Source organism: Pseudarthrobacter sp. NPDC058329, from assembly GCF_042879835.1.
Lineage (GTDB): Bacteria > Actinomycetota > Actinomycetes > Actinomycetales > Micrococcaceae > Arthrobacter.
Window position 1 is genome coordinate 22,998 of the sequence record NZ_JBHVZR010000011.1, and the last position, 57,285, is coordinate 80,282.

The window sequence follows — 57,285 nt, forward strand, 5'->3', positions numbered from 1 at the left end:
CCACCTCGCCGTGCATTTTCTGTGGCGGGACGTTCCTGGTTTCCGCTGCGCTTCAACCAGTCGTTGGGCGTCCGCTGGCGCGGCCGGCTGTTGGGCGTTGCCGGTCCGTCGCAGGGCTCCGGCCCGTCATCACGTGTTGTGTCTACGACGTTTTTTGGTTGCTGTCCTCCGGATTCTAGGCGTCCGCTCCACCCCGTCTAGCCCCTCCTGCGTCGGGGCCTGCGGGCCGAAAATTCTTGTACCTGGGATCCTCGCACGCTCGGATCCCGCAAGATTTTTCTGCCCTTGCCCATCCGGGTAGACAGGCCTCCGTCGGCCGCCGAGCAAGCAAGCTTGCCAGCAACCAAAAAACAACGGGGGAGGGAACGGGGAGCTGGCCGGTCACCAGTACCGCCCCACCCGCCCCCTGCTTCTCGGACAAGAAGGAACACCACCATGACTGATGAAAACCGCATCGCCCGCGCCGCGCTGACCCGGATGTTCGCGCCGACTGACCTTGTGGCCCGCGCCCTTGTCGCCCGCCACGGCGCCCACGCCGCTTACCGGATGGCCCTGGGCGCACGTCCCGTGTCCCCGTTCTGGGACATCACGGCCGAGGATCTGGCCAAAGGCCTGGACCGCTGGGCACCGCACCCCCGCGAGCACGACACAGACGCGGCGATGGCCGACCTGGCCACCATCGAACGCCTGGGCGGCGGTTTCCTGGTTCCAGGCGATGAACACTGGCCGACAGGGCTGGACGACCTTCCCGACGCCCCGTGGGGCCTCTGGTACCGGGGAACTATCGATCACGGGATCCCCGCCCCATCCCGGTGTGTGGCAGTGACCGGTTCCCGCGACAGCACCAGCTACGGGGTGGCCGTCACCGGAGAGATTGCCTACGGGCTGTCCGAGCGCGGCATCTGTGTCATCTCCGGCCTCGCCTACGGCATCGATGCCCATGCCCACCGCGCCGCGCTGGCCGGTAACGTCGGTGACCGCCCCGCTACCATCGCGGTGCTGGCCGGAGGACTTGACCGGGATTACCCGTCCGGGAACGCGGACCTCGCGGCCGCGATCCGCGCCAACGGCCTGACACTCTCCGAGCTGCCCCCGGGAACCGCCCCCACAAGGGCCAGATTCTTGCAAAGGAACCGCATTATCGCCGCCCTTGCCGGGGTCACGTGTGTTGTGGAAGCCCGGTGGCGGTCCGGTGCGCTGAACACCGCGCACCACGCCGAGACCATCGCCCGGCATGTCGCGGCCGTCCCGGGCAGCGTGCACAGCGCTAACTCCGCAGGATGCCACCGACTCCTGAAGGAAGGCGGCGCGGTCCTGGTCTCCGACGCGGCCGAAGTCGCCGAACTGCTCGGCAGCTAGCGTCACAGGGTGGCCGGCCTTTCGGGGCCGGTCACCGCGGGCGGTCCGCCGTCCTGGGCGGCTTGCGCTGGTGGTCGCCAGCGGCGGACCGCCAACCGCCGACCAGGAGGGGAGCAGCTGCCGCCGGCGGCAGGCCGGCATGCCCCGAAAGGGCCGTCCTTTCATGGCGGCGGCTTCGAGGAAAACATGTTCGCAGAACTCACACCCATAAGGGCGTCCGCTGGCGCGGCCGGCTGTTAAGTGTTGCCGGTCCGTCGCAGGCTCCGGCCCGTCATCACCTGTTGTGTCTACGACGTTTTCTAGTTGCTGTCCTGCGGATTCTAGGCGTCCGCTCCAGCCCGTCTAGCCCCGGTTTCGCAGGCTCCACCGGGGCCTGCGGCCCGAAAATTCTTTTACCAGGGATCCTCGCACGCTCGGATCCCGCAAGATTTTTCCGCCCTTGCCCCTTGGGTAGACGGGCTTCCGTCGGCCGCCGAGCAAGCAAGCTTGCCAGCAACCAAAAAACAACGGGGGAGAAGGGGAGCTGGCCGGTCACCAGTACCGCCCCACCCACCCCGCTTCTCGGACAAGAAGGAACACGACCAATGAACGCAACACCCACGCTTGAAATGATCGACCCGGCGACCCTGACCGTCGACGTGAACGTCCGGAAGGACGCGGCCCTGACTGCCGATTTCATTGCCAGCATCAAGGAACACGGCGTGATGGAACCGGTGATCGCGCACCGCAAGGACGACGGGACTGTGCACGTGTTGATAGGTCAGCGTCGCACCCGCGCCGCCGTCGAAGCCGAACGGGACAGCATCCCGGTGATGATCATCGAAAGCCCGGAAGAGGCGGACCGGATCGTGGCGCAGGTGGTGGAGAACATCCAGCGCGCCGAACTGACCGAAGCGGACGAGGCCGAGGCGTACCACCAGCTGTCCCTGATCGGTGTCTCGGCGGCCGCGATCGCCAAGAAGACCGGACGGACCAAGACCACCGTCGAGGGTGCGCTCAAAGCCAAGTCCACGGACACCGGGGCCGACGCCCTGGGCAAGGGCTACACCATCGAAGCGGCTCTAATCCTCGCGGAATTTGAGTCAAATGAGGAAGCGACCGCCCAGCTTGAATCGGTCATCATGGACGAACCCGACATGCTCGCCCATGTCACCCAGCGGCTGCGCGACAAGCGGGACCGCGCCGCCGCGCTGGCCGCTCTTACCGCAGAGCTGGAAGCGGCAGGAACGCTTGTTGTTTCCGAATGCGGGTACGGGGAGGACAGCGACACGCTGCGGGTCACGTCCCTGAAAAAGGCGGACGGGGAACCGGCCACCGACGAGGACGGAAACGCCGTCTACATCGAAACGGACTACCGGGGCGAGCACTCCGCCGCCGCCGTGGTCACGGGCTGGAAAGACCTCGGCTTCACACCGCGGTACTACAACGGCTACGGCACGGCTCCGACGCCGAAAGGGCCGATGACGGAGGAACAGAAAGCGGAACGGAAGACCCTGATAGAGAACAACAAGCTGATGCTGTCCGCGACCACGGTAAGGCGCGACTTCGTCAAGAGCTTGCTGGCACGGAAGCAGGCCCCGAAGGGCTGGCAGTACTTCACCGTGCACGCCATCACGCACCATTCTGAGACGGCCAGCGGCTACGACGGGAAAGTCGCCGCCGAGATGGTCGGGGCGAAGGTCCAGGAGTCCAACGCCTGGGCGTGGAACCCGCTCCGGGACCACGTCGCCAAGACGACAGCGCGCCCGGAGTTCTCCCTGATCGCGCTTGTGTGCGCCGGGTATGAAAAGACGATCGCCAAGGACTCGTGGCGGTCTCCGAGCCAGACACACCGGGACTACCTGAAGCAACTGGTTCTTTGGGGTTACACCGCGAGTGAGGTTGAGCAGATTATCCTCGACAGCGGAACGTCAGCCGAGGTTGACGACGCCTAAACTGGTACGGCCTTGCCGGGCGTCATCTGTCGCAACCGCCCGGCAAGGCCACCAGCCCATCACGACACCAGGGCACGGAGCCTTCCAGAGGTCGGGCGGTCCGCCGCCGAGGGCGAACCACAGCAGCTACTCACCGGCGGCGGACCGCCGATCGACGCGACTACCCCTGATCCTGGTTTGGTGCCGCGCTGTCATAAACAGCGTGGTTGCCCCGCGCGGCTGGGTTCAGGGAAACGTGCTCAGCTACGCTGAGTTTGCAAGATCTCCTTTGTCCGAGGAGCGAAGACAGGCCGACCCTCCAGCCGGCCTGTCTTTGTTTAACCAGGCACGCCGCGCACCACCAGGCAGAACGCCTATGCCCGCGTTACGGCAAAGGTCTAGAACGTCACTAGCGAGACAGACTCAGGCTCCGCACCCAACGGGTGCGGAGCCTTAGTCATGTGTGCAACCGGCTGAAAAAGACTCGGCCACATTCACGAGGTGGGACGGCAGCGGCGAGGCCTGGTTTATAGGGAACTGTCCCGTCCCGGCTTCGCACTTAATAGAGGCTGTGCACAGCCACCGCTCGCCATAGGCGACGTTGGAACCTGAGGTGACGTGGTGGTTGTGTGCAGGTGGTCCGATGGGTCCTGTCGTCCACGTGGGTGCGGGAAAAGCAGCGGAGCGATTGGGCTTTTGCCGTGCACAGGTGGGCGAGGGGCAAGCTCTACTCGGCCCCGGTAACCCCGTCGTCGGTGGACGGGGAATTATCCTCAGAGGTCCGGGTGGTGGCCGGCTTCCGTCGCCGCGCTGCGGCACCGGATTCAAGACCGAGCTTCTTCAGCTCCTCGGGGCTCCAGCCGTCTTTGGTGGCGCGCACGTAGGCGCGCTTGTCTTCACGCTCGGCGTCGCCGAGCTGCTCGCGCAGGTCGGCGATCCGTTGCCTGGTCTTGACCAGGTTAGTGACGGACTCAATGCGGGAGTCCAGAAGGGCGCGGGCCTGATTGCGTGTCTGTTCAATATCGATGGTTGGCATGCACCCACCGTAACCACAGACCAACCCGGTTTTCGGGCACCGACGCGCAGCGGCGTGCCACTACACGACCGGCAAAGCGCCGGAGGCAGGGAAAGAGCAGGAGCCGACTTCGGCGGAGCAAGCTGGGAACTTAGCCGGGCTAAGTTCGTGTCGCTCCCGGAAACTGCGCTCCGGTCGCGGCAGACTGGTGTCTGGTCCCGGGTGTACCGGGTCGCTGCGCTGGCAAGGGTAGGGAGGGACGAAACAAGGTGAGTGAAGGCAATGGCTTCGCCAGTTGGAAGTCCCGCCGTCGCCGCGCGAACGTTGACGGGGGCAGGATGCACCGTCACGAGATCAAAGTCAGTCCTGAAGAAGAGGCCCAGCTGCTTGCCCTGGCGGAGAAGCACCGCGTCACGATCCCACGGCTCTTGATCGAAGCAGCACTCAACGAGGACAGCGAAAGCCCGTCGGAGCGGCGTGACCAGTTCATGCAGCTGTCGAACCTGCAGCGCCTGATCGGGTCGGTGGCGAACAACATCAACCAGATCGCCCGGCACGCCAACTCAACCGGGGAAGTGCCGGCTGACGCAGCCCCGGCTATCGCTCACGCGAAGAGCGTCATTGTCCGCATTGACCGCCAGCTCGCTGACATGGCCGGCCGGTGATCCGGACGTGATTCCGAACATCACCCAGGGCGACCGCATGGCCGGCCTGATGATCTACCTCGCCGGCCTGGGACGTGCCAACGAACACGAGGAACCGCACCTCGTTGCCGGTGACTCCGCTCTCATGGCTTGGCACGATGACAACGAACTGAACCGCGACGCGGCCCTGGACATCGCCAACGCCCTGGACCGGGCCAAGCAGTTCTACAAAACCGAGGTTGATGGTGGCCACGTCTTCCACTGCTCACTAAGCCTCGCAGCAGAAGAAGGCCAGCTCACCGACGAACAGTGGGGCGCCATCGCCAACGACTTCATGACGGCCATGGACTTCACCGAGGACGGCGGAAAGGCCCCGGCCCGGTGGGTTGCCGTCCGCCACGGACTGAGCAAGAACGGCAACGACCACATCCACATCGTGGCCAGCATGGTCCGCGACGACGGCACCAAATGGAACAGCTGGAAGAGCAAGTACAAGTCCCAACAGGTCGCCCGGGCACTGGAGAAAAGGTACGGCCTCACCGAACTCGACGCCGTCCGCGCCGAACGCGGATACACCCCCGCCGAACAGGCCAAAGCCACCCGCCAGGGACTGCCCGAGGTCGAACGCCACAGCCTAGCCCGCAAGATCCGCACCTGCGCCACAGCGTCAACGGACGAAGCAGAATTTGTCCGTCGCGCACGTATGGAAGGGTTGCTCGTTCGGCCCCGCTACGCCGCCGGTCGAACCGACGTCGTCGCGGGGTACTCCGTCGCGGAACGGCCACGGAAGGGGGAGCGGGCCGTCTGGTTCGGCGGCAACTCGCTTGGCCGCGATCTTGCCCTGCCCAAACTCCGAGGCGAATGGGAAAGCACCCCGGAATCAGCAACTGCGGCCGTCGCGGAATGGAACGCCGCAGCCCGCAACCGCCGACCCGTCACACCGGGCAGGGAGACGTTCCAGCCGTCGGCTGAACTGTGGAGCAAGTATGCCCACGACGTCAGCGCTCTCCGCGAGAAACTGGCCACCACCCCGCACAGTGACCACGCCGCCTGGGCGCAGGCCGCCCGCGAAACAGCCGCCGCTTTCGGCGCCTGGTCCAAGCGCATCGAACCCACCCCCGGGCCACTGGCAGACGCAGCACGTGAACTCTCCAAATCAGCCCAGCTCCGCCGCTACCCGAAGCGGGTTGCAGTTGCCCTGCCGTCGGTACGCGGCGCGACCATGATTCTGCTGGCTGGCACCTCCAGGAGCGAACGGGCAGCCTACGCCCTGATGTTCCGGCAGCTCGCCCAGACTGCCCGCGCCATCCACGACATGCACAAAGCCACCGACGGCCTCCGTCGCGTCCGCGGCCTCGCCGCAGCCGTGACCGCCGCCAGCAAAACCGTCGAAGCCAGCGCCACAACCCACACCATCAAGACGCCGGCCCTCACCATGGAAGCCCTGCGGGAACAGCACCCCGGGGCCAGCGAAGAAGCCCTCCGTGCACGGCTCATCGCCGAACGATCCCGCGGCGGCTCACCCATCCCGACGACACTTACCAGGGCAGAAAAAACACTGCAACAGGCCGGCACAACCGGCCCGCAGGAACCACATCAGGACCACCATCCGAGACCAGGCATCGAGCGATAGGGGAAGAGCATGAGCGAAGCAGACGGAATGGACGAAGCAGTAGACGGCGCAATGCGTACCGGGCTCATGGTCGCCGCACGCATCGGCGAACAACTGGCACGAATGCGGGAAGAAGAACAACGCAACATCGCCGCAGCTGAAGAACAGCGAGCACGCCAACTTCAGGAACGCTTCGATGCCAAACGCGCAGCCGCCCGTGCCCAGATCGCGCCAACTGCTCGGGATGACTGGTGGGACAAAGCCACCCCCGAAATGATCGAACAAGCCCACCAAACAGCCACCGCATGGAAGGCATACGACTCCGAAGCCGCCCAAGCAGCAGAACATATCCGCAACCAGGTGCAGGCCCGCTACGGCATCGACGTGAACAACCCAGGAGCAGACGAAGCATCGGTTTCCGCCGCCCTCACCCGGGTACAGCAAGCACGTACCGAAGCTGAAAACGAAAAGGCCAACGCCGCAGCTGCACGCACCGATGAAGTAGTTGCCGGGGCTGCCGTGACTGGCGCCAATAGGCAGGACAAGGCACAGAAGGCTCAGGAGGAACCGGGTTACGATTCCGCGGAGCGGCGCCAGCAGCTGGCGGAGCGCCTCGGGGGCAAGGGCGACCGGGAAGCAGTCAACTCCCGACTCCTGGCAGACAAACACCAGGGCACACCGGCGACTGCCGCCGTTACCCAAAAACCTTCTCTTGCTAAGACTTCAAAGATGGCCAAGCACGCGGGCAAGGGAAAGACCCTGGAACGCGGAGGACTCGAACGTTAGCCGGCGCGCGTGGCGGCTGCGCCGGAAAACGTGGGGTAGGGGGAACCGGACGCTTCACGGAAGAGGCGCTGTGCGTAGCAGAATGTCTCGGATCGTCGACAACCACGCTGCTGTGACACGCTGGTCAGTCCTGGAATGGATCGGGTCGCATGCGTTCCAGGTCGAGCTCCAAAGCCAGCTTTTCCTGGTCGGTCAGTAACCGCACCGCCTGCTCGTACAATTGCCTGCCGGCGGCCCAGTTGTCCCAGCGGCCATCGCTTTTGACGACGCCGGTCTTGAAATCGAACGCCCGGACAGCAGCAGCAATCAAGATCGCTGTGACCACTTGGTCGTAGGGCTTGTTCTCCGTCTCACAGAAGTCATTCATATCCGGGTAACGGGCCGGATCGGTGCCCCTTAGGTGGAACGTCTCATAGCTTTCACCGGCAGCTTCAAAGCCGTTCAACCGGATGCCCGTGGTTTCGTTCATCACAGGAAGGCCTTGGCCATTTGGACCGCAAATGGTCACGGCCGACGCGTCAAGGATCTTGCCGGCATCAGCGAGTACCTCGACTGTTGCCCTCAGACCAGGAAAGTAATGCGTATATCCCATGATTCCCCCTCTGCAGGTCTTTCCCACGCATCTCTGAGGCGCCCCCCGCGTAGTCATGGCCGGAAGCGATCCTATACGTCCCACAAGGGAGTGGAAAGGCCACCGTTAGAACCGCAACAAGCCTCGAAGCGCCAGATGCTGTACCGCGAGATTCACAGAATTCACAAGATTCATAAGCATTCACAGGAGCACCCATAGAGAACCCGTTTCGCCCGACGGCGGAGGCGCCGCCCGAATTGGTCATACGCGGGGGAGTGCAGAATGAGTTGGCTTACGGACTCCGCCTTGATTCAGGGCCCCAGGTCCCTTGAATATCACAGGACTTGTCGGCTTAGCGGCACTCCAGCCCGTACAGGGAGAGCACATAGTTGAGATCCGTGTCGTCGCGGTGGATCTCGGTTTCCGTTTCGAGTTCGACGGGGTCAGGTCCGAGCCGGTCGTCCTGTCGGCGGAGCCAGTAGGCCCAGCAGTGACCACCACCGTATTTGGAATGTGCCCGGACACCGGCTGCATAGTTGGCATCGTCAAGAACCTGTTCACGCAGCCATTCGGCGATGGCTGTTGTCGCGGCACGGTTTTCCCCGGCCAAGGTGGCCAGGGTGATAGTGCCAATGCCGAATGTGTCGTCGAGCTGCTGCCCGAGGTGCCGGTTCAGGGCGGCGATCGACTCGGCAGCTGTCAGGTCAATCCATCGGATCGGTTCGTTGATCCGCAGGGTGTACATGAGGCGTCCGTCCCGCCAGTTGGCCGGCAGCCAACCGGGGACCATGTTTCCGTTCCTGGTCCAGTCGTCCTGGATCATCTTGCGGGCAGCTTCGACAGGAATGTTGAACTGCTGGGCAGCGAAGGCCACGGCATCCCGGAATTCCTTCCCGACGCGGGCCATGGCCAGTGTCTCCGCGTACGCTGTGCGGCGGTCCCCAGCGAGGTACATGGTCGAACCTGGGGTATCGAAGCGGGACCAAGAGGAGCGATCGACCGCTCCTGCGCTTCGCGCCAGCGGGTTCATGGGTCCATATGATGATTTGGCAATCCGGTATCCAGTAACGGGCCCTTCCAGGTAGGCCAAGCCGGTACTGGAACAGACTCCCGTCAACCGGAGAACCTGTCTTCAGTCATCGCCGTGGCGGCCGCCATGACCTCCTTGGCACGCATGTCCTTGATGGCCTCAATGGGGGAGACTTCATCCAGCCAGGGATTGGCACCGACAAACCACAGCCTGGCCACGTGTTCGCCCTCCACGCTGGAGACGACAGTCCAGGCGCGGTGTGCGAGCTGCAGCCGAGCCTGTGCCTCAGGCCGAGGCTCGGGCCCATCGGTGCGAGCCCAGCGGTAGCTGATCTTTGGGTCTTTGCTGCCAGCCAAAGCAGCCACCAGCGTGGCACCGAGTGCACTGTTGAGCTGCCGAACGATCTCGCGGATGCCCAGCCGTGCTGTGCCGCTATGTGCGGTACCAGCGTCAATCGAGATACTCACGATGCCTCACTCCTTCCGGTGCTTCCCATTCTACCGTCAACCACCCAACGGTTCCACTAAAAAGACACTACAGAGCTACTCAGGGATAGGTATCCGCGCTCACTCAACGCCTGGCGTCCTGCCTTCGGTGTCCGGCTAGTGTCTAGACCATGCCTCAAGGGAGTCTAAAAAGCTCTGGGGGACTCTATTCTGACGCCTTGAAGCTAGCTGCCTGACGTCAGGTTGGGGTGTACCGAAAACTGAATCGCGGCTGACTGGACACGACGAAGGCTCATCTAAATCAGTCGACGGAAATGGAACTGCTCAGCCTGCTCCTGGCGCTCCTCGTCGTGGGCGCCGCCGCCCTGGCTGCTTGGGTGGCCATCCGGCAGCACCCTAGCTAGTAGGTGAAACAGGGCGGTGTTGGCTAACAGACGACACCGCCCTGTACAAGCGGTTCAGCCCCCGGAGCCGTCGGGGGAGCGGGTTAGCTCTCCGGAAAGTGGGGATCCCATGGAGAACCGTTGATGTGGCTGCCTCCGTCTACGAAGAGGGTGTTTCCGGTGAGGTATCTTGAGTCTTCGCTGGCAAGGAACACTGCCACGCCTCCGAGGTCGGCCTCTGCGTCTCCCATTCGGCCCATGGGTAGTGCGGCGTCAGTAGCGGTTGCCGCTTCGGGTTGGAGCTCAGCGTATTTTCGGTAGGCCGCTGACGCGACCGCGGGGCACATGATGTTCGCGGTGATGCCGTATGGTGCCCATTCTCGAGCGGCTGTGCGGGTGAGGGCACGAAGTGCTTCCTTGCTCGCGTTGTATGCGGCGGTGCCCATGTGAGCGTTGACCCCATTGAGGGAGCTGATGTTGATGATCCGCCCCCACTGCTGCGCTTTCATGACCGGAAAAGCCTTTTTCATGGCCCAGTTCGGTGCGAGCACGTTCATCGCGAAGTTCGCTTCGTACTCTTCGTCGGTTTTGTCCTCCACCCGGTGGATGCCCCAGCTGCGGTATGCGTTATTGACGAGGATGTCGATGGATCCAAAGTCGTCAACCGCAGTTTGGACGGCGGCATCCATCTGCGTTTTGTCCGTGATGTCGCAGTGTATGAAGGCTGCCTGACCGCCGTCGGTGACGATGTCATCGGCGGTGGCCTGCCCTTTGATATCGTCGAACTCTGCGATGACAACCGCCGCGCCGGCTTGCGCGAAGCGGCGGGCGATTCCTTGCCCGAGCCCGTCTCCGGCGCCTGTCACTAATGCCACCCGGCCCTTCAATTGATTGTCAGTCATCGTCGCTCCTTTGGTTGTTGAACTGTTCGGTTCGTTTGATCTCAACGCGTTCACTCGGGTCGTACCGTGGATGTAGTTGATTTATGGGAAAGCTAAGTAGTAATCCGCGCGTTGGGGGGGGGTCGCCTCACCTCGCAGGTTGTATATTCTTCCGGCTGTGGTGCCGCCATCAGCCACGAACTCTGACCCAGTCGAGAAGCTGGACTCTCGCTGGCAAGGAAAAGGACTAGGTTCGACACTTCCTGGGGTGATGCCGGACGTGTGAGGCTACTTTCGTTATAGTCGATGGGCGCGGCGCCAGCGAGGGCCGTCGTCATCGCTGTCTGAATTGATCCGGGGTGCACAGAGTTGACGCGGACGCGCGAGGCTTATGTTGAGCGTGCCGAAGGCTGTGAGCGTGGCCTCAACTGCAACGGCCCAGTCATTAGGGTCCGTAACGTTGAGATGTGTGTAGCGCGCATTCTCGCCAAGCTCGTCAGCAAGGGCATTTCCAGCGGCGTCACTGATATCAGCGATCATGACGCAAGCACCTTCGCTTACGAACATGCGAGCATGCGATGCTCCCATTCCACTTGCTGCTCCAGTGATGAGGGCTACTTTATTGGCCCATCGGTTGCTCATATTTCCTCTCTTCATGTTTGTTGTGCAACTGCAGCACTTTGTGCGGTTGAAATGCTTGGTTTGGAGGTAGAGCCGGATGGGATTCTGTTAGGTGCTTGGGTCCTTTTCTCGGAAGAGCCTGCAGAATGCTGCATTACAGGCCACCGATGGCGCGCCCGCCGTCGACCATCAGGTTGGTTCCCGTGATGTATGAGGCATGGTCCGAGAGCAGGAAAGCTGCGGCTTCGGCCACCTCGTTGAGCTGGCCGAAGCGGCGCAACGGGATGTCAGACAGGTGCTTGTCTCGGCTCTCCTCGTCCGGGTAAAGCGCGGCAGCCCCGGCGGTACCGGATGTCACTCCGGGAGTTAGTGCGTTTACCCTGATGCCGTGTTCGCCCCAGGCTGCGGCCAGTGAGGTTGTCATAGTGAGGACTCCTGCCTTGGCGCTGGCCGAGTGGACTGTGGTGGCGCTGCCACGTTTGCCGGCTGCGGTGCCGATGTTGAGGATGCTGAGCGGTTGGCCTGTTGTGATTGCTTGGCGGCCAAGTACTTGGCTCCAGTTCCAGGTGCCGTCTAGGACGATCTGGACCACGGAGCGCCATGCGTTGGGGGAGAGGTCCTCGGGGTTGGACCGGAAATTACCGGCGGCACTGTTGACGAGCATCTGTACGAAACCCTGACGTTCAGCCAGCTCCGCAGCCACCGCCTCTACTCGCTCTCGGTCGCGCACATCACACGCCACACCTTCAGCGGAACCGCCCTCTGCGCAGATAGCAGCAGCTGCTTCCAGGACGGTGCCCTCGCGGCGGCCCACGAGGACCGTGTGGGCGCCGGACTGGCTGAGGCGCCGGGCTATAGCCAGACCAATGCCCGAGCCTCCGCCGGTAACGAGAGCAGTCTGACCGTGGAAAAGGTCGGTATTGAACAAGGGGACTCCTTAGAAGTGGTGCATCACTTGGGGTATTCAGTCAGGGGCGGCAGGTGCTGGCTCCCGATGTCCGGTGGTGCACGAGCATGTCAAGCAGGGGTCAGTGCAATGTTCGAGGCCGGATGAAAGAGTCGTCCGTTAGCCTTTTCCGATGCGCCCGTCCGGTCCAAGTAGGGGGTGATGCCGCCCAGGTGCAGGGGCCAACCGGCCCCGGTGAGCATGCATAGGTCGACGTCTTCCGGTGCCGCGATGACGCCTTCATCAAGCAGGAGCCCGATCTCTTCCGCCAATGCGAGTTGAACGCGCTCGAACAACTCTTTTGACGTGACTGGTGAGGTGCCGAACTTTAGTGCGTCCAGTGTCGCTTGCGGGACGGAGCGGCGGCCGTCGTCGTCTGTTGCCCAAATCGCCTTGATTCTCCGCTCAATGAGTAACTGCTGGTTTGCGGAGACTGGAAACCGGTCGCCGAAAGCTGCGTGCAGGGACTCGGTGACATGCTGGGCGACCGGAATGCCGATCATGGCCAGAAGCGTGAAGGGTGTCATGGGCAAGCCCAGGGGTTTCAGCGCGTTGTCGGCGGTCTCGGCCGGAGTGCCTTCATCGAACGCGCGGACGACTTCGCCCATCAGCCTCAGCAGGACCCGGTTGACCACGAAGCCGGCGGAGTCTTGGACGAGCACGGTGGTTTTCTTCACTTCCTTGCCCAGGGCAAACGCAGTGGCGAGGGTTACGTCGTTGGTCGTACTGGCCGGGACAATTTCCACCAGGGGCATGACGGCCACGGGGTTGAAGAAGTGGAAGCCGAGCACCCGTTCGGGATGCTGCAGGTCCGCAGCCATATCCGTGACGGACAGCGAGGAGGTGTTGGTTGCAAGAATGCAGTCCTTGGAAACCACCGCCTCGACCTCGGCGAAGACCTGCTTCTTGGCGGAGATTTCCTCGAAGACGGCCTCAATAACTAGATCAGCGTCAGCGTATACGTCCTTGGTGATCGAGCCGGTGACCAGCGCCTTGGTGCGCCTGGCATCATCGGCAGATATCTGTTTCCTGGCGAAAAGCTTTTCGACCTCCGTGTGGACGTAGCCCACGCCATTATCTACGCGCCCCTGGTCGATATCAGTCATAACCACCGGCACCTGCAGGGTCCGGGCGAAAAGCAGCGCCAACTGGCCTGCCATCAGGCCAGCTCCGACAACGCCGACCCTCCGGACGGGCCGGGCCATGCCCGGGTCGGGCGCGCCGGAGGGATTTTTGGACCGGCGCTGGAGCAGATCCAGGAGTGCGTATACCGAATTTTTGAACTCCGGCGTCAGGATCAGGTCGGTGACCGCTTGGATTTCAAGCTCCGCAGACTCAGACTGGCTTAGCGTCCGGCCGCGTTCCAGCAGTGCCAGCACGCGCGACGGTGCAGGCGTGGATGTCGCGTTCCGGGCTGCCAAGAAGGCGTGGCCTGCACGGAGGGCAGCGTCCCACTCGATGTCGGCGTGGTGGACTTTGTCGTTGCGGCGCGCCGCCAGCGCTGTGCAAACGTTCCGGTCTTTGGCGATGATCGAGCCCGCCCAAACCAAGGATTGTGCCAGGAAGTCAGTTGAGTCATAGATGGCGTCGGCGATCCCCATGTCGTAAGCCGCCGAGCCGCCAAGTGTCCTGTTGTTGCTTAGTGCGTTCTCGATCATTACCTTGACGGCGTTGCGCGGGCCGATCAGCCGCGGCAGCCGGTAGACACCTCCCCACCCGGGTACCAGGCCCAGGTATGCCTCGGGCAATGCGATTCCTTTCGCACCGGTGGAGACTGACCGGTATTCGGTTGCCAGGGCTATTTCAAGGCCCCCACCAATGGCTGCGCCGTTAATGAACGCGAACGTGGGTACGGGCAGTGTCGCGAGTACACCGAAGACGTCATGGCCAAGGGCGGCAATATCCCGTGCGGCGCCGGCGTCGGTGATGCCGCGCATGGCCGACAGGTCAGCACCCGCCACAAAATTCTTGCCCTGCCCTGTGATGCCCACGCCGACAAGTTCTCCCGCGGACGCGCGGTCCGTGATGTGCTGAAGGAGGGTGCCGAGTTCGTTCAGGGACTCGCGGCTGAAGGTGGCGGGTTTACGGTCCGAGCCGCCAGTCAACGTGATTAGGACGAAGGTGCCAACCTCAGGCAGCTGAAATTCTTCCAGCGACGAGTATCTGGTTCTGGCCGGCGCGGCGCCGAAGACTGCGCTCATCGGGCTGCCTTGAGGATCAGGGCTTCGCCCTGGCCGCCGCCACCGCAAAGGGCTACGACGCCGGTCCCGCCCCCTGCCCGGTGAAGGGCAAGTGCCTGGTGGAGGACGAGCCTGGAGCCGGACGCGCCTATCGGATGTCCGAGGGCGATGGCGCCGCCGTCGGCGTTGATCCGGTCCGTGTTGATACCCAGGTCCCAGGCAGATTGAATGACCACGGAGGCGAAGGCCTCGTTGATTTCGATGAGGTCCAGGTCATCGACAGCCAGGCCTTCGCGCTTGAGCGCAGCTTCGATGGCCCGGGATGGCTGGGAATGCAGGGACCCGTCGGGCCCGGCGGTCTGTCCGTGCGCGCCGATCTCGGCGATCCATTCCAGTCCGGCAGCTTCGGCCACAGCTTTGCTGGCTATCACAACAGCGGCGGCACCGTCAGAAAGTGGCGAAGCCGAGCCAGCGGTAACGGTAGCGTTTTCCGCCGTCGAGAAGGCCGGCCTAAGCGCCGACAGGGTCTCAACTGTGGTGGCAGCGCGGATGCCCTCATCATCGCCTACGGTAAGGGTAGGGCCCCTGCGCTGGGGGATTTCCATGGGTGCTATCTCTGCTTTGAAGATCCCGGCGGCGCGGGCGGCTTCGGCACGTTGGTGGGAACGGGCGGCGACTTCGTCCTGCTCATCGCGGCTGATGCCGCGGGTGGCGTTGCCGGCATCCGTGGCGGCACCCATCAGGTCTTCACTAAACGGATCCTGCAGACCGTCGTGGTTCAGCGAGTCAACCATAGGAGTGTCTCCGATGGTGACCCCTGCCCGCAGCCCTTTGACCAGATGAGGGGCGTTAGTCATGGATTCCTGGCCAGCCGCAACCACAAAATCAGCCTCACCGGCGCGGATCATGCGGGCGGCGTCGATGACGGCAGTCAGCCCGGACAGGCACAGCTTGTTCACGGTGACGGTAGGGACATCCCAGCCAATCCCGGCCCTGAGGCTGGACTGCCGGGCAGGGCCCTGTCCTGCGCCGGCTTGTATAACCTGCCCGACGATGACGGCCTCGATCCGCCCGGCGGCCACGCCCGCACGCTCCAGGGCCGTTCGGATGGCGTGGGAGCCGAGATCGCTGGCGGTCAGCGTGGCAAGGCTGCCCCGGAAACGACCGAACGGGGTGCGCGCTCCGCCAAGAATGACGGGGGTATTGCCTGAACTCATGTGGTTATCTTTCGGGGTCAGTGAGTAAACAAAAGGGTGGGTCGTGGTCCTTCGTGTTCTTGCCTTGGCCGGCAGCAGCAACCGAGGCCCCTGACAACGGGTTGGGGTTGCATCCCCCAAACCCGCGGCCAGCCAGCCTGGGTCAAGGATGACCGGGACCCGACGGGAAACCGTGCAGCTCTGGAAATACGAACAAAGAGCTCTTGCGTCGATCAGCAGGTTGTCCTCTTTGCCGCTGCCAATGCCACGTTGCCGCATATCCGGATGTTCTGATGCGCGTCGGCCAATGCATCACGCCGTGCCCTAGGAGATACGGAAGGAAGCCTCATCGGGTGCGCGTAGTGCGGACCAGAAATCGATCATCCGATATGGGCTGGGCAGGATGATCCGGCCCTGGGCATTGCGGTAGTAAGTGTGGGCCCCGGTTTGGGTGGCCCACACGGAGTTTTGGTAGAGCGTCTCAATATCGGAGTTGTGCCTGTTGACAGCTTCCTCCGTAGGTTCCAGCGAGCAAGCTTCTTTCTCGCTCAACAGCTGAAGACACTCAAAAACGTAGTGGAGAACTGCTTCCACCGTGAAGTTATGCCCACCGCCGTGCCCGGGGCTGGTATTCGGGCCTGCGGTGACGAACAGATTGGGGAATCCCGGGACTGTTCCACCCAAATAGGAGAACGGGTCAGTTCCGTTCTTCCACAACTCGTTGAGGGATTTTCCCTCACGCCCGTTAATGGTCATGGTTGACAAAAAGTCCAGGGTGAATCCCGTGGCGTGAATGATCACGTCGAATCCGTGGCTCACGCCGTCGCGTGTGACTATCCCTTCGGGAACAAATCTCTCAAGCCCTTCGGTGACGACGTCGACGTGGGGCTTGAGTAATGTGTCATAAAAGTTCCCGGGATCGCGGACCAAACGCTTTCCGGCGGGCGCGTAGTCCGGAGTCATTTTAGCTCTCAGATCTGGCCGGGCATGGAACGACCGTTCGATGTGCGCCAGGCACATCTTGAGTGCGGCGTCGTTGGCCTCAGAGATCGACAACGGGTGCTTAGCCATCCATTCAGGGTCGGCGCGCACCACTCCGTACCCGTTGTCGCTAGCTGCCCAATACGTTCGCAGTCGAGTCCATTCGTTGTAGAACGGCAAGTTACGCAGGAGCCAGCTTTCTTCTTCCGGCACGTAACCGGTACCTTCCAGAGGTGGCATCACCCAGTGTGGCTGCCGCTGAAAAAGTGTCAGGCTCTGTGCCTGCTCGGCAACCTTGGGCACCAGTTGCACGGAGGTCGCTCCGGACCCTATTACCGCAACTTTCTTTCCGGTGAAGTCGATGTCTTGCCAGTGGGCTGAGTGGATGCTTTCGCCGGCGAACGTGTTGGCCCCGGGGAGATCGGCGTACTTCGGGCGGTTGAGGTATCCGAAGGCTGTGATGACCGCGGACGCTCTGCGTGTGGAGACGCGGCCTGCCCGATCGCGGCTGGTGATTTCCCATGCTTGGGCTGAATCTACCCACCTCAGTGCAGTAACCTCCGTGCCGAACTGGATCTTGCGGGTGATGTCGAACTCCTTGACAACCCGCTGGAGGTACTCATGATATTCGGTGCCAACCGGGTAGTACTTGCTCCATTCGGCATTGAGCCGGAATGAATAGGAGTAGTACAGACTGGGGGTGTCCACAGCCACTCCGGGATACTTGTTGATACGCCAGGTACCGCCAATTTCCTCTGATCGTTCCAAAATTTCGTAATCGAAGCCGTTACGGTCGGCCAGGATGCCAGCTGCGATGCCTGCCATGCCGGCTCCAAGAATGGCGATCTTGTACTTACTCTTGGGTTTATCCGTGCGGGGGATTACTGGCTGTGAGGGCAGGAAACCGCTTTGCTCCAGCAGCAGCGGGAGGAATTCATCGGAGACGGGTTGGTTAACCGCGATTTCCGCCATGCGCTGGAACGTGTCCGGGCGGTCGACAATAAGGTGGGTATCAACTGGTCCGGAGGCGAACGCTTCTGTGATGATGGAGATAAGTTCTGTCCGTGCGGGCCCATCGTTTTTCACCTCGCGTTGCTGGGCGAACGTGTCCAACAGCGATGTATCTCCGGTGATGTGAACTGCGCAGAGAAGAAGTATTGCCGGGTCGGCGCTTTGAAGGCGCATGCGAAGCTCTTCAGCGTCAAGGGCAACTGCTTCACGGGTGAATGTCAGGATTGAACGGTCCTGAATGGTGGGGCTCATAAAATCTCCTCGATGAGGTTACGGTCAGTTCTAGGGGCAGTGGTTAGCCGAGCGCGCCAGCACATTGGAGACGCTGGACGGCGGCGTGGTCGTAGCCCATGGCACCGAGCACCTGCAGGGTGCTTTCACCTTTATCCTGGACGCGCCGCGGCCGGGGGCCCGGTGTGCGTTGCAGTTTGATAGGAACGCCGACTCCCTTATAGTCCTCGTTATCAATGATGAGGCCGCGGTGTGTCGCCTGGGCTGACGACAGGGCTTGATCAACGGTGTTAACAGGGCTGGAGGCCACTCCCACCTCAGTTAGCCGTTTAGACAGCACGGTTCTGTCCCATTTCAGGATCAGTTTTGAGAGCAGCTGAATTAGGGAGTCCCTGTTTTCCGACCGTGCACTGTTCGTGGCGTAGAGTTCATCGGTTGCCAGTTCCGGGGCCTCCAACAACGTCATCAGCTTGGTGAACTGTCGGTCGTTCGCGGCGCTGATGAAGAGATCACCGTCCGCGGCATTGAAGATCTGGTAGGGAACCACCGAGGGGTGGGCGTCCCCGGTTCGTTGGGGCGTCTGCCCGCCATGGATCCAATTGGAGGAATGGGGGTGCAGGAGTGAGGCCACGGCATCGAGGAGGGTTATGTCTACCAGCTGGCCTTCACCGCGGCGTTCCCGCTCGAGGAGGGCCAGGAGTATCCCGCTGAAGGCAAGGTTTCCGGCAGTAATATCCACAATGGGTACGCCGACCCGCAAAGGCAGCCCGTCTGCATAGCCGTTTACACTCATCAGCCCGCCGAAGGACTGCAGTACGGCGTCGTATCCCGGCTCTCCGCCGAGCGGTCCACCGCTGCCAAAGCCGGTGACGGAGCAGTAGACAAGATTCGGGAATTTCGGTCGCAGGCGTGTTTCAAAGTCAAAACCCCATTTGGGCATGGTGCCCGACTTGAAGTTTTCAACCACGACGTCCGCACCGGCAATCAGGTGCCAAAGGACTTCGCGGCCTTCCTCTGTCCGGAGGTTGAGGCAAATATTGTCCTTGCTGCGGTTCAACCCCTCGTAGTATGCGCTGGTACCTTCCCTGACGAAGGGAGGACCCCAGGCGCGGGTTTCATCACCGTCGGGTGATTCGATCTTTAGCACGGATGCTCCGTGGTCTGCGAGCATCTGTGTGGCGTAAGGACCCGCGAGCACGCGGCTGAGGTCAAGTACCCGAATGCCGGACAGGGCGCCTGAGCTGCCAGTTGCCGTCCAGGCGCGTTCCCCCTCAATGTTTGTGGGTGTGGGGGCGACGGTCAGGCTGTTGCTGTAGTGATTCATCTTTTCTCTGCTTTAGGAGGTTCGGGCCGATGGAACAGCGCTGTCGGAGGTGCTGTCATCCATTTCGGTTGCACTTTCGCTGTCCGTGCCTTCCTGCACCGTCCGTCGAGGCAGCAACAGGGACAAGAAGAATCCGATCAAAAGCAGGACCGAGCAGGCGATGAAAACGGCGACATAGGCCCAGCTTTCGGTAAATTTGGTGCCCGTGATGGCGCCCAGGGCGAGAACGGTTCCGATGAGTCCTGCACTCACAGCGTTGAAACTGGTCCGTATCATCGATGCGAAGCCGGTGACTTGTCCGGTTTGCGTAGCGGATATGCAGGCAACCAGGTAATTCGAGATACCTGCGAAGGCGAGACCGATGCCGCCCGACATAAGGGTGAGCATCAGGATGAATCCGGGGAGCCAGTGCATAAAAAGGCCCATCCCGGCGACGCTGATAAAGAGGGTGGCGGTGCACAATTGTACGGTTCGTTCGGCTCCAAAACGCGTAGTCACCCGGCTCGAGGAGAAGGCGGCGAGGGCGCCCGCCAGTGCACCGAACGAGCTGAGGTACCCCGTCATGCTGGGACTGAGTCCAAATCCAACCGGCGCTGCTACTGAACCCTGCAGCATGCCAGGCGTGGCGACGGACATCCCCAGGGCGCCCAACGCGATGCACACGTTGATCAAGTAGGCGAAACCCAGATCGCGGCGTTTGAGCAACTTGACATCGAACAGCGGGCTGACCGATCGGACTTGCCATAGCCACCAGACGGCCAGCAATATTGCGCCGCCGCTCGCGCAGATGAGGACAAAAGCCGACGTCCAGCCGCGTGAATTGCCGTTGGTTACGGCCAAAAGCGCGAGGGTGATGCCACTGGGAAGCAATACCGCACCCAGCCAGTCCGGGCGTGCGCTTCGGTCAAGTGTGGTGTCCTTCGGCAAGAAGGCCATGACGATCAATGTGGCTCCGATACCACCGATTCCCGCCACGATAAAGATCCAAGGCCAGTCCGTGTACTGAATGAGAACGCCAGCTGCTGCCGCACCCATCGAGCCGGCAAAGAGGGCGGAAGCTGAGATAGCTCCGACCGCAACTGGAACACTCTTCTTGGGTAGCAGGTCCCGGGCTATGCCGATACAAAGAGGAAGAGTAGCCGCCGCGATGCCTTGCAGCGCGCGGCCGAAGACGACCCAACCAAGGCTTGTTGCGTAGGCGCTGATGAACGAGCCGACAATGGAAAGTACCAGGATGACGACCAGGACGCGCTTGCGCCCGAACATGTCGCCCAGTCGCCCGGCCAGTACGACAAAGGCTGCGGCCATCAGCATGTAGGACGTCGCTACCCACTGCACCTCGGCCAGTGAGGCCTCGAAGACCTCCATTAGTCGGGGCAGGGCAATGAAAACGCTGGATGATTCGAAGGCGGCCACCAGCTCTGCAATGACCAGCACGGTGATGATCGCGACGGTTGACCGTTTCACCGTTTCTTTTTGTTGTACGGGGACTCCAGGGGACAACGTTGGCTCCTAAGTAGGCCTAAATATTGAATCCATTATGGGATCCAATCCAAGGTAACGCAAATCACATGCTTTGGATAGGCGAAAGTTACTGCGGCTGGTAGCTGGTAAAATTCAGGGTTCCTGTAACTTTGTATCCAATTTTGGAGGTATCGTGGCGCCAGCGGGCCCTGCGGCACGGAAAGCGTTAGCGGGCACTGTGACAGAGATGCGCAGGATGATTACGTCCGGCGAGCTTCTTCCAGGCCAGCAGATCCGCCAGGAGGGAATGGCTGAGAAGCTGGGTGTGAGTCGGCTCCCGGTACGCGAAGCCCTCCGCGAGCTGACGGCTGACGGGCTGGTAACCCATACCCCGAACGTTGGTTACTCTGTCGCGCGGCTAAGCGCGGATGAATTTCAGCAAATCTATCTGATGCGTGAGTTGCTGGAAGCGGAGGTGATCAAATCACTGCCAAGGCTTACCGACGAGGAGCTGGCGCACGTGGAGCGACTCAATACAGCCGTGATTGAAGCCGCGGACGACGCGGACATTGCCGCGATGCGGGTGGCGAACCATGACTTCCATTTCGCCATATTCAGAAAGTCTTCCCTGGAACTGGTGGTGGGGGAGATTGAGCGGTTATGGCGGTGGGCTTCCCCTTATCACGCTGCCTACCTGTCCTCGCCAGCAAGCCGGCTTCAAATCCTTGAAGAACATCAAGGGATGATTGAAGCGCTGCGCCGCGGGGACAACCAAAGTCTGGTGGAGCTCATGGCCCTGCACCGCGAAGGGGCCGGCAAGCAAATCGGACCCACGCTCAAACAAGGCGCGCTGCCCATCATTCTCACTTGAGCCCAATGCAGCCCACGGGCTGCAACTGCACCAGGTGGAGAGCATCTGCGTCCACCCATATGAGCGCCGCTCGAAAGCTTCATGACCCCGAAGCAGGAGGGCTCCCCGGCGTGAAGGGCCAGCGATCCAGTGCGCAGCAGTTCAGGCGTACCGGCGGGAGACCTCAAGATTACTTGGCTCGTTGCAAAGCCCCCGCGGCTTAGGGCAGCCAGCCGCAGCCATTAAGTTGACGTAAGGGGCGCCGGAAATCACCGGAGCGTCGACGTAAGCCGCTTCCAACATGTCACCGGCCACCCAACGCGCAGGTCCTGATCCGGGGCACCTATGGGAGAAAAACCCGTTGTGATTGGATCCAATGGTGGATACAATCACTTCAGGTGTATCAGCGAAAGGCAGTTATGACCCAGCTAGCAGCACATGAAGCGCAACAAACCATGGAAGACCTCAGGACAAAGGTCCGTGCCTTGGCAGAAGATTGGTTCAGGGAATCTGGAACCCGTCCACTCATGGATCCGTGGCTCCGTGGTTTTGAACCTGAGTTCAGTAAGCGGCTCTCCAGCGAGGGTCTCATCGGCATCACCTGGCCTGCGGAATACGGTGGAGGTGGAAGGAGTAACGCGGCCCGGCTCGCGGTGACGGAGGAGCTACTGCGCGCAGGTGCTCCATCGGCGGCCCACTGGATCAGCGAGCGGCAAATAGGTCCGGCAATCCTGCGGCACGGCTCGGCAGCCCTTAAAGAGGAGATCCTTCCAGGCATCGTTTCGGTGGACAATATCTTTTGCCTGGGCATGAGCGAGGAGCATGCCGGGTCTGACCTTGCCGCGGTCCGCACCCGGGCGGAGAAAGTCGATGGCGGCTGGCTCCTGACGGGGCGCAAGATGTGGACCGGTTATGCCCACAAGGCCACGCACGCCTACGTGCTTGCGCGCACTTCCGACGGTGTGCGCAAGCATGAAGGGCTGAGCGAATTCATTGTTGATATGGGCGAAGGGGTAAGTGTTACCCCCATTCTCAACATGGCCGGCGAACATCGCTTCAACCAAGTTGATTTCCGCGACGTGTTTGTCCCCGACATCAGATTGCTGGGCGCGGAAGGCAATGGCTGGCGGCAAGTGGTGGAACAGCTGTCCTTTGAACGAGGCGGCGCCGAGCGCTATCTCTCCAGCTATTTGCTGTTTACCGAGCTTCTTCGTCGGCTGCGCAAGACAGGGATCGGGCTCCAGGAAATGGTGGGCTCCCTCGTGCAGCGCCTCACGGTGCTGCGCCATCTTGCATTCCTGACAGCTGAAGCCCTGGACCGGGGTGAGGCCCCCATCCGCCAGGCAGCAGCGCTGAAGCTGTTGGGAAACCAGTTCGAGGTAGACATTCTTGAGTCGTTCCGGAAGACGTTGCGTCCCGAGGACCTAGCTCGGACCAGCAACTACTCCATTGGCGTCCAGTCTGCTCCCGGGTTTGAGCTTCGCGGGGGATCCGTAGAGGTCTTATTGTCAATCATCGCCAAAGAGGAAGCCCGACCATGAGCTATTCCACGCAGTCCGCTGCCTACCGCACTGCGGCATGGGTGCTGGAGCACGAAGCTGACGCAGCTACCCTTGCTGATGGCCGGTCGCTACAGCTGACCGATCAAACTGTGTCTGGAGTCCTTCGTGGCGTCCCTGTGGTGGACAGGACGAAAACACTTTTGATCCTCGCCGCTGATGACTCCATCGTGCGGGTCAGCCTCGTGCGCCCCGGCGTCACCGTTGAAAGGCTTGACGCCCTGGGAGACGGGCAGAGTGCCAATATTGATCTTCAATCAGTAGCTTTCACCGTGGTTGCAACGACATCGCGGCCGGCGGCCGAAGCTTGCTATCTGGCTCAGAGCACCTACGACCTCGCACGCGAGGCATCCAAAGCCTACGAGCTTACCCGGGAGCAGGTGAAGACGAGGGAGCAGTTTGGCGCACCCTTGGTAAAGCTTCCAGCCGTCGCCTCCAATCTGGCACGCATGCGCGTCCTGCTGACACAGATCGATGCTGCCGTCTCAATGCTTGAATACGAAGGCGAACCCGCCCGTGATGCAGCCGAAATTGGACTGATCTACCGTGTTGCACGGGCAACGGCATCGAACGCCGGAACTGAACTGGCCCGACTGGCCCACCAGCTCCACGGAGCCAAAGGGATCCGCGAAGACTATGCGCTTCATCAGTACACCCGCAGGATCTGGGAAAGCCGGGACCTCCTCGTTCCAGCGGCGGAAAACCTCGCTGCCCTGGGCCGTCATGCTCTGGGGAGTGGCGAGGACAAGGTGTGGGCGGAGACCACCCCGGCAAGAGCATGATGTAGAGTCCGGCGTCGTTCAAATACGCAGGCCCCAGGGCAAGGCTGACGGAGGATCCCTGCGTTTGCTCCCCAACATGCTGAAGGTCCGCAGACACTGTGTCTGCGGACCTTCAGCATGTTTCTAGAGTCTAGGTGCTCAGGATTGCGCGCGTTAGTGCCCCGGCCCAAGTGAATGCCTGGGAGCCTCGGTTGATCCAGCCGGCTTGTGCCATGAATCCATGACCCACACCGGGAAATCGCATCATCATCACAGGCACCGAGGAATCGCGCATTCGTGCCGCGTATTGCTCTGCACCGTCACGCAGGGGGTCCATTTCGGCGGTCACGACAACGGCCGGCGGTAAACCCACCAGGTCACGCGCAAGAGAAGGCACGCCGTCAGGTGTGTCCGCGCTTTCGTCCTCGCCCAAGTAGAGCGCCTTCATCCACTCGACGTCGGAGACTTTGAGGAAGGGAGTATCGGCGAACTCCTTCAAGGATGCACTCCCGGAACTTGCTCTCTCAAGCCCGGGATACATCAACACCTGTATTGCAGGTACTTCACCGCCAGCATCGCGCGCGCGCAGTGCCACCGATGCAGCCAGGGATCCGCCCGCACTGTCACCTACCAGTCCGATTCGTCCCGCGGCAATGCCAAATTCCTTGTGTCCCTCGACGAGCCACCGCCAGGCGGCATAGGCTTCGTCGTTGCCGACAGGATACGTGAACTCGGGCGCTAGCCGGTAGTCCACGCTGGCAACCACCGCCCGGGTCTCCGTTGCAAGGCGTCGGGCGAAGTAGTCGAACGAGTCAACGGACCCCGACATCATCCCTCCGCCATGAAAGTAGACTAAGGCGGGGGAAGGAGCCGTGATGCCAGGGGGCCGGTACAGCCGGACCGGAATCTGTCCGTGTGGACCCTCGATTGCCAGGCAGGTGACATCACGGATCCGGGGCTCCTCCGGCTGTGGTGTGGACTCAACCAGTTGCCGCGTAGCTCCGACCCCGGTGCTTTTCAGGCCACCGGGCCTGTGGGGCATCGTGGCAAGCAGTTGCGTAACGTCGTCATCATATGCAGGCATTTAGGAACCTCGTTACTGATACTGCAGGAATTCGACCAGGTAACCGTCTGGACATGTCATAGAGCCGATAAGCAGGCCTTTCAGGTGTGGCAATTCGCTGGGAGGCGAAACGACGGTACCACCATGTGCTGCTGCAACTGCCATCCGCTCATCGACGTTGTCGCAGGACATGACCAGTTTGCGAAGACCATCGCCATGCACCACAGCCGAGTTCTCCTGATGGTCCTCGATGAGCTGAACCGCGCTTCCCTCAAGTCCGGGGACCTTAAGAATCACGGACTCGAAGCGTTCAGTGGGGATTCGTGTAGTCTCCTCAAGCCCGCACCCCTGTATCCAAAAGGCCAGCGCCTGATTCAGGTCCGCGACCCGCAGAGCCACCGTCTCGATTCGAAGGTTGCCAGTATTCATGAAGTCTTTCCTCTTTCTCGCAGTGCCGTCTACCGAGTCTGTGATCCGCCGTTGAAATCCACAGTCTGACCAGTCAAGCCGGCTGCTTCATAAGAGGCCAGGTACGCGCAGGCGGCACCTACTTCGAAAGGATCCCCAAGACGACCGATGGGAATGGTGCGCAGCAGCTGCTGGATCCTCTCGGGGGGCATAAATTCCGCCAGGTTCTCCTGGTGCCCCAAGGCCAGAATGTTCGCGGTTACTCCGAACTGACCAACCTCCGCGGCGAGGTGCCGCATGAAACCTTCAATGCCGCTCTTACCGGTTGCATACATCGAGACCCCGATGTTCTGACCTGTGCGCGCGGATCCGGAGGAGATCTGAATGACCCGGCCCCAACCCCGTTCACACATCCCGTCGATAACGGCCTTGGTGGTGTTCAAGGAACCATAGATGTTCAGGTCAATGGGGAGTCTCCACTGCTCGGGCTCCAAGTCACGGAACGGTCCGCTCCAATTACCCTGGGCGATGCCAGCATTGTTCACCAGGATATCGACGGCACCACCCAGCTCGGCCTCTGCGGCGCGTATTGCCCCCACAACGCTATCCATGTCAGTTACGTCGAACACGGACGCGACGGCCGAAAGGCCTTCACCCGTGATCTCTGCCGCTACCTTTTGGGCTCGTTCCTCATGGAGGTCGTTCACAATAACCTTGGCGCCCGCGCGGGCAAGAACGGTGGCAATACCGGCCCCTACGCTCTGGCCCGCTCCGGTCACCAGGGCAACACGATCCGTAAGTTCAAACATAAAAGCTCCTCGCCAGTCGGCTCCGATCCAAGTGTGACTTATTGCACTGGGCCGGTAAAATAGTAGCTGCATTGGGATCCAATTTAGGATCCAGTTTGTTATGCTATGCCCATGAGACTCAAATCACAACAAGCAAGCACGCGGTTCAATGAGGGAACTGCAGTCGTTACCGGCGCAGCAGCCGGGATCGGTGAAGGGCTGGCTGTCTATCTGGGCAGCCTCGGTATGCGCGTCGTTGTCGCGGACATCAACCGGGAGGCTGCCGAGCAGGTAGCACAAGGGATTCGGGCCTCCGGAGGTGACGCTGAAGCTGCGGGGCTTGATGTCACAGACTATGACGCTATGGACCGGTTAGCAGCACACCTCTTTGAGCGTCACGGCAGCGTTGAGCTGCTCATCAACAACGCGGGTTTAGAGAGTGCAGGTTTCCTGTGGGAGGTTGACCCCGATCGATGGAAACAGGTGATGTCGGTAAATATCACCGGTGTCTTTCATGGGATCCGCGCCTTCATGCCCCGGATGATTGAAGCCGGAAAACCTGCAGTCGTTGCAAATCTGGCGTCGGTTGCAGCATTGACCAGCACGCCCGTTCAAGCCCCCTATACGGTCACAAAACACGCCGTGCTTTCCCTCACCGAAAGCCTGCACCAGGAAGTCTCCCTCATCGGCGCGCCCATCCAGGTCAGTGCCGTGCTTCCCTATTCGATCCGAAGCTCCATTTTCGTTGCGGCGAGCAGGGAAGCGCCTACCACCAATGACGTTGCAAACGCAGTCTTCGCCCAGATGCAGAAGGACAATGTCGCGTTCGGACGTGATCCTGTAGATGCCGCCGAGTACATGCTGAACCAGATAGCCCGCGGAGAGTTTTGGGTTTTTTCAGAGCATGAGTACGCCCCTGCGATGGCCAGTGCCCGCGGACAGCTACTCAGTACACTGTCCGACCCGCAGGATCCGCGGGAACAACTGTCCCTCATGGGAGTGGAGGTATCAAAATGAATAGCCAGGAGTCGACCATCGTCCGTGACCGCATCCGTTCCGCCCTCGAAGAATCACGGAATCGCGGGGAAGAAGCGATTCAGGTGGCTGCTTATCTCGATGGGCAACTAATCATCAATGAAGCCATAGGCGAAGCCAGGCCAGGGCAAGCCGCCACCACCTCGACGTTGTTCCCGGTATTCTCCGTCTCCAAGGCACTGACGGCCACCGCGCTGCATAGGCAGGCAGAGCTGGGCCTGGTTGATTATGAATCTCCGGTAGCCAAGTACTGGCCCGAGTTCGCTGCCCACGGCAAGGAAGCCATTACGGTCAGGCACGTCCTCAGCCACCGCTCCGGGATCCCATGGATGCCTGAAGGAGTGACACCAGAGCTCCAGGCCAATTGGAGCTGGATGATTACGCAGATTGAGCAGACACAACCGTCCTATGGGGCCGGCAGCACCAACTGCTATCACGCCCTGATCTGGGGCTGGATCGTCGCTGAAATTGTGCGACGTACCGATACGATGGGGCGGCCGTTCGAACAGTTCCTGCGGGAGGAGGTTCTGGACCCGATCGGAGTCACGGACGCATATCTAGGCCTGCCCGAGTCCCAGGATCTGCGCGTCGCGACCCTCCTTGGGGGCAGTGTTCCATTGGCTGGACCGGAGGACTTGTACCTTCACGGAATGCCACCAGCCGTCTTCCCGGGCTCAGTCGTCTATAACACCGCCCTCTCCCGGCGAACTATCAACCCCGGCGCCGGAATCATCGCTGACGCAAAGAGCATTGCACGCTTCTTCGCTGTCCTCGCCGGCCGCGGAGAACTGGACGGGGTGCGCTTGTTGAGTGAGGACCGGGTTCTTAGTTTCACTGAGCCCCGTCCCGATACGGAGCAACCAGACGCCTACATGGGGGTCCCAGCACACGTGGGAACTTCCGGCTACTGGGTGGGCGGACCTGCGCCCGCAGGTTACGCACTACTGGGAGACAACCCGCAGCTCTTGCATCACCCGGGTGCAGGCGGATCCATTGGATGGGCCGAGCTGGACACCGGCCTCGCCGTTGCCATCAATCACAATTTCATGCGGGATGCCGCAGGCGAGGATCCGTTTACGCCAGTTGTTACAGCAGTGCGGGAAACCGCGGCAGAACTGCTGGGGAGGGTAGGGGCCGTATGAGGACTCCCACGCTTCAGAATCTGGCCGACCAGCAGGCACTGCTGGACCTCGGGATCCGCTTCGCGATGTCCGCGGACCATGAAGAGACAACAAAACCAACAGCAGCTCTATTCGCTGAGAACGGCATCTTCGAAGTAAATGGGCAGAAAAACACAGGTCGCAAAGCCATCGAAGACTTCCTTCAGAAAATGCGGGCAAACGGTTTCGCAGGTCCTGGTGTCGGGACCCGACACCTCATATGCAACGCCCGCGTCGTGTTTGACGAGCACGGCGGAGCACAGGGAAGCAGCGAATGGCTTCTGCTCTCGCCTGAACAAGCAGGACAAAAGGCCTCCATTCTGGCCTCGGGCCGATACCTGGACAGCTACGAAAAGATGAACGGCGAATGGGTATTCAGCCACAGGAAGGTTTCTTGATGAGCGAGCAGCATGCAGCGTCAGCGGAGGGGCACATCCGGAACGGTGTCGGCTGGCTAACACTCCGCAACCCGCAACGCAAGAATGCCATCACTCTGAACATGGCGGCAGCCATGAGTGATTTCTGCCTGAAGCTTGAAGAAGATAAGTCGGTTGGAGCCGCCGTGATCCGCGGGGAAGGCGGATACTTCTGCAGCGGGGCTGACACTCGTGATCTTGCGGCTTCATCGGAGAATCCGGCGTCGGAGGAATCCGTTGCCCGCCTCTCGGCGGTCTATCGAAGTTTCGTACGTTTTGGTGAACTACCCATTCCGACAATTGCGTTTGTCGAAGGAGGAGCCGTGGGAGCCGGCCTCAATCTGGCTCTTGCAGCAGACCTGATGGTCGTTACTCCCGACACCGAGCTCCAGAGCGGCTTTCTCGCCCGGGGAATCCACCCTGGCGGCGGCCATTTCAGCCTTCTCGGGAAAGCCGGGGGTTGGTCCAAGACAGTAGCAATGGGTATTCTCGGGCAGCCACTTCGAGGTCAGCAGATTGTGGATGCAGGCCTCGCCTTCACTTGCGTTAACGCCAGCGAGGTCGATGGCCTCTTGGAAGAACTGACGAAAAACGCCATCGTAGATCCTGTTCTGACCCGTCGAGCCATGAACAGTGCACGGCTTCAGCTCGGGCCGCAGGCTCTGCCCTGGGCTGCGTCACTGGAAGTGGAACGCGGGGTCCAAATGTGGTCCATGGCCCGCAAGGGTCAGAAAGGGTGGACCAGTAATCAGCGCGAGCTGAGAACTGAGCAGTCTGGAGTGAGAGGAGCCTAGCGAGGCTGGTTCCTCTCGCTTTCATGGGGCAGGCCGCTAACCAGCCTCCCTGATCAGAACTGCTTTTATGTAGATTCCATTGTCAAGGGCATGGGGAAGCCAGTCCCGGGTGGGTGACGGCCTCGGACTGGTTTCCCCAAGTGTTGTCGGAACCGCGGGGCGGGGTGTGGGCCTGCGGTTGGGATCACGCCCAAGCACTCAAGTAGGCCCTGCAGATGAATGCTTAGGCATGAAAATGCGCGAAAACCTGGTACCTGTCACACCGGAGAAGAATTTGTCTTGAAGAGAACCCGTCCGCTGAGATCCAAAGGGCCGAATCATCGGGCATGACTGCCTCGACAGTTCCTTTACGGACAAACTTGCCGTCTTTCCAGATTTCCACTCGCTGCCCAAGAGCGCGTTGCCAATCTGGTTGCAGGTGAAGGTCCATTTCTTGCTCCTCACTGCACGCGATCGATGTTGCAGCTCTGCCGAGCTTTTCGGGGAGCCGGCGGTGAGGCGTCGTAGCCGTTGCGTAGAGTTGATGATCCGGGTGATCATCCGACGCCCCACCGCAGGAATTGGGGCAGTGGGACTGCCAGCTATAGGGAACGCTGCTCGTGGCCGTTGTATGCACTGAGCGGGCGGATCAGGGAGTTTGCTGCTGCCTGTTCGATGATGTGTGCCGTCCAGCCCGTGATGCGGCTCGCGACGAAAATGGGTGTGAACGTCGGGGTGTCAAAGCCCATGAGGTGGTAGGTGGGTCCGGCCGGGTAGTCGAGGTTTGGTTTGATGGCCTTCGCCTCGTCCATGGCCTGCTCAAGGCCGTTGTACAGGCCCAAGAGTTCGGACCGGCCGTAGTGCGCGATCATCTTGTCCAGGGCTGCCTTCATGGTGGGAACGCGGGAGTCGCCGTTCTTATAAACGCGGTGGCCGAAGCCCATAATTTTCTTCTTCTGGGTCAAAGCGTCTTCCATCCAGGCTCTGGCTCTCGCCGCGGCTTCCTCCATGGATTCTTCGCTGCGGATGCCAATCTCCTTGAAGGTGTGCATCACAGCTTCGTTGGCGCCGCCGTGCAGAGGACCTTTGAGGGCGCCGATGGCAGCAGTCACGGCCGAGTGGAGGTCCGAGAGGGTGGAAGTCACCACCCGGGCGGTGAATGTTGAGGCGTTAAAAGAGTGCTCCGCGTACAGAATCATCGAGACGTCGAAAGCCTGGACTACCTCGTCGACGAAATCTTCGCCGAAGGTCATCCACAGGAAGTTGGCCGAATATCCGAGGTCCCCGCGGGGTGCAAGGAGGTCCTGGCCACGCCGGCGGCGCTGGTCGTACGCCACCACGGCCGGCATTGCGGCCCAAAGGTCGACGGCCTTTTTCATGTTGGCTTCAGGCGAAGAGTCCTCCGCCAGGGGGTGACGGGCACCCAGCACGGAGGCCGCCGTGCGGCAAATGTCCATCGGGTGGGCATCGGTGGGCAAAGCGTCGATAATGGACTTCAGTGCAGGATCGAGTGCCCGGCCGGCCCGTTCGCGGGAGGTGAATTGGGCAAGTTGCTCAGGCACAGGCAGTTCGCCGTTCCAGAGCAAGTAGGCGACCTCTTCGAAACTGCACTTGGCGGCAAGTTCCTGGACCGGATACCCGCGATACAGGAGCGAGTTGGTTTCTGCATTGACCTGTGAGACGGCGGTGTAGTCCACCACGATGCCGGCGAGGCCTTTTTTGATCTCTGTGTCAGCCATGCTGAACTCCTTTGTTGCAGTCCGTGTTTTAGCGAGTCTTGGGGATCTGGAAGTTAAAAATGCCGGAATCGAATTTGTTGTAAGCCTCGTAGTCCACGAGGTCGTAGAGGCGGGCCCTGGTGAGCATTTCAGGTACGCGTGCCTGCTGGGTTCCCAAGCTCTTGAGTGTGTCCAAAACCTTTTCAGCGGCGCCCATGGCACTGCGAAGCAGGGTCACTGGGTAAATGACCATATTGACGCCTACTGCGTGAAGCTGTTCCACGGTGAAGAGGTCGCTTTTCCCGAACTCGGTCATGTTGGCCAGGATCGGCACGTCCACGGCGTCGCGAATAGCACGAAACTCGTGCAGGTCACGCATGGCCTCGGGGAAGATCGCGTCAGCTCCTGCGTCGACCAGTGCCTTCACGCGGTCCTTTGCAGCCTGCAGCCCGTCCACTGCGCGGATGTCGGTGCGGGCCATGATGAGAAAGTTCGGGTCCCGGCGGGCGTCGGCGGCGGCGCGGATGCGTTTAGTGGCGGTGTCCAGATCCACCACGTTCTTGCCGTCGAGGTGGCCGCAGCGTTTGGGGTTGAACTGGTCCTCGATGTGGCATCCGGCAAGTCCTGCGTTTTCGAGTTCCTGGACGCTGCGGGCTACGTTCATGGGCTCCCCGAAGCCGGTGTCTGCGTCCACAAGGGAAGGCAGGTCGGTCATGTGGGCGATCTGCCCGGCACGGGCGGCGACTTCGGTGAGGGTGGTCAGGCCTATGTCCGGCAGGCCGAGGTCGTTGGCAAGGACGGCGCCGGAGATGTAGACGCCCGCGAAGCCTTTCTCCTCGATCAGCCGGGCCGAAAGCGGGTTGAACGCGCCTGGGAACTGGGCGGTCGTCCCGGACGCGAGGATTTCCTGCAGCTTGAGACGCTTCTGCTCGGGTGTGGTTCTTGAGTAGAGCAATTAGAACAGTCCCTTCGGCGCCGCGGCGAGGTCGATAACGCCGGGGGCGGCGGTGATGTTCAGCTCGTCAAGTTCGCCGGAACCCAGTTCCGGGAGGCGTTCGACGGCGGCCAGGAACCTTTCAATTTCAGACTCTTCCACGAGACCGGCCGCCAGCGTCCGGAACTTGTTCACGTACTGTTCCCGGGTGAAGGGGCGGGCACCGAGGGGGTGCGCGTCGGCCACGGCAATTTCGTCCTCGATCACGGTGCCGTCAGCCAGGGAAATCTCCACAGAACCGCCGAAGGCCTTCTCTGCAATGTCCAGTGAATGGTAGCGCCGTGTCCACTCGGGATCTTCCTCCGTGCTGACCTTCTGCCACAGGTCCACGGTGTCCGGGCGGGCGGCGCGTTCGGGGGAGTACGAGTCCACGTGGTGCCAGGCGCCGTCCTGCAGGGCGACCGTGAAGATGTAGGGGATGGAGTGGTCAAGAGTTTCCCGGCTGGCGGTGGGGCTGTACTTCTGCGGGTCGTTGGCGCCGGAGCCGATGACGTAGTGGGTGTGGTGGCTCGTCTTGATCAGCACGGATTTCACGTTGGCCGGGTCCGTGGCCTCGGGATGTTCGCGGTGCAGTTTCCGGGCCAAGTCGATCCAGGCCTGCGCCTGATACTCGGCGGAGTGCTCCTTGGTATAGGTGTCCAGAATGGCACGCTTGGGCTCGCCGGGCAGGGGGAGCGGCACTTCGTAGGAAGCGTCGGGTCCGTCGAGCAGCCAGGCGATAACGCCATCTTCGCCTTCGTAGATCGGCACCGGGGAGGTCTGTCCGCGCATTGCCCGATCCGCGGCCTCAACGGCCATCTTCCCGGCGAACGCGGGGGCGTGAGCCTTCCAGGTGGAGATCTCGCCCTTGCGGGACTGCCTGGTTGCGGTGGTGGTGTGCAGCGCCTGCCCCACAGACTGGAAGATGGTCTCGACGTCGAGCCCCAACAGGGTGCCGATGCCGGCCGCTGCCGACGGCCCGAGATGAGCCACGTGGTCGATCTTGTGCTTGTGCAGGCAAATCGCCTTCACCAGGTTGACCTGGATCTCATACCCCGTGGCGATGCCGCGGATCAAGTCCTTGCCGCTGGCGCCCACATGCTGTGCCACGGCCAGGATCGGCGGGATGTTGTCGCCCGGATGGGAGTACTCAGCGGCAAGGAAAGTGTCGTGGTAGTCCAGCTCACGGACGGCCACGCCGTTCGCCCACGCAGCCCACTCGGGGGAAACCCGATCCGTTATGCCAAATACCTTCGCGCCCTTGCCCCCGGTGGTGGGTGCGTGGGTGAGGGCCTGGGCGCGGGCGGCGACGATCGGCGCCCGGCTCATCGACGCAATCGCTACCGAGGCGTTGTCGATGACCCGATTAATCACCATGTCGGTCACTTCGGCCGCTACCTCGACGGGGTCAGCGGCTACCACGGCGATCTTGTGCGCCAACTGGTCCTCACGGGGAAGGTTTTCCTCGCTTTTGTACACGCGGACGTGGTGCTTCTTAACCATGGGGCTCCTTCGAGAGTGAGGGGTGAGTGGCTTTGATGTGGGTAAGGCTGCGGTGCAAGTGGAGCGTGGTGGCTGCCTCGGCGAGCCTCGGCTTTCCATCTGCGATGGCCTCGGCGATGGCTGCGTGCTCGGCGGCTGCGGCAGTGAGCCGATCGGCGTCTTCCGCGGCCAGCCGCCGGACCCGCACCAGGTGCACACGGAGAGTCCGCATTGCGTGGGCAAGGTAGGAGTTGGATATGGCCGAGTCGATCGCCTCATCCAACCGGCTTACCAGCGCATAGTAGGTAAGTCGGGCAGGGTCGGCTGCGGTGAGGAGCATTGGAGCATCCCGAAGCTCCCGATGGAGCGAAGCAAAGACATTGGCGTTTCCCCGCTCGGCAGCCAGAGCTGCCGCTCTGCACTCCAGCATTTCGCGGAGCTCGAATAGTTCGTCGATGTCGTCCAACGAGATGTCAGTGACGACGACACCTCGACCACCGGCAGCCTGGGTGAGACCCTCAGCGCTCAATCTCCCCAGAGCCTCCCGTAGCGGTGTACGGGAAACACCAAGCCGTTCCGATTGTTCGACTTCAGCCAGAACCGTTCCCGGCAGAAGACGCCACTCGACGATGTCATCACGAAGAATTTGGTAGGCCCGGTCACTAGCACGCATGGAAACCCACTGTATACAAAGAGCACATCCAGAGCAATACCCAAGGAGAATTTATGTATACAGAAGACGCTACAAGGGACAACTGATGACTAGCCCCGGGGCTCCCCGTCGCATCTGGAACGTACCAAATGCTGCGATGGCCCGGCAAAGGGGTTAGTGAAGGCGGAAGCGGGTTACCCTGCGTTGTATACACTATGCGTCTTTTTATCTGACTGTCTATGGACGAACGGATCCGGGCTGTATACAGTGCTATTCATTACTCCCGCTATCCCCGCCTCCTGGGCAGTTGAGCATGCAGCCCTGCCCGGTAATTGAGAGGCTCCGCGTTCCGGCTTCGGCCCAATGCATTCTCACAACACTGCGGGGGGAGGTCAGTGACACGTCAAGGCCTTGCTTACGACCCGTAGAAGAGAAATCAATCGATACCGTGCCTTGGGCAGTGGATTCCGCTTGCACCGGCTGGATGAAAGAGAGTTAACGTGACACGTATCGGCATCGTGGCCGAGTTAGGGCACGAGACAAGGGTGGCAGCAACGCCTGTGACCGTGAGGAAGTTGTTGGAGTTGGGCTACGAGGTTGTGGTCGAGAAGGGTGCGGGTGAGTCATCGTCGTTCCGCGACGATGACTATGCCGAGGCGGGAGCCCTGATAGTGGGTGCCGATGAGGCATGGGGCAGCGAGGTGGTGCTGCGGATCAATCCGCCCACTGAGGAGGAGATCGCCCGTCTGACCGAGGGAGCGACGCTGATCGGGTCGTTGAGCCCGGGTCTGCGGCCGGAGCTGGTAGAGGCCTTGGCGGCCCGTCCCATCACGGCACTGGCACTGGATGCGGTGCCGCGAATCTCCCGGGCCCAGTCAATGGATGTACTTAGTTCGATGGCGAACATTGCCGGGTACCGTGCCGTCATTGAAGCGGCTCATGAGTTCGGCCGGTTTTTCACCGGCCAGGTGACCGCGGCGGGCAAGGTCCCGCCGGCGAAAGTTCTGGTCGCCGGCGCCGGTGTCGCCGGTCTCGCGGCGATTGGTGCTGCGAGCAGTCTCGGTGCGATTGTCCGGGCGACGGACCCACGGCCTGAGGTGGCCGACCAGGTGAAATCCATCGGCGGAACTTACATCAAGATTGAGGTTGAAGAGGAGATGAAGTCCTCTGACGGTTATGCCAAGACCACGTCCGAGGCCTACAACGCCCGCGCGGCAGAAATCTACACCGAGCAGGCCCGCGACGTGGACATCATCATCACCACGGCCCTCATCCCGGGACGTCCGGCACCGAAGCTGCTCACGGCCGAGGACGTGGCCAGCATGAAATCCGGCAGTGTCATCGTGGATATGGCCGCCGGGCAGGGCGGGAATGTCGCCGGTTCAGTCGCCGGGGAACGTGTAATCACGGATAACGGTGTTGTGATCCTGGGCTACACGGACCTCCCAGGGCGGCTGCCGGCGCAGGCCTCCCAGCTGTACGGGACGAACATGCTGAACCTGCTCAAGCTCCTCACCAAGGACAAGGACGGAATCCTGCGGATCGATTTTGATGACGTGGTGCAGCGATCGGTGACGGTGGTGCGCAACGGTGAGAAGACCTGGCCCCCGCCACCGGTACAAGTTTCCGCCGCACCTGTGGTGCAGCACACTGATGCCACCCGAGCGGGGTTGTCCGCTGCCGACAAGGCGGCCAAGAAGACGGGGCTCAGCCCCACCGCTAAGGCCGGACTGATCGCCGCGGGCATCGCTCTCCTGTTCGGCATCAACGCCGTCGCTCCAGCGCCACTGCCGCAACACTTCACGGTCCTGATGCTCTCCGTTGTCGTCGGCTTCTACGTTATTGGGAAAGTACATCATGCGCTGCACACCCCGCTGATGTCAGTCACCAACGCCATCTCGGGAATCATCGTCGTCGGCGCGCTGCTGCAGGTCACCTCCGAGAACATCGTGATGCAGGTCCTCGCCGCCGTCGCGGTGCTGCTGGCCAGCATTAACATTTTCGGCGGCTTCGCCGTCACCCGGCGGATGCTCGCCATGTTCTCGGCCGGAAAGGCACGTTCATGAGCGCCGTCACCGCAACAGCAGCAGCAACACTGACGAGGAGCTTTACCGTGTCCGACACCGTCTCCGGTCCGTTAACTGCAGAATCAATCGCGGGGGCGGCGTACATTGTCGCGGCCCTGCTGTTCATCCTCAGCCTCGCCGGGCTGAGCAAGCACGAGAAGGCCCGCGCCGGGGTCATGTACGGCATCACGGGCATGGTCATTGCCCTGGCGGTGACGATCTGGCTGACCCTGCAGGGCGCCTGGGGCACCGGCCACGGCGCCACCGGCCTGGCCCTGCTCGTGGCCGCGGTGGTGGTCGGCGGGGCGATCGGGATCTGGCGCGCCCGGGTGGTGGAGATGACCGGCATGCCCGAGCTGACCGCTTTGCTGCACAGCTTCGTGGGCCTCGCCGCGGTGCTGGTGGGCTGGAACGGCCACCTGGAAGCTCCGGAGCTCTCCGGAGACCTGGCGGCGATCCACCACGCCGAGGTGTTCATCGGGGTGTTCATCGGCGCGGTGACTTTCACCGGTTCGATCGTGGCGTTCCTGAAACTGTCGGCGAGGATGAAGTCCTCACCCCTGATGCTGCCGGGCAAGAACGCGATCAACCTTGAGGCGCTGGCCGCGTTCATCGCCCTGACCGTCTGGTACGTCAACGACTCCCAACTCTGGCTGCTCATCGTTGTCACGGCCCTGGCTCTGGGGCTGGGCTGGCACCTGGTGGCCTCCATCGGTGGCGGTGATATGCCAGTGGTCGTCTCCATGCTCAACAGCTATTCGGGTTGGGCCGCAGCGGCGGCGGGCTTCCTGCTGAACAACGACCTGCTGATCATTACCGGCGCCCTGGTCGGCTCCTCAGGTGCGTACCTGTCTTACATCATGTGCAAGGCCATGAACCGGTCTTTCATCTCCGTGATCGCCGGCGGCTTCGGCATCGCAGCACCCACCACCGGGGGAGAGGCAGACCAGGGCGAGCACCGCGAGATCACTGCCGAGGCGACAGCGGAAATGTTGACCAACGCCTCGTCCGTGGTCATCACCCCCGGTTACGGCATGGCCGTGGCTCAGGCCCAGTACCCCGTCGCTGAACTCGTCCACCAGCTGCGCGAGAACGGCGTGGACGTCCGGTTCGGCATCCACCCTGTCGCCGGGCGCCTGCCAGGGCACATGAATGTTCTCCTTGCCGAGGCCAAGGTCCCGTACGACATCGTCCTGGAAATGGACGAAATCAACGACGACCTGAACGGCACCTCCGTGGTCCTGGTCATCGGCGCCAATGACACCGTCAACCCGTCAGCCGCCGAGGACCCCTCCAGCCCCATCGCCGGGATGCCCGTCCTCAGGGTCTGGGAAGCAGAGAACGTCATCGTGTTCAAAAGGTCCATGGCCGCCGGCTACGCCGGCGTCCAAAACCCGCTCTTCTATCGCGACAACTCCCAAATGCTCTTCGGCGACGCCAAACAACGCGTCGAAGACATCCTCAAAGCCTTCTAATAGAGCGCACCACACGTATCCATCACTTGCCCTGCGCCGGTTCGGGTTCTGCAGTCAGGTCCGGTTGTCGGGCAACGAGAGAGAGACCATGCCCAAACGCAGAATTCCTCCCACCCACTCTATTCAGAAGGTCTTCCGATTCAGGGCGCCTGAGCGGACTCCAGTCGCAGAAGAGGTGCAAGCCCGCCGTCAGGCTGCTCTCAACATCGACGAACTTACCGCCTCACCCTGGATTGGTCTTCACTACAGGCACGAGTTCTTGCTTCACTACAGGCACGAGCTGCTGGAGCAGAGTAATGGAGACTTACGCGGCCTTGGTCCTAGCGGGGGGACCAGAAGTCCAAGGGGCCCGAGTCGGGATAATACAGAAAGTCAGGAGTAGCAGTCACATGGCATTTCGCTTAGAGTGCTACTGGCAGTCGACCATAGGAAAGCCGGTCGAGATCCGCCTTAATGGCCGCCTCATGGACGCTGGCATTACAACGACAGTAGCCGTTGACGGTAACGAATCTGGCTTTATGCAGCGGACATAGCATCCGTCGCGAGATACCACCGCGAGGACGGGTTCCAGGTGAGGAGCCGGGCGACCCTGGGGACATTGATCAGCACCGCCCTCCAAGCGATCGGCGAACCGAAATTTTGGCGTCCTTGAGGATATAAAGATGCGGCGTGTGATGGTTTCTGACCTGACCTGACCTGGCCCGGCACGACTCACCGTTTGACCGGGGTTAATCACGGACGAAACGCAGATGAATGCCGCAGTCCAAACCGCGGTTGACGACTTTGGATCCATCGACATCCTCGTCAATTACGCATACCGCAGCTGGGGCATCCGCCCGGTGGTGTCCCTGCCGGAGACCTTGTCCGTGAAGACCCAGTCCAGAACCTGGCCTTCGCTCGGCGGTGGCCTTTGCACCCTTCTTGGAGAACATGGACAGCGACTTCCCACGCCCCAGGTAGCGGGCACCCTTCATCCACGCGGGCAGGGTGCGGCTCCACTCCGAGGCGGCGGCAACGGCTCCAGGACGTTTGATCCGAAGACAACTACTACCGTCAAAAACAGGACTACGCCGTCATGGGAACCCTCGGCAGCCATGAGCTGCAGATAGATACGCAAGGCGGCCGACGATGCAGCCCTGGCCCTACTGGGGAAGCTCCAGACCGCGAACTTCCCAGCCAGCCCTAAATCAACGCGTCCGGCCGGAAGCCACCCGGCACGGCGGGCACCTCTGGCTCGCGGCGCGCATAAGGCACAGGACAGCGGCTGAACCGCTGAAACCGCCTGATATAGGCCATAAAGGATGGACGTTTCACCCGTCATCCTTCATATCCCGGAAAACAGGCCCGGCCAAGCCGTGGACGAGAAAGTGCGAGGACTGCGGAACCGGCTGCTGGAACACTACGGAGGTGCGCGGTGCAGCTTCTACGGCCGATCTTCCGGGGAGCGGGAACCAGACGGGTATTCGCCGGCATGCTGACGGGTCCCCCTGAAAATAGCCGTCGTTTAATAAACGACCGTTCTAAACGCTCGTAAAACCGCTGTGACTGGGGTAACATTCTGAAAGATTCGCACCGTGAACGATCAGCCGATCTGGTCGCCCTGAGAGGCGTGATATTTCCACCGCGCGAATAATCTTGACGAAGGAGTCGACCATGAGCGAAAAAAATGCACCACTGACAGCAGACAGCACGATCAAACAGTGGCTGAATCATCCCAAGGGCAACGCAGCGCTCGAAGAGCTGCTGGCGCAAGGTGGTCAGTCACTAAACGCGCTCAAGCCGTTGTCTGCATTGCCGTTGAAGAAGCTAATGCCCATGAGCCAGGGAGCACTCACACCCGAATTGGTGGAGGCACTCGTCGTTAAGGCGAATTCGTAGTGTTTTCTAGTCCGCGCGCACTTGGGGTCGATTCGTGGGTCACAGTCACATCTGTCGCTCTCGAACCGCACTCCGGCCGCGCCAACCATCCATTGAAGAGATAGTCTACGTACTTATCGGCGAAGGTGTGCAGGGGAACTTTCGAGGTTTGGCCGAATTTGGCGAAAACCAGATCGAGGTTCTCGACGAAAGCATAGCCCGCCAGTGGGGCTGCAATTTCTCTAAATATTCCCAGTTTTTCGCCGCGTTCCAGGATGTCTTGCAGTCCGCGGTCCAGAATTGTTCGTGATTCGATGAAGTTGCGGAGCGCGTCACCTGTGAGGTGGCGAGACTCGGACTTGTAAACCGCGAATCGATGAGGGTGCTCGGAATGCACCTTAACTCGGCCGCGAGCAATCAGCTTCACAGCCGTGATGGGATCAGCGTCTAGGGCCTGAACTTCCCGCAGGTTCTGCTCGAGTTCGCCTAGCACGAAGTCAACGATGGTTTGAAGGATTTGTTCCTTCGATCCGATGTGGACATAGAGGTTGCCGGGATTGAGCCCGAACTGCCCCGCGATGTCTCTCATCGACGCACCATGAAAGCCCTTCGCAGCGAAGAGATCGGCTGCGACATCAATTATTCTCGTGGCCTGTTCAATGCTGCTCGTCGTAGTGCGAGGTCGTGCCACCATGTACTCCTCCTGGACCCTGAGGTTCGTCTATCAAGCGTAGTCGTCTCTGGGTGCGGGTGTTTCGAGCGGACGGCCTTAGGGGCCGCGATTAACCATCACCAGACACGGCGTTGACGGACAGGAACTGCGAACGTAGGCTCGCATAAACGATCGTTTATTTTTGCTTCGTTTTTCACATTTGTAATGACAATTCAAGGAGGAATGTCGAATGGGCGGTCCGTTTGATGCAGTGCCCAAGATCCGGGCGACGAAGATTGGTTCCGGTTATAGCTGGACGGAAGCACCACGGTGGCATGAGGGGGCTTTCTACTTCTCGGACATGTTCAATGGACGAATCATGAAAGTCACCGAAGACGGTGAAGCGACGACCTTCCTCGATGCGAGCGATCGGGTCACACTCGACGGTGCAGACCTGGTCACGATTGGCACGGGGTTTCTGCCCGACGGTCGACTCCTGGTGAACTCGATGTTTGAAAAGGTCACTCTGGTTTGGGATGGTTCAACGCTGGAGGTCTACGCTGACCTGCGCGAACTCGCCATGGGCCCCATCAACGACATGGTTGTTGATGCCACCGGCCGCGTATACGTCACCCAGCTCGGCTACGACATCTTCGTCGGGGATGAGCCTGTCGAGTCTGACATCATCGTGATCGAGACCGACGGACGCGCACACATTCTCGAATCCGCAGGCAAGGTTGCCGGGGCCAACGGCATCGGCATTACGGCCGACGGTAAGACACTCATCACTGCTGAGACGAACACATTGACGACCACCGCATGGGACATCCAAGACGATGGGACGGTATCAAACCGTCGGCTCTTTGCTGACGTGCCCTGGCTGGCTGACGGTATCGCTCTTGACGCCGACGGTGCCGTCTGGGCCGGCATGCCTGGTTCGGGCTTTGTGACTCGTGTGTTGGAGGGCGGAGTCATTGATTCTGCTGTGGCCATTCCGCTCGAAGAAGGTCTGGGAGTCTCCTGCGTCCTGGGTGGAGCCGACCGCAAGACACTGTTCATTACCTGTGGGCTCGAGGTTTTCGATCGAGACAAGTCGCGTGCCGAGGGGCTCGGGTCAATCTGGACCGCACCTGTTTCCGTCGGCGGCAGCACCGTCCGCCCTTAGTAACTCTTCGATTCATATCAATCACAAAGGACAACGATGTCTAATTTGGACTTCACCGGTCGCAACATCATCATCACCGGAGCCGGTCGCGGTATCGGCCGCTCCCATGCACTACTAGTCGCGTCTCGCGGTGCCAACGTGATCGTCAGTGATCTCGGTGGTGGTGTTGACGGAGAAGCGATCCGCGAGGATTCTGCCGCAGAAGTGGTAGCGGAGATTACTGCGGCCGGGGGTTCGGCAGTGGCGAGCAACGCCGATATTTCGACGGAGGAGGGCGCGGCTTCCGTCGTCGAGACGGCGGTCAGTGCCTTTGGCGGGGTTGACGTCGTCATCAACAACGCGGGTATCGTGCGTACGGCAGACTTCGTGTCAATTTCGCGAGAAGACGTTCAGAAGTACCTCGATGTTCACTACTTCGGCAGCCTCTTCATGGCCCGCCAGGCTTGGGAGCACCTCAAAGTTTCGGGGACGGGTCGAATTATCAACACCATTTCGACTGCGATGCTCGGAGTTCCGGGGATGCTCCACTACGGCTCATCCAAGGCCGCTGTACTCGGACTATCGCGCAGCCTTGCGCATGAGGGATTCGAGTTTGGGATCCGTACAAATGCTGTGGCGCCCGGCGCAGCCACCCGAATGCTCGAAGCGACGGCAGGATCAATCGATATCAGCATCATCGAATGGATGCGCACGGCTGTCTTGCCGGAACAGGTCTCTCCGATGGTTGCCTACCTAGCGCACCCCTCCAGCCAGAAGATCAACGGCGAGATCTTTAACGTTGCTGGAGGAGCCGTGAATCGCCTTGCGTTCGTTCAATCCCGAGGAATCAACGACCCCGAACACACCATCGAGACCGTGAAAGAGAGCATCGCTACGATCATGGATCTCGAAGGAAGCGTGCCACAGACCGTCGCCCTGGTATGACAAGCGCTCAACCCACAATCCATTTTGCACCCATAGACGTTGCAAACAAAAGGAGACAACAATGTCTGAAAGCACACTCTTACCAAGCGGCTACGCGAGCGACTACCCGTTCTTGGCCGTCGATCCGAAGACCGCCTCTGATCAGCTGTCCAGGATCGCTGCAGAACGGCCGATGACCCGGATCTCGATGCCCTACGGTGGAGAGGCTTGGGCGATTAACCGGCATAGCGCAGCCCAGTCGATGCTGACCGATCCCCGGTTCGTTCGCAAGCCGTTTCGCACCCGCGAGAGGGAAGTGCCGAACTACTTCCCGTTCCCGCAGTTCCTCATCGACACGCTTCAGTTTGACGACCCGCCCGAGCACACCAAACTGAGGCGACTCTGCCAGGTTGCAATATCCCCGCGCCGAGTGAAGGCTCTGCGTGATCAGACGACGCAGTATGCAAACTACCTTCTCGATGAGATGGAAAAGAAAGGCAATTCTGCCAACCTCATCGACGAGTACGCGCTGCAGTTGCCCATCCAGGTTTTGAGTGAGCTCCTGGGGGTGCGGCCCGAGGATCGTGAAAAGTTCATGCACTGGGCCACGGTGCTTTTCGACCTCGGAACGCTTCCTGAAGAAGAAGTGAAGAAGAACTTCAACGAGACGCGCGACTACATGCTCGATCTAATAGCCGAACGCCGACGCGAGCCAAGGGAAGACCTCATAAGTGCGCTGGCCAACGCCCGCGACAAAGACGACAGCCTGAAAGATGAGGAGATCATCCCGATTGCAATGATCCTGATTGTCGCCGGCTTTGACAACACCGCGAACATGATTGGCACGGGCGTTCACGCTCTGCTTAGCAACCCCGATCAGCTCGAAATTCTGCTTGCCGATGTTGACGGCACGATCGAGTCGGCCGTCGAAGAGATACTTCGGCACGGCCTCTTTGCGACCGGCAAACCGATGGGTGCCGGGGGTGGTTTGGTTCCATTCATCGCGACGGAAGACGTCGACATCGAGGGAATGGTGATAAAGGAAGGCGAAGCAGTCTTCATCGACCCGAACGGCGTGAACCACGACGCTGCAGTCTTCGAACAGCCTGCAAAATTCGATGTCACTCGGAAAGACAATCCCCATATGATGCTCAGCTACGGGTTGCACTACTGCCTCGGAGCGCCACTGGCACGCATGGAGGTCCAGGTGGCTATCGCCGAGCTGTTCAAGCGCTTCCCCCACCTCAAGCTAACGGGTGAGGTCACCTACAACTACGAAATCCTCACCCAAACGATGACTGAACTTCCGGTCTCCTGGTAGTTGGCACGCTAAGAAAGAAGGTTCACATGGCTCGCGTGATTTATTCGCTCGTCGACGGGTCGGAAACGACCATCGAGGGTGCCGCAGGCGACTCGGTAATGCAACTGGCGATGCGCAACGGAGTTTCTGGCATTCTTGCACAGTGCGGTGGCACTCTGTCGTGCGCCACCTGTCATGTCTACGTCAATCGCGACGATTTTGACGCACTGTCGCCAATCTCGGAGTTCGAGGAGGAGATGCTGGAGACCACTTCGAGCGACCGCGAAGACTGCTCTCGCCTTTCGTGCCAGTTGGTGCTCGCAGCAGACCAGACTGTACGGGTGACGATGCCGAAGGCACAGCTGTGAACAAGCATTCAAAAAATGGGATGCTCGTGATCGGCGGTTGCCAGGCGGCTGTGCAGTTCGCCGTATCTCTCCGGGATCTTGGGTACGCCGAACCGATCACGATGGTCAGCGACGAACATCACCTGCCGTATCAGCGCCCGCCGCTGTCGAAGGGGTACCTCTCCGGCGATGTGACGGAGGATGCTCTGATTTACCGCTCGGCAGAGTTCTACGTCGAACACAACATCGACGTGCGACTCGGCGAACGGATAGTGCGGATCGAACGCAATGAAGCAGGGGGAGGCGAGGCTGTTTCTCAGACGGGAGACAGCTTCGCTTTCGACAGGGTAGCCCTCGCAGTCGGAGCGGCTCCTCGTCGGCTCGCGCTCGACGGGGCTGACGCAAGCGGAGTTCTCTACCTGCGCGATGCACACGACGCCGCTGAACTGCGCGATCGGCTCGGCGCTGCCGAACGGGTCGTCATTATCGGGGGTGGCTTCATTGGCCTTGAGGCCGCGGAGAGCGCTCGAACGCTTGGCAAGCACGTCACGGTCATCGAGGTAGCGCCGCGCCTCATCGGCCGCGCAGTCGGACTTGAAACCAGCGCATTCTTTCTGAAAGCGACCAGACGACGCGGCATCGAGGTGCTGTTAAGCGCGCAGCTTGACCGCATCGCGGTGCGAGAAGACGGCCGCGTATCTGGTGTGGTGCTTAGAGACGGCACAGTACTCGGCGCTGACATCGTGGTGATCGGGGTCGGAGTTGTGCCCCGAGTCGAGCTTGCCCTCGAACTGGGCCTGGCAGTCGACAATGGCATTGTCGTCGACGAATTCTCGGTCGCCTCGGATGGCTCTACGATCGCGGTTGGTGACTGCGCCAACCTGCCCAATCCGTACCCCAAAGATCCGCTGCTGCCAAGAATCCGGCTCGAGAGTGTCAACAATGCAATGGAACAGTCGATCAGCGCAGCGAAGACCGTCATGGGTTTCGGAGAGCCGTATCACACGGTGCCGTGGTTCTGGTCGGACCAGGCCGACCTCAAGCTTCAGATCGCCGGACTTTCGAGCGGCTATGACACCGTCATTACGCGGGGCGACCCCGAGGAGGAAAAGGTTAGTTTTTTCTACTTCGCACAGGGAGAGCTGATTGCCGCTGATTGCGTCAATTCGCCTGCGGAGTTCGCGATCACACGCAATGCCCTGCGCAGCGGCCGCAAACTCGACCAAGCCGATGCCGCGCGGACTGACGTTCCGTTCAAGACACTGATCCGTGAAGCTCAGCCACTCTGACGTTTCTGCAGCGATACTGACCAACAAGAAGTAAGCGTGTTCAGCACTCCCACCTAACTGACAGGAGAACCCGAGGTACGCCTTGCAGGAACGACAGCCGGCTCAACTGCGACCGGTTCCGAAGTCGGTTTTAAAACTCGTAGCCGGGGAGTTTTAGTTCCTTGAACATTTCCTCACAAGGAAAAAATCCGCCATGATGTGTGGTGCGTTCCTGCCGGTTTTAGTTGGACTAGGTCTTTCCCGCTGTTGAAGGCGTCGGGCGGGCACGTCATGGGTTCAACGGCAAGACCCAAGCGGTCTGGAAGTGGTGGTTTCTTGTCTGCAGTGTGGATCTGGACCCAGGGGCTTGTTCGGTCCCATTCGATTCCGACGCCTGTTCCGCCTGGATCGCGAATGACTGCCTGTGCTCGGCCATGCCTGTCGAAGTCCAAGCCTGTGAATGCGTGATCAATCATGGTCGTCCCTATCGGGCGTGGTGTCCTGAAATCGAACTCGTGACCATCGAGTGTACGAGTGGCGATGGGGAGCAGCCGATCACGGGAAACGTCAAGAAACTCTTTCGCCGGTACCTGCATCGTCCATTCATCAAGAGGGGCAGGTCCGGCTACCAGGTAGGGGTGGGGGCAAACCCCGTAGGGAGCTGTATTGCCTCCTACATTTGTTGCAGTAACGCTGAGAGTGAGGCCATCTTTATCCAGTCGGTACCGCGCTCGGATGCTTAGTGTAAAAGGGTACCCGGGGGAGGGTCTGATGAAGCAGCCCAAGGTGACCCATGCATCACCGCAGTCCTCGAGTACCCATCTGGTTTCGAACACGAGGCCGTGGAGGGCGCATGATCTTTCGGGTTCGTTGACAGCGACGTTGAAAGTGATTCCGTCGTATGTGTACGTGCCATCTGCGATTCGATTGGGCCAAGGCGCTGCGATGATGCCCCTGTAGTCCGGGATGGGCCCTCCGGCCGGAAACGGGACTATTAGGTCTCTATCCTGGTACCGGAGTTGTCGGAGTGCTCCGCCTTGTGAAGTGATCACCGCCTGGTAGCCGCCCTCGTGAATGGCGTATTCGTTCATGTTCCGGCCTGTTGGTGAGCAGCAGCGGACCGGTAGCGTTCAAGGACATGAGGGGCTGCCGGTTCGGTGACTATCGCGGTGGGCTGAGTCTCCCAAATGGGAAATGAGCCGTTTAGCACCCCTGCGGCTTGGCGGGCGACACCGTCGGCTACGTACTCGCCCGGAGCAGGCACAAGGACGGGAAGCCCCAGAACCTGGCTTACTGTCTGCTGCACTGCGGATGACTGTGCTCCACCACCGACCAGGATGATGCGTTCCACGTCCACACCCTGCTCCCGCAGCGCGGCCACCCCGTCTGCCAAAGAGCACACCACGCCCTCTACAGCGGCGCGGGCCAGATTCGCAGGCGTGTAATTCGTTCGGGTTATGCCATGGAGGGTGCCGGTTGCGTCGGGCAGGTTGGGAGTTCGTTCGCCATCAAAATAGGGGACCAGTGCTAGCCCGCCGGCACCCGTGCCGGCGGCCAATGCCAGCTCGTTAAATTCTTCGAGGCTGACATCTAACAGCGCTGCAGTGGCATCGAAGACGCGCGTTGCGTTAAGGGTGCAGGCCAGCGGCAAATAGTTGCCGGTGGCATCAGAAAAGCCGGCCACGAGTCCTGATTCATCGGTTGGTGGTGTTGATGACACTGCGAAGACCGTTCCTGACGTGCCCAGGGAGACGACGGCGTCGCCCAATCCTGCACCAACGCCCAGGGCAGCTGCCGCGTTGTCCCCGGCGCCAGCACCGATGAGCGCCCCTTTCGGGGTTTTGCCGGCGGCGTCGAGCGGCCCGAGGACGGTGGGAAGCCGGGGGATGTGGCCAAGGGACATCTTGAGTGCGTCCGTCAGGTACTTCCCTGTTGTAGCGGAGTAGTACCCAGTGCCGGACGCGTCGGAGCGGTCAGTCCGCAGTGCTGCCAAACCGGCCTCGCCGCTGCCTGGGCCAAACCCGGCAAGACGCCAGGAGAGCCAGTCATGGGGGAGGCAGACAGCGGCTACACGGGCTGCGTTGTCCGGTTCATTCTCAGCAAGCCACCGAAGCTTTGTAATAGTTAGGGAAGCCACCGGCACCGTACCCGTCATGCGGGACCAGTAGCGGGCTCCTTCGGCAGGGTTGCCTGCACCGGCCTCACGAATTAGGTCCAGCGCTGCGTCAGCGCTGCGGGTGTCATTCCACAGCAGCGCCGGGCGGATAACTTCCCCAGAATTGTCGAGGCAGACCATGCCGTGCTGCTGGCCCCCGACGGAAACTGCTGCGACGTCGTCGAGCCCGCCAGCTTCTACGATGGCTTCCTGCAGGGCAGTCCACCAGTGGTCGGGGTCTACTTCGGTTCCTTCCGGGTGGCGGGCCCGGCCCTGTCGAACCAGCTCGCCGGTGTGCGCGTCGCGTATCACCACCTTGCAGGACTGGGTGGAGCTGTCAATGCCGGCAACAAGGGCCACAGGAATTCCTTTGATGCAAGGGCGCCGCCGGATCCTGTTCGACCAGGCGGCGCCCTAGTGGTGGTATCGGGTGTTTAGGGGCTAACGGGCGTTGAGCAGGTGCTCGATGGCGAGCTGGTTGAGGCGCACGAACGCGAAGGAGCGCTCTGCGGCCTTGTCGGCGTCAAAGTCCTCGAATGCGGCGGTGTCCGCGAGCAGGTCCGCAGCGGATTCGCCGGCGGTGAGGGTGGTTTCGCCGAGTTCGAAGACGCCCGAAACCTTGAGGGCTTCCTGGACCTGGGGGTCGGCGCGGAAGGCCAGGGCGCGTTCCTTCAGGAGCAGGTACATGTTCATGTTGGCCTTGGCTGATTCCCAGACGCCGTCATAGCCGTCGGTGCGGGAGGGCTTGTAGTCGAAGTGGCGCGGGCCTTCGTAGCGGGGTCCGCCGTTGGGGAAGCCGTTTTCGAGCAGGTCAACGGTGAAGAACGCGCTGGTCAGGTCGCCGTGGCCGAAGACGAGGTCCTGGTCGTACTTGATGCCGCGCTGGCCGTTGAGGTCGATGTGGAAGAGCTTCCCGGCCCAGAGGGCCTGGGCGATGCCGTGGGTGAAGTTCAGTCCGGCCATCTGCTCGTGCCCGGTTTCGGGGTTCAGGCCCACGATATCGCCGTGTTCGAGCTGGGCGATGAACGCCAGCCCGTGCCCGACGGTGGGCAGGAAGATATCGCCCCGGGGTTCGTTGGGCTTGGGCTCGAGCGCGATGCGCAGGTTGTAGCCCTTGTCCTTGATGTACGCGGCGGCGGTGTCCACGCCCTCGCGCATCCGGTCCAGGGCCGCGGAGAGGTCCTTGGACCCGTCGTATTCGCTGCCTTCACGCCCGCCCCACATCACAAATGTTTCGGCGCCGAACTCGGCGGCGGAATCGATGTTGCGCAGGACCTTGGACAGGGCGAAGCGGCGGATGGAGCGGTCGTTGGAGGTGAAACCGCCGTCCTTGAACACCGGGTGGCTGAACAGGTTGGTGGTGACCATCGGGACCTTCAGGCCGGTCTCGGCCAGGGCTGCCTTGAAGTTCTTCAGGATCAGCTCCCGCTCCGAGGCCGTGGCGTCAAAGGGGATCAGGTCGTTGTCATGGAACGTGATGCCGTACGCGCCCAGCTCAGCCAGCCGGTGCACGGCCTCCACCGGATCCAGGGCTGCCCGGGTGGCAACACCGAACGGGTCAGCGCCGGTCCAGCCGACGGTCCAAAGTCCGAAAGTGAATTTGTCCGCGGGGGAGGGGGAAAGAGTCATAATGCGTCCTTGCAGTTGGAATGCCGCGCCTAATGGGCAAGTTAGTTTATTGCGTGAACTATATAAGCGTGTTTACGCTAAGGTCAATAGCAGGGGAACGCAAAAACGGTTCCGCATCCACCCCGAGGAGATCGGTTATGGCGAGTACGGCAGCCGCACCTACGCAGTTCGAGGCCGGAGCGCCGGGCAGCATGGGCGATGTTCGCCGGGGGAATCTTGCCTTGGTGCTCGGCTGTATCGCCAACTCCAAGCCGGGCACGCACCTCACAAGGGCGCAGATTGCCGCTGCCACCGGCCTGACCAAGGCGTCCGTTTCCAGTCTGGTGCTGGATCTTCTTGATTCTGCCGTCCTCAAGGAGATCGGGCTGAACCCCCAAGCTGAGCGGGGACGGCCCGGGGTCGGGCTGGGGTTAAACCCCGCGAGGGGCGTGATGGGCATGGAGATTAATGTCGACTACATCTCGGCCGGCCTAACAGACCTGGCAGGCAACTTATTGATTAGGAAAACGCGGGAGCAAGACAACCGCGACGCTAGCCCCGTATTTGTCCAGCAAGCATTGGCTTGTTTGGCAGCTGAGGTGAGGGCGATGGCGGAAGCTCAAGGAGTCAGCGTGCTCGGTGGCGGGCTCGCTGTTCCCGGGCTCGTTGATGACAAGATCGGGATGGTCATCACCGCTCCTAACCTGGGCTGGAATACGGTAAAACTGGACTTGAATGTTCTGCTGCCAAATGTGCCGCTGGGCACCACTCTTTTCAATGAAGCTAATGCGGCAGCTTTGGCCGAGTTGCGCAACCGGCCTGCCGGGTATACCGACTTTCTCTTTGTCTCAGGGGAAGTGGGCGTGGGCAGCGGGCTGGTAATCGGTTCCGAGCTGTTCACTGGTCCACATGGGCACGCGGGGGAGTTGGGCCATGTTATCGTCCAACCCGGTGGAGCACCCTGTTCCTGCGGTGGGACCGGTTGCCTTGAAACCTTGGCTGGCCAAGACGCAATCTTCGCTGCGGCCGGGGTCTCATCCGTAGCCTTCTCAAAGCATAGGGACGCTCCACGGACGCAGGGCGGCGAGGGGGTCTATCGGTCAAGATCCGTACGTCTGGCCCAGCTGAAATCGGCCTTGCTGGACGGGGATGCGAAGGCGCTGGCTGCAGTAGCGACGGCGGGCAACTCGCTCGGGATTGCGCTGGCATCAACTATCCGGATCCTCAACATCTCGTCAGTCGTCCTCAGCGGACACTTCGCGGTTCTTGCGGACTGGCTTCGCCCCGCCCTTCTGGGCACCTTGGAAGAGTACGCCCCCGGTGTGGTCGAGCCAGAAAGCGTCGTCTTTTCTAATATGGGGGAATCAGGAGCGATCCTAGGAGCCGCGGAAAGTGTTGTCCGTTCGATCGTGGATTCGCCGCACCGACTGGCAGACCTTAATAAGTGAACCACTCATGGCAGTTCCCAAAGCCTGCCTCATCTGCAGCTCTCCGATGGTGATAACGGTTGCTAAAACTTTTACCTTACATAACATACGGAGAGGCGCTGAATGGTGATGAGGTGAGATACGCGGAGCACAGCTTTACAAAGTCGCTTGGTCAGGATCCCAGCCGCCGTTGTCCAGGCTTCTCAATGTTTTCACTAGTTCCTCGGACTGCAGCCTAGGACGGTCGGCGGTGGCGGCCTCGTACTGGTCCGCAATGTCCCGCCACACACCAGCCGTCCAGACCATCGGGTCCGCGCCGTTTTCCCGTAGGAACGCGTCCAGCGCCGATCGACGGGTAAATCAGGCTCCGGCCTCGTTTCTCGACGACAGGGCCGCGGCCCAGCGCCTTCGGTTCGCCGGCTTAGCCGCTTGGCAGGGGAGTGCCTAGGGAGATGCAGCTCGGTGTTCAGCTGTTGGGCACAGCGGTGGCTACTTGGCGTCTTCTGAGCCATTTCTCGACCATGCCCATGGAGCGGGTGGCAGCGGCCCAGTAGACGATGCCTGCAGCCAGGGAAGCGATGACGGCCAGGCCTTTGTGCGCCGGGTCGACGAGCGGGTATACGAGCCAGTGGGTGACGTAGATGTACAGGGAGGCGCTGGCCAGGAGGGCGGTGGGCCGGTGCAGTCCCCGCGGGACGGTCAGGGTGGGTACCCAGAGCAGGATGAGGAAGCCCACGAGGATGGTTGCGCTGCGGTACTGGTCGTCGAAGGATTCAGGGGTGGTGAGCAGGGCGATGGCTGTTACGGCTGCCCGTTGCCACAGCGTGCGCGACGCGGCGGCGGCCCAGCCGAGCCCGAACAGCCACAGGACGGGCCCCTGCCCCGGGTATCGGCTGTCAACAAGTTCGAAGAGCAGCGGCAGGTCAATGGCGATCAGTGCCAGGGCGAAGGCCCACGGCCACCTGCGCTGGGCGCGGTCCGCGGCAGGAATGGCCAGCAGGGCGGCGAGACCGAGCAGGATGTGGACCAGGATTTCGATGAACCAGAACCGGGAATAGTCGGTCCATCCTTCCGGCCCTAGCAGAGGATTCAGCAGGAAAACATTGGCCCAGGTATAGGTATCCGTCACGGCGAAGGCAAAGGCGAAGACGATGACCGCAACGCTGGGAACGACGATCCGGGCAACGCTGCGCAGCTGTCGGCGAAGCCGGGCACCGCGGGTTCCGATCAGCTGGAAGCGCGCAAAGTTATAGCCGGCGACGGCGATGAGTATGTGGGCGGTCCCTTCCCAGTGGAAGAAACCTATGTGCGTGGAAACAATGAATATGATGGCAATGGCTCGGAGCACTATCCCGGTTTCCATGGGGGCAAGCAAACGCCGGTACCAGCCTCGCGATGTTCGCTTGACCGGCCCGGTCTGTTGGCCTGCAGGCCCGGCGGTGGCTGTGGCCGGCTTGCTCTGCGCCCGGTGCGGGGCAGGCGCGAGTTCGCAGACTGGCATCAAGTGCCAGCCCTGCGGGATGTATCCGAGGGCACGCTCCAGCCGGACCGAAGCTGCCACATAGGACAGTGAGTCACCGCCTAGGGAAACGAAGGTGTCCGTGTCGGTAATGTCCTCCTGTTCGAGGACCTCCGCGAAGATCGTCCACACGTCTGCAGGTTGTGCTGCCGTTTCCGGTGCAGTGGCAGTACCGCTGGTGCTGTCATCATTCCTGGAAGCCAGTGCCAGGACCGCGGGGTAGTCCGGCTTTCCGTTGGCGAGGCGCGGTATGGACTCCACGGCATGAAGCTGGACTGCCGAACGCGGCAGGCCCAGGTCCTGGGCGAGGGTTTTGGCCACCAGGGCAAGGTCATGGCTGCCTTCCACCGCGGCGACCACTGCGGTGTCCGAGCCTGCGGCCGCGGCGGTCAGGCCAAGATCTGCCAGCAGCCGTTCCACCTGGCCCAGGTCCACCCGCAGTCCGACGATTTTGACGAAACGGCTGCGCCTGCCAACGATTTCGTAGAGGCCATTGGACCCGCACCTTGCGAGGTCACCGGTGCGAAGCTTGGTGACGACCCGTCCCAGGGCAAGGTCTTCCGGCTGTTCGGCATATCCTAGCATGACGTTGGGACCTGAGTAGACGAGCTCGTCAGCGTCCAGACCGGGCACGGGCTCCAGCCGGAAGGTTCCACCGGGGACGGCTACGCCGATGGCGTGCGGGTGTTCTGCGGCCAGGTCGGGCGGCAGGTAGGCCATCCGGGCAGTGGCTTCGGTCTGCCCGTACATAACAAACAGGTCCCAGCCCTGCCGCCGGCCCAGTTCTGCGTAGGAACGCACGCGGTCGGGCTCGAGCCGGCCGCCCGCCTGGGTGATGTAGCGCAGGCCGGGCAGGTCCATGTGTTCAAATCCGACGCGGTCGAGGAGATCGAAGGTGTAGGGCACAGCGGCGAAGGAGGTGACGTTTTCGTCGCGGGCCAGCTCCCAGAAACACGGGTCCACCACTGAAAGGTCAGTCAGCGCCAGGGACGCGCCCACCAGGAGGTGGCTGTTCACGACACTCATCCCGTAGCAGTAGGAGAGCGGAAGCGTGGTGGCCGCGGTGTCGCTGGGGCGCAGGTGCAGGTATTCGGCTATCGCCGAGGCGTTGGCCTGCACGGCTTCGGCGGACAGGCGGACGAGTTTGGGTGAACCGGTGGATCCGGAGGTGCTCAGCAGAAGCGCCAGCTCCGGGTGCAGATCATGCCGGGTTTCGTCCCGCTGTACGTCCAGTACAGCCTCGCCCTGTGACGCACGGACGACGATATCGGGATCGTACGCGGCGAGGAGCGTCTGGGCGGCCGTCCCGCCGCCTGTGGGCAGGATAAGCAAAGGATTGCCGGAGGACAGGGCCGCCAGGTAGACCACCAGGGACGGCAGGGAATTCTCGGCCTCGAGGGCAATCAGCCGCCGGGCGGGGCCGAAAGTGCGGGCCATGTCCTCCACACGGCGTGCCAGTTCGCCGTAGCTCACTGATTGGTTTTTGGTCCTGATGGCAATGCGGTCTCCGAAGCCGGCCAGATCGGCGGCGAACGAGACTCCTGCCAGTTCTGGCTGTACAGTCACGCCCTGCACAGTAGAAGGTAAGGCGAACCTAACTCAAATGGACTTTGTCTCCGACCGTGAAAGTTACGCCCGAGAACAATTTGAGGACTCGTCGTGTCGTGCCCGCGCCCAGTGTGCGGGGCGCAGAATCACAGGACGGAGGGCGGCTGAGTTGGGGGATAAGCTGCCGCTTCTCCAGGCGCGTCCTCACCGCCAAATCATGTGTGAAAATGAGGCGGAGCTGAGCAAACAGCCTGCGGACCTATGCCGAGGAGTAACGTGGCTGACCTCATCCGGAGCGGCAGTCTCCCCGCAATTGGGCGGCAGCGCTCAAGGAATCCGCGCGTCCCCGGCGGTCTGCGATGACGCGCAGGATGGGTGTTGAGGAGGAGTTCCTGATCGTCGACGGCGACAACGGGAACCCACTGCCGCTGGGCGAAGTCCTCGAACAGCTCAGCGACTTCCCTCGCCTCACCAGCGAAATGAAGCAGGAACAGATTGAAACCTGTACCCTGCCGCGGATCCTCCTCGCCGAACTGGCCGATGACATCAGCGCCGGGCGGAAGAGCGCCGACGCGGCCGCCAGGCGGGCAGGAGCGCGGGCGGCTGCGCTGGCAACCTCGCCGCTGCCAGTGGAGTCCACCATTGCCCCCGGTGAACGGTGTGCCCAGCTGATAGAGAGGTTCGGGCTGACCGCCGTTGAACAGCTGACCGGAGGCTGCCACGTGCACGTGGAGATCGAGTCGGAAGAGGAAGGCGTCGCCATCTTGGACCGCATCCGGATCTGGCTGCCCGTCCTGCTGGCCATCAGTTCGAACTCGCCGTACTGGAACGGCGTGGACTCACGCTACGCGAGCTACCGCTGGCAGGCCTGGAGCCGGTGGCCCACCACCGGACCGGCTGCAATTTACGGCTCCGCTGCCGCGTACCACCGGGAGATCGGGCAGATCCTCGCCTCCGGCGTGCCCCTGGACAAGGCAAACCTGTACTTCGACGCACGGCTCAGCCACAAGCACCCGACCGCAGAAGTCCGAGTGGCGGACGTGTGTCTGTTTGCCGACGACGCCGTCCTGCTGGCAGCCCTGGTCCGCGGCCTGGCGGAAACCGCGGCACGGCAGTGGCGCGGCGGCGTCGACCCGGTCCCGGCTTCGGCCATCCAACTGCAACTCGCGTCCTGGCAGGCCAGTCGCTACGGACTGGAGGGCGAGTTGGCGGACCCGTTGACAGGACAGCCCCGGGGTGCGTTCGAGGTGGTGATGGCCCTGCTGGACCACCTCCGGCCGGTGCTCGAGGAACAGGGCGAGTACAACACCGTGGAGTTCCTGCTGTACCAGGTCCTGAACCGGGGGACCGGCGCAGCCGTGCAGCGGGACTCCTGCGCACGTGCGGCAAGCACACGGGACGTGGTCGCCGACGCCGTTCATTTCACCGGCCTTCCGGCCACACCACTGCAGGCCGGCCATGGCAGTACGCTAGCCATCCGAGGATAAGACTCAGCATTCAGCAGCCGGCCGAGCCCGGTAATGGATCCGGCGGCGGCAAGCCTCCCAGGAGACGCCTGAGGCCCGGAGCCTCGCATGGCTGGACCAGGAGCGGTTGTGATGGGCCTGAATGGCTACCAATTCGTCTTGACGTATTTATTAGTCTCCTGGGCGTAGGCACGGGAACACCAGGCCAGGCGTGCACGTTGGTTCCTGTCAGGAAAGAGCATCAGACAAACGATGGAAATGAGAGGCACCTGAGTGGCAGCCGATTACGACGAAGTCCGGTCCGACGTCAAGGAATCCCAGGACCGTTCTCTGGAGGATTTGCAGTCTGCGAATGCCCCGGATGCCCGCAGCGTCGTCACCGAGCTGGACGAGGCCGATGTCCTCGATGAAGGGCTGACACCGGGCGGGGAAATCATCTCTGATGAGCTCATCGTGCAGGTGATTCCCCAGGCCGCCGACGAGTTCACCTGCTATTCCTGTTTCCTCGTCCGGCACCGATCCCAGCTGGCACGGGAAAGCAACGGCCATTCATACTGCATCGAGTGCGAAGGCTAAGGCGAAGTCTCCCAAACCAGGCATCCAAAAAATCGCCAACCTTAACCCCTCTCCGCCGCAGCTTTACATAAGCTGTGTTATCGCCGCTGCTGCCTAGGGCATCAGAGGCTAGGGCCGCAATCCGCGGCGCGCCACGTCAAGATGCTTGAAGCATCAACCTGCGTGTTTACAATGGATGGCAAACCGACGACCTGGGGGAGGTTGTATGCGACAGATGCACGTCATTGACCCTTTTGCAAGTGAGCCTTCGCGGAGCGAGCATGCGAATGAAAACGCCAAGTTCATGCCTAAAGCCGTGGAAAAGCCGCCTGCTGTGTCTCCAGCGCCTCGTATCCACGGCCGCGAACATGAGGTTAGGCGCCTAATCAACGACCTCGCCGAACTGGCGTCTAGAAGAAAGCCGCCAGTCAATTAGTTGCAGTGGAAGTTTGCCACTCCCAAATCAGGACTCTGGATCAGCCCAACTAACGAAGGGTGCAAAGCATAACGTCGGCTGTCCGCCTGCAGCATTAACTTTTCCAAGGCAGGCGTCAAACGATTGCCGGCGCGCTTGCGAGGATGTAGTCGGCTGCTGCCGGTCCAGTCATGGCCAGGGTGTTCCTTCCGGGGGCAATGCCTCTGGAGCCCAGAGCCTCGAACAGTGAGTCAGCAGATTCTGCAGGGCATGAGTTGAGCAGGCACCAGCTGGTGTACAGCCCGAAGAGTTCTTCGCCGTTCAGGCCCGCGTCGCTTCCAGGGTCACCGCTCACTGCGTCTTTAAGGAAGTCATCGAAATGGGTTGTGCTCATGGTGGCGCCTTTGCTTCGCGGGTCCTGCCGGGCTGGCTTGCTCGCCCACGGCGCAACCGATGTGGATGTTGCCCTGAAGTTATCCGCAGCGGCCGCCCCTGTCTAGTCACATGGCTCCTTAAGGCCACCAAGCCGTTGCCTGAAGCAACTACTTGACATAACCTATGTTATCGGCGTTTGAAAAGGGCCGGGGGAGTGCCCGGCGGCTGGCGACCATGCGGGAGCCGGGGACGATCGCCCTAAAGCTCGAGCGGCCGCTAGCCTAGAGGTCAGGTGCAACCAGAGCCGCGTCACCGGCATCAATCATTCGCCGACCCATTCCACCGTCCGTCCAAATCCAGAAGCAAGATTGATCCGCCGTCACCATGTCGACAGTGCCTCGCAGGATTTCGGGGCCCACCCGCAAACTTAGGTGGTTACCGGGCCTGAGCATATCCGCTTCAAGGCGTGACCCGGAACGGACAGGAGTTGCCTCTTTGGGCAGATTTTCGGGGGTGTTCAAAATGTCCTTCCAGCTGTTGACGATAGGACCTGCCGTTTAGTTTCCAGCGGCTTAGTGCCTCTGGTGGACCAGCCCGAAGGGACGGCAGGGTGGGCCAGCACGAAAAATTTGCCGGTGTCGATCCGCGTTACGGGGATCCCTGTGCGCGTGTGATTTTTCTGAGCATTGGGGCCGGCCTCGGCCGTCAGCAACAGGTTCCGTCATTTATCGGACTGCTTGCTGCGGCCGGTTCGGACGTGGTCGTCCTCCCGGGCGTGCGACTTGATCTTCGCGAACATGTCTTCGAGCAGCCACCGGACGTCGACGGAGTCGGCGACTCGCACCGTCTTGCCCGGGACGACGATGTTCGTTAGCCGGGCCTGATCGTCGAAGACTCTGACGGGGTGGTGACGCCAGATTGCTCCGCGCGGATTCAGGACCACCCCGACCGC

General features: G+C 61.4%; 50 protein-coding genes (1 of these 50 cut by a window edge). 23 read left to right on the forward strand and 27 right to left on the reverse strand.

The genetic code is table 11. From position 1 onward, the window contains the following. Positions 1-435: 435 nt before the first annotated feature. Positions 436-1,359, forward strand: coding sequence for a DNA-processing protein DprA (dprA, locus tag ACFVYC_RS14580; protein WP_387551283.1), 924 nt, complete (start codon positions 436-438; stop codon positions 1,357-1,359). A gap of 584 nt (positions 1,360-1,943) precedes the next feature. After that, positions 1,944-3,293 carry a ParB/RepB/Spo0J family partition protein gene (locus tag ACFVYC_RS14585; protein ID WP_387551286.1) on the forward strand — a complete coding sequence of 450 codons (1,350 nt, stop codon included), beginning with the start codon at positions 1,944-1,946 and terminating at the stop codon, positions 3,291-3,293. Between the two features lie 706 nt (positions 3,294-3,999). Here ACFVYC_RS14585 and ACFVYC_RS14590 read toward each other — a convergent pair. Then, positions 4,000-4,308: a hypothetical protein gene (locus ACFVYC_RS14590; RefSeq protein WP_387551289.1), complete on the reverse strand. Its 309-nt coding sequence runs from the start codon at positions 4,306-4,308 to the stop codon at positions 4,000-4,002. A gap of 248 nt (positions 4,309-4,556) precedes the next feature. On the opposite strand from ACFVYC_RS14590, the gene mobC reads away from it, so the two are divergent. The 3 genes from mobC to ACFVYC_RS14605 are packed head-to-tail and all read left to right on the forward strand — an operon-like array spanning position 4,557 to position 7,329. Continuing rightward, a complete protein-coding gene (mobC, locus tag ACFVYC_RS14595) occupies positions 4,557-4,952 on the forward strand; it encodes a plasmid mobilization relaxosome protein MobC (protein WP_387551292.1) in 396 nt (131 codons plus the stop codon). Next, entirely contained in the window at positions 4,909-6,564 is a 1,656-nt protein-coding gene (locus tag ACFVYC_RS14600) for a relaxase/mobilization nuclease domain-containing protein (RefSeq protein WP_387551295.1), read from the forward strand. Before mobC ends, ACFVYC_RS14600 begins: the two co-directional genes overlap by 44 nt. 9 nt (positions 6,565-6,573) lie before the next feature. Continuing rightward, complete coding sequence (locus tag ACFVYC_RS14605; protein WP_387551297.1) at positions 6,574-7,329, forward strand: hypothetical protein; 756 nt, start codon at positions 6,574-6,576, stop codon at positions 7,327-7,329. Positions 7,330-7,453: 124 nt separating this feature from the next. Here the strand turns inward: ACFVYC_RS14605 and ACFVYC_RS14610 are convergent, their stop codons facing one another. From ACFVYC_RS14610 to ACFVYC_RS14665, 12 genes are all read right to left on the reverse strand, one after another. Beyond that, positions 7,454-7,921 carry a hypothetical protein gene (locus ACFVYC_RS14610; protein ID WP_387551300.1) on the reverse strand — a complete coding sequence of 156 codons (468 nt, stop codon included), beginning with the start codon at positions 7,919-7,921 and terminating at the stop codon, positions 7,454-7,456. Positions 7,922-8,252: 331 nt separating this feature from the next. Next, the gene (locus ACFVYC_RS14615; RefSeq protein ID WP_387551303.1) at positions 8,253-8,855 is read right to left on the reverse strand and encodes a hypothetical protein; all 603 of its coding nucleotides are present in this window, start codon (positions 8,853-8,855) and stop codon (positions 8,253-8,255) included. A gap of 158 nt (positions 8,856-9,013) precedes the next feature. Further along, positions 9,014-9,397: a hypothetical protein gene (locus tag ACFVYC_RS14620; RefSeq protein WP_387551306.1), complete on the reverse strand. Its 384-nt coding sequence runs from the start codon at positions 9,395-9,397 to the stop codon at positions 9,014-9,016. A 466-nt stretch (positions 9,398-9,863) separates the two neighbouring features. Next, a complete protein-coding gene (locus tag ACFVYC_RS14625; RefSeq protein WP_387551309.1) occupies positions 9,864-10,661 on the reverse strand; it encodes an SDR family NAD(P)-dependent oxidoreductase in 798 nt (265 codons plus the stop codon). Positions 10,662-10,753: 92 nt separating this feature from the next. Next, complete coding sequence (locus ACFVYC_RS14630; RefSeq protein WP_387551312.1) at positions 10,754-10,978, reverse strand: hypothetical protein; 225 nt, start codon at positions 10,976-10,978, stop codon at positions 10,754-10,756. Continuing rightward, a complete protein-coding gene (locus ACFVYC_RS14635) occupies positions 10,938-11,297 on the reverse strand; it encodes an SDR family NAD(P)-dependent oxidoreductase (RefSeq protein ID WP_387551315.1) in 360 nt (119 codons plus the stop codon). Before ACFVYC_RS14635 ends, ACFVYC_RS14630 begins: the two co-directional genes overlap by 41 nt. Positions 11,298-11,415: 118 nt before the next feature. After that, complete coding sequence (locus ACFVYC_RS14640) at positions 11,416-12,189, reverse strand: SDR family oxidoreductase (protein WP_387551318.1); 774 nt, start codon at positions 12,187-12,189, stop codon at positions 11,416-11,418. An 89-nt stretch (positions 12,190-12,278) separates the two neighbouring features. Next, entirely contained in the window at positions 12,279-14,408 is a 2,130-nt protein-coding gene (locus tag ACFVYC_RS14645; protein ID WP_387551321.1) for a 3-hydroxyacyl-CoA dehydrogenase NAD-binding domain-containing protein, read from the reverse strand. Continuing rightward, positions 14,405-15,604 (reverse strand): acetyl-CoA C-acetyltransferase, encoded by a 1,200-nt coding sequence (locus ACFVYC_RS14650; RefSeq protein WP_387551324.1) that lies wholly within the window; start codon positions 15,602-15,604, stop codon positions 14,405-14,407. The genes ACFVYC_RS14645 and ACFVYC_RS14650 overlap by 4 nt, the downstream gene beginning before the upstream one ends. 303 nt (positions 15,605-15,907) lie before the next feature. After that, positions 15,908-17,827, reverse strand: a complete 1,920-nt coding sequence (locus tag ACFVYC_RS14655) for a flavin-containing monooxygenase (RefSeq protein WP_387551327.1) — start codon at positions 17,825-17,827, stop codon at positions 15,908-15,910. Positions 17,828-17,870: 43 nt separating this feature from the next. Further along, positions 17,871-19,130, reverse strand: a complete 1,260-nt coding sequence (locus ACFVYC_RS14660; protein WP_387551330.1) for a CaiB/BaiF CoA transferase family protein — start codon at positions 19,128-19,130, stop codon at positions 17,871-17,873. A 12-nt stretch (positions 19,131-19,142) separates the two neighbouring features. Continuing rightward, positions 19,143-20,597, reverse strand: coding sequence for an MFS transporter (locus ACFVYC_RS14665; protein WP_387551332.1), 1,455 nt, complete (start codon positions 20,595-20,597; stop codon positions 19,143-19,145). A 253-nt stretch (positions 20,598-20,850) separates the two neighbouring features. Between ACFVYC_RS14665 and ACFVYC_RS14670 the strand changes: the two genes are divergently transcribed. From ACFVYC_RS14670 to ACFVYC_RS14680, 3 genes are all read left to right on the forward strand, one after another. Next, on the forward strand, positions 20,851-21,465 hold the full coding sequence (locus tag ACFVYC_RS14670) for a GntR family transcriptional regulator (protein WP_387551581.1): 615 nt from the start codon (positions 20,851-20,853) through the stop codon (positions 21,463-21,465). Positions 21,466-21,863: 398 nt separating this feature from the next. Next, on the forward strand, positions 21,864-22,985 hold the full coding sequence (locus ACFVYC_RS14675) for an acyl-CoA dehydrogenase family protein (RefSeq protein WP_387551335.1): 1,122 nt from the start codon (positions 21,864-21,866) through the stop codon (positions 22,983-22,985). Then, a complete protein-coding gene (locus ACFVYC_RS14680; protein ID WP_387551338.1) occupies positions 22,982-23,785 on the forward strand; it encodes an acyl-CoA dehydrogenase family protein in 804 nt (267 codons plus the stop codon). The genes ACFVYC_RS14675 and ACFVYC_RS14680 overlap by 4 nt, the downstream gene beginning before the upstream one ends. A gap of 130 nt (positions 23,786-23,915) precedes the next feature. Here the strand turns inward: ACFVYC_RS14680 and ACFVYC_RS14685 are convergent, their stop codons facing one another. From ACFVYC_RS14685 to ACFVYC_RS14695, 3 genes are read right to left on the reverse strand one after another with little or no spacing between them, the layout of a single operon-like run. Then, complete coding sequence (locus ACFVYC_RS14685) at positions 23,916-24,848, reverse strand: alpha/beta hydrolase (RefSeq protein ID WP_387551341.1); 933 nt, start codon at positions 24,846-24,848, stop codon at positions 23,916-23,918. Between the two features lie 12 nt (positions 24,849-24,860). Beyond that, positions 24,861-25,256, reverse strand: a complete 396-nt coding sequence (locus ACFVYC_RS14690) for a VOC family protein (RefSeq protein WP_387551344.1) — start codon at positions 25,254-25,256, stop codon at positions 24,861-24,863. Between the two features lie 29 nt (positions 25,257-25,285). Then, positions 25,286-26,044 (reverse strand): SDR family NAD(P)-dependent oxidoreductase, encoded by a 759-nt coding sequence (locus tag ACFVYC_RS14695; RefSeq protein ID WP_387551347.1) that lies wholly within the window; start codon positions 26,042-26,044, stop codon positions 25,286-25,288. A 111-nt stretch (positions 26,045-26,155) separates the two neighbouring features. Between ACFVYC_RS14695 and ACFVYC_RS14700 the strand changes: the two genes are divergently transcribed. Genes ACFVYC_RS14700 through ACFVYC_RS14715 form a run of 4 tightly spaced genes read left to right on the forward strand, consistent with a single transcriptional unit; the run spans position 26,156 to position 29,428 of the window. Then, a complete protein-coding gene (locus tag ACFVYC_RS14700) occupies positions 26,156-27,040 on the forward strand; it encodes an SDR family NAD(P)-dependent oxidoreductase (protein WP_387551350.1) in 885 nt (294 codons plus the stop codon). Then, positions 27,037-28,200 carry a serine hydrolase domain-containing protein gene (locus tag ACFVYC_RS14705; protein WP_387551352.1) on the forward strand — a complete coding sequence of 388 codons (1,164 nt, stop codon included), beginning with the start codon at positions 27,037-27,039 and terminating at the stop codon, positions 28,198-28,200. The genes ACFVYC_RS14700 and ACFVYC_RS14705 overlap by 4 nt, the downstream gene beginning before the upstream one ends. Then, entirely contained in the window at positions 28,197-28,616 is a 420-nt protein-coding gene (locus tag ACFVYC_RS14710) for a nuclear transport factor 2 family protein (protein WP_387551354.1), read from the forward strand. Before ACFVYC_RS14705 ends, ACFVYC_RS14710 begins: the two co-directional genes overlap by 4 nt. Next, entirely contained in the window at positions 28,616-29,428 is an 813-nt protein-coding gene (locus ACFVYC_RS14715; RefSeq protein ID WP_387551357.1) for an enoyl-CoA hydratase-related protein, read from the forward strand. Before ACFVYC_RS14710 ends, ACFVYC_RS14715 begins: the two co-directional genes overlap by 1 nt. A gap of 581 nt (positions 29,429-30,009) precedes the next feature. On the opposite strand, the gene ACFVYC_RS14720 is transcribed toward ACFVYC_RS14715, so the two are convergent. Genes ACFVYC_RS14720 through ACFVYC_RS14735 form a run of 4 tightly spaced genes read right to left on the reverse strand, consistent with a single transcriptional unit; the run spans position 30,010 to position 34,253 of the window. Continuing rightward, complete coding sequence (locus ACFVYC_RS14720; RefSeq protein ID WP_387551360.1) at positions 30,010-31,146, reverse strand: bifunctional 2-methylcitrate synthase/citrate synthase; 1,137 nt, start codon at positions 31,144-31,146, stop codon at positions 30,010-30,012. Positions 31,147-31,174: 28 nt separating this feature from the next. Further along, a complete protein-coding gene (gene prpB, locus ACFVYC_RS14725; protein WP_387551363.1) occupies positions 31,175-32,080 on the reverse strand; it encodes a methylisocitrate lyase in 906 nt (301 codons plus the stop codon). Next, the gene (locus ACFVYC_RS14730) at positions 32,081-33,601 is read right to left on the reverse strand and encodes an MmgE/PrpD family protein (protein ID WP_387551366.1); all 1,521 of its coding nucleotides are present in this window, start codon (positions 33,599-33,601) and stop codon (positions 32,081-32,083) included. Continuing rightward, positions 33,594-34,253 carry a GntR family transcriptional regulator gene (locus ACFVYC_RS14735; protein ID WP_387551369.1) on the reverse strand — a complete coding sequence of 220 codons (660 nt, stop codon included), beginning with the start codon at positions 34,251-34,253 and terminating at the stop codon, positions 33,594-33,596. The genes ACFVYC_RS14730 and ACFVYC_RS14735 overlap by 8 nt, the downstream gene beginning before the upstream one ends. A gap of 479 nt (positions 34,254-34,732) precedes the next feature. On the opposite strand from ACFVYC_RS14735, the gene ACFVYC_RS14740 reads away from it, so the two are divergent. From ACFVYC_RS14740 to ACFVYC_RS14750, 3 genes are all read left to right on the forward strand, one after another. Next, positions 34,733-36,298, forward strand: coding sequence for a Re/Si-specific NAD(P)(+) transhydrogenase subunit alpha (locus tag ACFVYC_RS14740; RefSeq protein ID WP_387551372.1), 1,566 nt, complete (start codon positions 34,733-34,735; stop codon positions 36,296-36,298). Then, complete coding sequence (pntB, locus tag ACFVYC_RS14745) at positions 36,295-37,773, forward strand: Re/Si-specific NAD(P)(+) transhydrogenase subunit beta (protein WP_387551375.1); 1,479 nt, start codon at positions 36,295-36,297, stop codon at positions 37,771-37,773. The genes ACFVYC_RS14740 and pntB overlap by 4 nt, the downstream gene beginning before the upstream one ends. A gap of 1,653 nt (positions 37,774-39,426) precedes the next feature. Next, a complete protein-coding gene (locus ACFVYC_RS14750; protein WP_387551378.1) occupies positions 39,427-39,651 on the forward strand; it encodes a hypothetical protein in 225 nt (74 codons plus the stop codon). Here ACFVYC_RS14750 and ACFVYC_RS14755 read toward each other — a convergent pair. Beyond that, a complete protein-coding gene (locus ACFVYC_RS14755) occupies positions 39,635-40,324 on the reverse strand; it encodes a TetR/AcrR family transcriptional regulator (RefSeq protein WP_387551381.1) in 690 nt (229 codons plus the stop codon). The two genes, ACFVYC_RS14750 and ACFVYC_RS14755, sit on opposite strands and share 17 nt — an antisense overlap. Before the next feature lie 208 nt (positions 40,325-40,532). On the opposite strand from ACFVYC_RS14755, the gene ACFVYC_RS14760 reads away from it, so the two are divergent. From ACFVYC_RS14760 to ACFVYC_RS14780, 5 genes are all read left to right on the forward strand, one after another. After that, positions 40,533-41,447 (forward strand): SMP-30/gluconolactonase/LRE family protein, encoded by a 915-nt coding sequence (locus tag ACFVYC_RS14760; RefSeq protein ID WP_387551383.1) that lies wholly within the window; start codon positions 40,533-40,535, stop codon positions 41,445-41,447. 36 nt (positions 41,448-41,483) lie between these two features. Then, a complete protein-coding gene (locus tag ACFVYC_RS14765; protein WP_387551386.1) occupies positions 41,484-42,371 on the forward strand; it encodes an SDR family NAD(P)-dependent oxidoreductase in 888 nt (295 codons plus the stop codon). A gap of 61 nt (positions 42,372-42,432) precedes the next feature. Further along, positions 42,433-43,671: a cytochrome P450 gene (locus ACFVYC_RS14770; protein WP_387551389.1), complete on the forward strand. Its 1,239-nt coding sequence runs from the start codon at positions 42,433-42,435 to the stop codon at positions 43,669-43,671. 26 nt (positions 43,672-43,697) lie between these two features. Then, positions 43,698-44,018 carry a 2Fe-2S iron-sulfur cluster-binding protein gene (locus ACFVYC_RS14775; RefSeq protein WP_387551392.1) on the forward strand — a complete coding sequence of 107 codons (321 nt, stop codon included), beginning with the start codon at positions 43,698-43,700 and terminating at the stop codon, positions 44,016-44,018. Further along, entirely contained in the window at positions 44,015-45,286 is a 1,272-nt protein-coding gene (locus ACFVYC_RS14780; RefSeq protein ID WP_387551394.1) for an NAD(P)/FAD-dependent oxidoreductase, read from the forward strand. The genes ACFVYC_RS14775 and ACFVYC_RS14780 overlap by 4 nt, the downstream gene beginning before the upstream one ends. A gap of 173 nt (positions 45,287-45,459) precedes the next feature. Here ACFVYC_RS14780 and ACFVYC_RS14785 read toward each other — a convergent pair whose 3' ends face one another. From ACFVYC_RS14785 to xylA, 3 genes are all read right to left on the reverse strand, one after another. After that, entirely contained in the window at positions 45,460-46,356 is an 897-nt protein-coding gene (locus tag ACFVYC_RS14785) for an aldose 1-epimerase family protein (RefSeq protein ID WP_387551397.1), read from the reverse strand. Continuing rightward, a complete protein-coding gene (xylB, locus tag ACFVYC_RS14790) occupies positions 46,353-47,780 on the reverse strand; it encodes a xylulokinase (protein WP_387551400.1) in 1,428 nt (475 codons plus the stop codon). The genes ACFVYC_RS14785 and xylB overlap by 4 nt, the downstream gene beginning before the upstream one ends. 81 nt (positions 47,781-47,861) lie before the next feature. After that, on the reverse strand, positions 47,862-49,049 hold the full coding sequence (gene xylA / locus ACFVYC_RS14795) for a xylose isomerase (protein WP_387551403.1): 1,188 nt from the start codon (positions 49,047-49,049) through the stop codon (positions 47,862-47,864). A 137-nt stretch (positions 49,050-49,186) separates the two neighbouring features. On the opposite strand from xylA, the gene ACFVYC_RS14800 reads away from it, so the two are divergent. After that, positions 49,187-50,476, forward strand: coding sequence for an ROK family protein (locus ACFVYC_RS14800; RefSeq protein WP_387551405.1), 1,290 nt, complete (start codon positions 49,187-49,189; stop codon positions 50,474-50,476). Positions 50,477-50,921: 445 nt separating this feature from the next. Here the strand turns inward: ACFVYC_RS14800 and ACFVYC_RS14805 are convergent, their stop codons facing one another. Continuing rightward, entirely contained in the window at positions 50,922-53,540 is a 2,619-nt protein-coding gene (locus ACFVYC_RS14805; RefSeq protein WP_387551408.1) for an AMP-binding protein, read from the reverse strand. 341 nt (positions 53,541-53,881) lie between these two features. Here ACFVYC_RS14805 and ACFVYC_RS14810 point away from each other — a divergent pair, with 341 nt between their 5' ends. Together ACFVYC_RS14810 and ACFVYC_RS14815 are read left to right on the forward strand one after the other, a co-directional pair. Beyond that, a complete protein-coding gene (locus ACFVYC_RS14810; protein ID WP_387551411.1) occupies positions 53,882-55,009 on the forward strand; it encodes a glutamate--cysteine ligase in 1,128 nt (375 codons plus the stop codon). 252 nt (positions 55,010-55,261) lie between these two features. Further along, positions 55,262-55,564, forward strand: coding sequence for a DUF4193 domain-containing protein (locus tag ACFVYC_RS14815; RefSeq protein ID WP_387551414.1), 303 nt, complete (start codon positions 55,262-55,264; stop codon positions 55,562-55,564). A gap of 530 nt (positions 55,565-56,094) precedes the next feature. On the opposite strand, the gene ACFVYC_RS14820 is transcribed toward ACFVYC_RS14815, so the two are convergent. Together ACFVYC_RS14820 and ACFVYC_RS14825 are read right to left on the reverse strand one after the other, a co-directional pair. Then, on the reverse strand, positions 56,095-56,352 hold the full coding sequence (locus ACFVYC_RS14820; protein ID WP_387551417.1) for a hypothetical protein: 258 nt from the start codon (positions 56,350-56,352) through the stop codon (positions 56,095-56,097). 702 nt (positions 56,353-57,054) lie between these two features. Then, positions 57,055-57,285 carry the 3' portion of a nucleoside hydrolase gene (locus ACFVYC_RS14825; RefSeq protein ID WP_387551420.1) on the reverse strand. 693 nt of this gene lie beyond the right edge of the window, so 231 of the gene's 924 nt are visible here — the last part of the coding sequence; the start codon falls outside the window, past its right edge; the stop codon is at positions 57,055-57,057.

Coding starts and splice junctions, on each gene's coding strand:
- ACFVYC_RS14760 (WP_387551383.1), top strand. CDS start 40,533: ATGGGCGGTCCGTTTGATGCAGTGCCCAAGATCCGGGCGACGAAGATT.
- pntB (WP_387551375.1), top strand. CDS start 36,295: ATGAGCGCCGTCACCGCAACAGCAGCAGCAACACTGACGAGGAGCTTT.
- ACFVYC_RS14765 (WP_387551386.1), top strand. CDS start 41,484: ATGTCTAATTTGGACTTCACCGGTCGCAACATCATCATCACCGGAGCC.
- ACFVYC_RS14650 (WP_387551324.1), bottom strand. CDS start 15,604: ATGAGTTCAGGCAATACCCCCGTCATTCTTGGCGGAGCGCGCACCCCG.
- ACFVYC_RS14700 (WP_387551350.1), top strand. CDS start 26,156: ATGAGACTCAAATCACAACAAGCAAGCACGCGGTTCAATGAGGGAACT.
- ACFVYC_RS14645 (WP_387551321.1), bottom strand. CDS start 14,408: ATGAGCGCAGTCTTCGGCGCCGCGCCGGCCAGAACCAGATACTCGTCG.
- ACFVYC_RS14655 (WP_387551327.1), bottom strand. CDS start 17,827: ATGAGCCCCACCATTCAGGACCGTTCAATCCTGACATTCACCCGTGAA.
- ACFVYC_RS14690 (WP_387551344.1), bottom strand. CDS start 25,256: ATGAATACTGGCAACCTTCGAATCGAGACGGTGGCTCTGCGGGTCGCG.
- ACFVYC_RS14635 (WP_387551315.1), bottom strand. CDS start 11,297: ATGAAGAGAGGAAATATGAGCAACCGATGGGCCAATAAAGTAGCCCTC.
- ACFVYC_RS14695 (WP_387551347.1), bottom strand. CDS start 26,044: ATGTTTGAACTTACGGATCGTGTTGCCCTGGTGACCGGAGCGGGCCAG.
- ACFVYC_RS14605 (WP_387551297.1), top strand. CDS start 6,574: ATGAGCGAAGCAGACGGAATGGACGAAGCAGTAGACGGCGCAATGCGT.
- ACFVYC_RS14615 (WP_387551303.1), bottom strand. CDS start 8,855: ATGTACCTCGCTGGGGACCGCCGCACAGCGTACGCGGAGACACTGGCC.
- ACFVYC_RS14715 (WP_387551357.1), top strand. CDS start 28,616: ATGAGCGAGCAGCATGCAGCGTCAGCGGAGGGGCACATCCGGAACGGT.
- ACFVYC_RS14730 (WP_387551366.1), bottom strand. CDS start 33,601: ATGGTTAAGAAGCACCACGTCCGCGTGTACAAAAGCGAGGAAAACCTT.
- ACFVYC_RS14720 (WP_387551360.1), bottom strand. CDS start 31,146: ATGGCTGACACAGAGATCAAAAAAGGCCTCGCCGGCATCGTGGTGGAC.
- ACFVYC_RS14680 (WP_387551338.1), top strand. CDS start 22,982: ATGAGCTATTCCACGCAGTCCGCTGCCTACCGCACTGCGGCATGGGTG.
- ACFVYC_RS14800 (WP_387551405.1), top strand. CDS start 49,187: ATGGCGAGTACGGCAGCCGCACCTACGCAGTTCGAGGCCGGAGCGCCG.
- ACFVYC_RS14710 (WP_387551354.1), top strand. CDS start 28,197: ATGAGGACTCCCACGCTTCAGAATCTGGCCGACCAGCAGGCACTGCTG.
- xylA (WP_387551403.1), bottom strand. CDS start 49,049: ATGACTCTTTCCCCCTCCCCCGCGGACAAATTCACTTTCGGACTTTGG.
- ACFVYC_RS14785 (WP_387551397.1), bottom strand. CDS start 46,356: ATGAACGAATACGCCATTCACGAGGGCGGCTACCAGGCGGTGATCACT.
- ACFVYC_RS14750 (WP_387551378.1), top strand. CDS start 39,427: ATGAGCGAAAAAAATGCACCACTGACAGCAGACAGCACGATCAAACAG.
- ACFVYC_RS14630 (WP_387551312.1), bottom strand. CDS start 10,978: ATGACGACGGCCCTCGCTGGCGCCGCGCCCATCGACTATAACGAAAGT.
- dprA (WP_387551283.1), top strand. CDS start 436: ATGACTGATGAAAACCGCATCGCCCGCGCCGCGCTGACCCGGATGTTC.
- ACFVYC_RS14735 (WP_387551369.1), bottom strand. CDS start 34,253: ATGCGTGCTAGTGACCGGGCCTACCAAATTCTTCGTGATGACATCGTC.
- ACFVYC_RS14610 (WP_387551300.1), bottom strand. CDS start 7,921: ATGGGATATACGCATTACTTTCCTGGTCTGAGGGCAACAGTCGAGGTA.
- ACFVYC_RS14685 (WP_387551341.1), bottom strand. CDS start 24,848: ATGCCTGCATATGATGACGACGTTACGCAACTGCTTGCCACGATGCCC.
- ACFVYC_RS14775 (WP_387551392.1), top strand. CDS start 43,698: ATGGCTCGCGTGATTTATTCGCTCGTCGACGGGTCGGAAACGACCATC.
- ACFVYC_RS14670 (WP_387551581.1), top strand. CDS start 20,851: ATGATTACGTCCGGCGAGCTTCTTCCAGGCCAGCAGATCCGCCAGGAG.
- ACFVYC_RS14660 (WP_387551330.1), bottom strand. CDS start 19,130: ATGAATCACTACAGCAACAGCCTGACCGTCGCCCCCACACCCACAAAC.
- ACFVYC_RS14820 (WP_387551417.1), bottom strand. CDS start 56,352: ATGAGCACAACCCATTTCGATGACTTCCTTAAAGACGCAGTGAGCGGT.
- ACFVYC_RS14770 (WP_387551389.1), top strand. CDS start 42,433: ATGTCTGAAAGCACACTCTTACCAAGCGGCTACGCGAGCGACTACCCG.
- ACFVYC_RS14705 (WP_387551352.1), top strand. CDS start 27,037: ATGAATAGCCAGGAGTCGACCATCGTCCGTGACCGCATCCGTTCCGCC.
- ACFVYC_RS14755 (WP_387551381.1), bottom strand. CDS start 40,324: ATGGTGGCACGACCTCGCACTACGACGAGCAGCATTGAACAGGCCACG.
- ACFVYC_RS14585 (WP_387551286.1), top strand. CDS start 1,944: ATGAACGCAACACCCACGCTTGAAATGATCGACCCGGCGACCCTGACC.
- ACFVYC_RS14590 (WP_387551289.1), bottom strand. CDS start 4,308: ATGCCAACCATCGATATTGAACAGACACGCAATCAGGCCCGCGCCCTT.
- ACFVYC_RS14675 (WP_387551335.1), top strand. CDS start 21,864: ATGACCCAGCTAGCAGCACATGAAGCGCAACAAACCATGGAAGACCTC.
- ACFVYC_RS14810 (WP_387551411.1), top strand. CDS start 53,882: ATGACGCGCAGGATGGGTGTTGAGGAGGAGTTCCTGATCGTCGACGGC.
- ACFVYC_RS14625 (WP_387551309.1), bottom strand. CDS start 10,661: ATGACTGACAATCAATTGAAGGGCCGGGTGGCATTAGTGACAGGCGCC.